This window comes from Prescottella sp. GW823-FHT02E09 (assembly GCF_058797375.1).
Window position 1 is genome coordinate 226,688 of the sequence record NZ_JBXAJP010000005.1, and the last position, 51,047, is coordinate 277,734.

Here is a 51,047-nt window from a genome sequence, read left to right on the forward strand (position 1 = left end):
GTCCGGTGCGTTGGCCGGGAAGAAGCCCACGGACTCGGCACCGGCCCTGCTCCCCGGCCGGCCGGTTTCCGCGGTCACGGCGCCGACTGCGCAGCGGGCACGGCGGGTCGAGTACTCGCCGGATCTCGACGGCCGGGCCGACCCCGGTGAGATCGTGTGGACGTGGGTGGCCTACGAGGACGACCCCAGTCGCGGCAAGGATCGCCCCGTCCTCGTCGTCGGGCGCGACGGTCACACGCTGTTGGGGCTGATGCTGTCGTCGAACAGCGAGCGGGACGACGATCGCAACTGGTCGGCCCTGGGCGCCGGCACGTGGGATTCGGAGCACCGCCCCAGCTGGGTCCGCCTCGATCGCGTCCTCGACGTCCCGGAAGAGGGCATCCGGCGCGAGGGGGCCATCCTCGACCGGCCCCGCTTCGAGACCGTCGCCGCACGCCTGCGGTCGGAGTACAGCTGGAGCTGATCTCCCGAACAAACAAAAGGAAGGGTTCGCTGCACCGGGTGCGGCGAACCCTTCCTTCATGTGACCGAGGTCAGTCGTTGAGCCGGTCGTAGCGCCCGAACAGGGCGCGGTAGATCACCGCACCGAGCGCGCCACCGATCAGCGGGAAGACGATGAACAACCACACCTGGCCCATCGCGCCGTCCTGGAACGGAGCGACCGCGAGGCTGCGGGCCGGGTTGACGGACGTGTTGTCGATCGGGATCGAGATGAGGTGGATCACCGCGAGGGTGAAGCCGATGGACACGCCGGCGAGCGGCAGATCCGAGAGCTGGTCGGTCGAGGCCAGGACCACGAACACGAGCAGCGCGGTGAGAAGGATCTCCACCGTCATCGCGGCGCCGATGCCGTACCCGGATTCGACGAGCCGACCCAGCGGCCCGCTCTCGGCGGACGGGCTGTGCGCACCCCAGCCGTTCGCCGCGAGGCCGTTCACACTCCGGTCGTAGCTGGGAAGGCTCTGCGCGATCGCGAAGACCGCCAGACCCGCGACCAGGCCACCGATCACCTGCGAGAGGACGTACAGACCGGCCTTCACCGCGGACAGCCGCCCGAGGATGAAGTGACCCAGCGTCACCGCGGGGTTGACGTGGCAGCCCGAGATCGGGCCGATCGAGTAGACCAGGAACATCAATGTCAGACCGAACGCGAGCGCGATTCCGAGCTGACCGACCGAGCTACCCGAGAAAACTGCAGTGCCGATCGCGGCGAAGACCAGGACGAACGTGCCGATACCTTCGGCGAGATACTTCTTCAGGTCCGAAATCGGTTCCTTTTCCGCAATTTCCTGTGCTGTTGACATACACCCACCTCTCGAACCCGCTGATTACCAGTGCGAACGGGACTTTACGTACAAGAAGGTCTGTTTCCGGTGATTGAAGGGCGTCGAGTCCGAATCGGTATGCGGGACCGGCGGTTCCGTCGATCACCACGGCCGCTGCCGGCGCCATCGAGCGCGCGGAAACCGCGAGCCGGACGACCGCCGGTTTGAGATCGCCCGACCGGTGCTGGTAATGTCGTCGGTCGGCGCATCCATGCGCCCAGAGCTTTTCGACAGTAACCAGCAAAGACGACAGGATTTTACGCGTGGCCAACATCAAGTCCCAGGTGAAGCGGATCCGTACCAACGAGCGCAACCGACTCCGCAACCAGTCGGTCAAGTCCTCGCTGCGCACGGCGATCCGTTCCTTCCGCGAGGCCGCGGCAGCCGGTGACAAGGACAAGGCCAACGAGCTCCTCGTCGCCACCAGCCGCAAGCTCGACAAGGCAGCCAGCAAGGGCGTCATCCACGCCAACCAGGCAGCCAACAAGAAGTCGGCGCTTGCGCAGGTCGCCAACTCTCTCTGACAAGTTTCTGACGGTTCCGCCGTCGCAAGCTCTGTAGAGAAGAGCCCCCGATCATCGATCGGGGGCTCTTTTCCGTGCGCGGACGAGGCAGAACATGACGCGGACCCGACTGGGTGTGACGCCGGTCCCGCCCAGTGACTGTCGGTCAGCGGCCGCCGTGGAGTGCGACGACCCGCTGCACCGCCCACTCGACCGCGTAGTCGGCGTCGGCGGCCTGACCTTTCACGTCGGCATTGAGCTTGGCGACCACCTGTAGCGCCTCGCCGATCGATGCCGGGTCCCATCCCCGCGCCTGGCCCTGCGCCTTCTTGATCTTCCACGGCGGCATTCCCAGCTCCGACGCCATCCGGAACGGATCGCCCCGCCCGGCGGAGCCGACCCGCGCGATGGTGTGCACGGCGTCGGCGAGGGCGTCGGCGAGCAGAACGTGCGGGACACCGCGATGCATCGCCCACCGCAGGGCCTCCATCGCGCCACCCCGATCACCGGCCACCGCTTTGTCGGCGACATCGAACCCGGACACCTCGGCCTTGCCGGAGTAGTACCGCTGGACCGCGACGGCGTCGATCTTGCCGCCGGTATCGGCCACCAGCTGCGAACACGCGGCGGCCAGCTCACGCAGGTCCGATCCCACGGACTCGACGACCACCTCGAGCACCTCGGGCGACACGCGGACACCCGCGGCGCGGAACTCGCCGCGCACGAAGTCCACCCGTTCCCCGGGCTTGAGCTTGGCGCACTGGTGCACGGTGGCACCCGACTTCTGGAGCACACCGGCCATGGCCTTCGCCCGGCCGGCGCCGGAGTGGAGCACGATCAGCACCACGCCTTCGGGGAGGTCCGCAGCGGCGTCCTGGACGAGAGCCACCGCGTCCTTGCCGGCCTCGGCCGCCGCCTCGAGCACGATCACCCGATCCTCCGCGAACAGGGAGGGGCTGAGCAGTTCCGCCAACTCGGGCGCACTGGCGTCCCCGGCGCGCAGCCGCGACACCGGGACGTCCCCCGCGGCCGACCCGGCCGCCGTACGGACGGCGGCGACGACGGAGGCGACCGCCCGCTCGACCAACAGCTCCTCGTCGCCGAGAACGAGGTGGAGCGATTCGGGCCGCATAGAGGTGCTCACCGGACGATGGTGCCATGAGAGCGCCCCACCACCGCAAGTGCCCCGGACCCGGACCGGACCACCGCGACGTCGCCGTCACGGTCGGTCCGCATCGTCACCGCGCCGAGCGCTGCGACCTTCGCGACGATCCCAGGATTCGGATGGCCGAACGGGTTGTCCGCGCCCACACTGACGACCACCACCCGAGGCCGGACCGCGGCAAGGAATTCCGGTGCGGTGGTGCGGGATCCGTGGTGCGGCAGCTTCAGGACGTCCGCTTGCAATGGCACCCCCGATCGCAGCAGGGCCTGCTGACCGGACTCCTCCACGTCACCGGTCAGCAGGATGCTCCCGACGGGGGTCCGGGCCCTGATCACCAGCGAGCCGTCGTTCGCGGCGTCGTCGGCGGCCGCGGGGTCCCGGGGCGTCGGAACCAGCGGCCCCACCACCGTCAGACGCAGATCCCCCACCGCCAGTTCGCGCCCCGGCTCGAGTCGCACCAGTTCGACGCCCGACCGTGAGGCGGCGGCGGAGACGAAGCGGAATCCCCCGCCGGGCACGTCTGCCGGACCGATCGCGACCGCGCCCACCGCCCGGTCGCCGAGGACACCGTCGAGTCCGCCGTAGTGGTCGGCGTGCAGATGGGTGATGATCACGAGCGCGATCTCGTCGACACCGAGCCTGCGCAGACACTGGTCCATCGCGCGCGGATCCGGTCCAGCATCGACGACGACGGCCCGACCGTCACCCGCCGCCAACACCAGTCCGTCTCCCTGACCGACATCGCACGCGACGAACTGCCACCGGGCCGCCGGCCATCCCGGCGAGTGCAGCCGCGTCGGCACCCAAACCGCGGCGACACCGACGCACAGTGCCAGCAGTATGCGGCGCGAGCCCCGGTACCGCAGCGCCAGCCCCACCAGCACCACACCGGCCGAGACGATCACCGCACCGGTGGTCCCGCCGGCCACGACCACAGTCCCGCCCGGAACCGCGGCTGCCCGGTCCGCGACCTCGAGTAGCCACCACAGCGGCGGGCCCGCGATCCGGACGACGAGGGTGGCCGCCGGCATCCACACGGACGCCAGGATCGCCGTCACCGCCCCGACGATCGTGATCGGTGCGACCACCGGCGCGACGAGGACGTTCGCGACGATCGACACCACACTCACCGTGCCCGACATAGCGGCCACGAGCGGCGCGGTCACGACGAACGCCGCCACCGCGACCGAGAACGTCTCGGCGAGCCAGCGCGGCCATTCCCGCGCCCGGAGTCGGTCCACAAGCACCGGGGAGACCAGCACCAGTCCGGCGGTCGCGGCCACCGACAGCGCGAACCCGAAGTCGACGGCGAGCGCCGGGAACACCGCGAGCAGCACGATGACCGAGCCCGCGAGGGCGGGGATCGCCTGCTTCCGCCGTCCGGTCGTCAACGCCAACAGCGCGATACAGCCCATCGCCGCGGCGCGCAGCACACTCGGTGAGGGCCGGGCGACCACGACGAACGCGGCCAACGCCACACCGGCCAGCAGCGCCCCGGTGCGAGGGCCGACTCCGATCCCCCGCACCACCAACAGGACGGCACCGAGCACGATCGAGATGTTCGCGCCGGACACGGCCGTGAGGTGCGAGAGGCCGGCCGCGGTGAACTCGTCCTTCACCTCCTGCGGCAGCGCGGAGACGTCGCCGACGACGAGTCCGGGCAGCAGCCCGGCCTGATCGGCCGGGAGCGCGGCGGTGGTCGCCGACGCCAGCCGATCCCGGATCGCCCCCGCCCAGCGTTGGATCGCGGGCGGCGGGTCGACACTCGAGGGCAGTCCGGTGGCCCGCACCACGGCGACGGTGAGGTCGCTGCGCTGCGGCGTGTCGAGACGGCCCCGCAGCGTGATCCGCTGTCCGGGAAGCAGAGTCGCCCATTCGGCTCCCTCCGCGAACACCAGAACCGCGCCGCCCGCGCGTACCTCCGTTCTCCCGTCGGTGACCGCACGCAGCGACGCCCGGATCATCAGCTGGCGCCCGCCCCCGAATCCTGCGCTCCGCAGTGGCTTCGGGTCGTCGTCGACGACCACGGACAGCGTGGCGGAACCACCGGCCTCGGCGCGGGCCACGAGGGGATGGACGTCCACGGCATGGGCGCGTACCGCGATCGCCGCCGCGAACCCGGAACCGATCAGTGCGGCCGCCACCAGACCGGCGCCGACCGTCGTCCAGCGCGATCCGCCGTCGTCGGCACCGGTCGGACGGCGCACGAGAAGCGGAACGGTCAGCACGGCCCCCACGAATGTGAGGACCACCGCCGCGACCGCCGCGCCGCGCCACCCGGCGTGCAGGCCGAGGAGCGTGACACCCCAACTCACGAACGCGGCCGGAACCAGCCTGAGATCGAGCAGAGGCTCCGGATCGGTCACAGCACAACCAGATCGCGCAGCTTCGCCAGCCGCGCCGGGCCGATGCCGTCCACCTCCCCCAGTTGCGCGACGTCGGTGAACTTGCCGTTGGTTCGCCGCCACGCCACGATCGCGGCGGCAGTCACCGGGCCCACCCCCGGCAACGCATCCAACTCCGCCTCCCCGGCGGTGTTCAGGTCGACCTTGCCGACGGCCTTCGCGGTCGCGCCTGGTGCGGACGCCGATGCGGTCGTCCCCGAACTCACGCGGGCGCTGCCGACCGTGACCGGCTCGCCCTCGGCCGGGGCCACCCCGACGAGGATCTGGTCACCGTCGTCGACCCGCTCGGCCATGTTGAGCCCCAGCACATCCGCGCCCGGCCGTGGGCCGCCGGCCGCCGCGAGCGCGTCGGCGATCCTCGACCCCGGTGGCAGCAGCACCAGGCCCGCCTGGTTGACGAGGCCGACGACACTCACCACCACCTGCGCCGCCGGTTCCGGTGGTGCGGGCGAGGCCGAGTCCGGGGCGACACTCCCGGGGACTCCGGTCTCTGCCTCCCGGACCTCCACCGCCGGGAGCGGCGGAACCGCCTGCGCGGTGGGCTTGTCCCGCCACACCGTCACCGCGGCGATCCCAGCTGCCACGAGCGCCACCACGACGAGCGCCGCGGCACCACGACGACCCGGGTTCAGCCGCGCGCCGGGCCGCCGGGCGGACGGGCGTTCCGGGTCCGGGGCGGAGAACCCGTCCGACTCGGCGGCCTCGGCCAGCCACTCCGGCGCCCAGGCACGCGGGTGGTCTTCGCCCACAGCGTCATCGGAGTCGTCGTCGTGGTCGGCGTCGGTCGACCCGGCACGAGCCGACGGCGGCAACACGGAAGCCGAGGCGAGCCGTCGCCGCACCCGCGCACGATCCTGATCGGTACCCATGACGCCGACCGTAGGGCCGCGCCGCGGCGGCGGAACCCCGGAGCAGCCGCCGGAAAGAAAATCTGTGGATCAGTGATCGGCTGTGGATGACGAGCCGGAATCGGGTTCCGGCAACGCCGCGCCCGCACCCCCGGGACACACGACGACCCCGATCGCGCCCGGTCCGACATGCGCGCCGAGCACGGCCCCGATCTCCGTGACGATCACCTCGCTGACGTCCGGGATCCGCTCCCTCAGCTGCGCGGCGATCTCCTCGGCGCGCTCGGGCGCCTGAGAGTGATGCACCGCGATCGCCGAACGCTCCGCGCCCGCCTGCTCCACGGCCGCATCGACCAGTTTCGCGAGCGCTTTCGTCGAGGTCCGGGTCTTCTCGCGCAGTACCAGCTTGCCGTCCACCAGGTGCAGGACCGGCTTCATCGCCAACGCGGTGCCGAGCAGTGCCGCGGCGGTTCCGATCCGGCCACCGCGCCGCAGGTGGTCCAGGCGGTCGACGACGATCGATGTCCGTCCGCGCGCCGCGACCTCGACGGCCTTCTGATACACCGCCTTGAGGTTGCCGCCGGCGCGCGCGACGCGGGCCGCGGCCAGGGCCGGGTAGCCCAGGCCCATCCCCGTCGACTCCGAGTCGACGATGCGGACCATCTCCCCCAGCCGGTGTGCGGCCTGTCGGCCCGCCTCCCACGTGCCCGACAGCTGCCGCGAGATGTGGACGGCGACCACCCCGTCACCGCCGCTGTCGGCCAACGCCGCCGCATACGCATCGCCGAGTTCTCCCGGCGAGGCACCGGAGGTGGTGACGCCCGACAGGTCGTCCGGGACGTCGTCGATGCCGTCACGCAGATCCTTGCCACCGCTGAGCAGGTGCAGGGGCACGACCCGAATGCCGTACCGGTCCACCAGTTCGGGCGACAGGCAGGCGGAGGAGTCGGTGACTACGACGACAGGCACGCCACTACCCTATTTCGATCTCGGCGGACGTGGTCGAGCGACGGACGTTCTTGATCGCGTCGATCATCGCCGCCGCCACCTCCTCGTGCGCGTCCCAGCCCCAGTGGATTCCGTCGGGATTCGCACGATCCGAGAAGACGTTCTCCCGTACCGCGGCCGCGAGGTCGACCATCGGCACACCCTTGTCCGACGACCACGCCTCGAGGGCACGGACCGCAGGCGCACGTCCGGTGTGCACCCGGCCGTATGCGTCGCAGCGGTGCACGGACGGGTAGGTGCCGATGACCGGCAGGTCCGGGCGGATCGCCGCCAGCGCATCGCGGCAACTCTCGAGGTACTCGACCGACAGCTTGGGCGGCAACGCCACCGGACGGCCCAGCTTCGACAGCCGCGGCTGTAACCACTGGTAGCCCGAGCGGACCACCCGTCGCAGCGCCGGCGGCCGGATGTAGCGCAACTGTTCGCGCAGCGCGGTCGGCAGCGGCGACGGCAGCGAATCCATACCGCCGACCGCGAAGACGACGGCACCTGCCTGCGGCACCGCGGCCCACACCCGCGGGTCCTGGGTGATCGCCCACCACGCGTCGCGGCTGGTCCAGCCGATGCGCGCGACGAGTTCCACCCGCCAGCCCAGTTCCTTCGCGACCAGACTCGGCCAGATCCGCGGATGGTCGGCCGGCAGCCCGCCCTTGGGGCCGTAGTAGGCCAACGAGTCCGCTACGACCAGCAGCACCGGCTGCCCGGACGTGTCGGCGGCGGGGCCGTCAGAGGACGTCGCGGCGGCGGGGCCGTCAGAGGACGTCACTGGCCACGCTCGCCGACGCGTTCCACACATCCAATCGCCATACCGGATCTGTCCCCTCCCCGTGTCCGCTGAGCTGCACCCAGCTGGTGTTTCCGAGTCCTCCGAGCACCGGCCACCGATCCACCGGCAGGTCGAGCAGTCGCGCCGTCAGCGCGGCGATGAGGCCGCCGTGCGCGACCAGCACCAAGGGGTCCGAACCCCAGGATTCGTATCGTTCGAGCTGTTCGAGCACGACGGGCAGACTGCGGGCGGCAACGTCGATCCGGCTCTCACCGGCGGGCGGTGCCCATTCGGCGTCGGTGCGCCACCGGGCGCGCGCCCCGGGCGAGATGACATCGACGTCGGTGTGCGTCAGCCCCTGCCAGTCCCCGAGATGGGTCTCCCGGAGCCGGGCATCGGTCTCCACCGGCAACCCGATGTGGTCACCGAGCGCGAGCGCGGTGTCGTGCGCACGACGCAGATCCGACGACACGATCGCGAACGGACGTTTGTCGGCGAGCGCCTGCGCCGCCGTCTTCGCCTGCGCGCGGCCCAGATCGGACAGGTCGGTGTCGAGCTGTCCCTGCATCCGGTCCGACGCGTTGTATTCCGTCTGCCCGTGCCGCAGCAGGATCAGACGTCTGACCGCGGGCCCGGCCGCGGCCGAGGTCACTGCTCCGGCTCCCCGGCGTCGTCCGCCGGGTCGGCCTCGATCGACAGCTGCCGGGGCTCGACGCCATCGACCGGGATCTCCGGGCAGTCCTTCCACAGCCGGTCCAGCGCGTAGAAGTTGCGCTCGTCGGTGTGCTGGACGTGGATGACGATGTCGACGTAGTCGAGCAGCGCCCAGCGACCCTCACGGGTGCCCTCGCGGCGCACGGGCTTGTGCCCGGCCTCGCGCAGCTTGTCCTCGACGTTCTCGACGATCGCGTTGACCTGACGCTCGTTGGGGGCAGAGGCGATGACGAAACAGTCCGTGATCACCAACTGCTCCGAGACGTCGAGCACCACCACGTCCGAGGCCAACTTCTCGTCGGCCGCCAGTGCCGCGATGCGTGCCATTTCGATGGCGTCGTTCGATGCGCTCACTCAGTGTTCTCCCGGTTCTGCTTGTACTGAAGATTGTGAAGGGTCTACGGGTGCCTCGCCGGACAACTGTCGCGCCGGCACCGGCTCGGACATCGTGACCGCGCCGTCCAGGCGTACCGCACCGCTCGGCTGGTACAGGTTGCGCTTGCTGATGTACTGGACCACGCCGTCCGGCACGAGGTACCAGACGGGACGGTGTTCGCTGGCCCGCAGTCGGCACTCCGTCGACGAGATCGCCAGGGCCGGGATCTCGATCAGGGTCACCGCGTCGCGCGGCAACCGCTCGAGGTGCGACGAGAGGTGCTCGGTGTGCAGCTCGTAGCCGGGCCGCGACACGCCGACGAACTTGGCGAGCGCGAACAGTTCCTCCCAGTCCTGCCACGACAGGATGCTCTCGAGCGCGTCGGCGCCCGTGATGAAGAACAGTTCGGCGTCGGGGTGCTGCGTCCGCAGGTCCCGCAGCGTGTCCACCGTGTAGGTGACCTTGGCCCGGTCCACGTCGACGCGGCTGACCGAGAACTGCGGATTCGACGCCGTGGCGATCACCGTCATCAGGTAGCGGTCCTCGGCGGGGCTGACCTCGCGATCGTCCTTCTGCCACGGCTGACCGGTCGGGACGAAGATCACCTCGTCGAGCGCGAATCGATCCGCGACCTCACTGGCCGCCACGAGGTGCCCGTGGTGGATCGGATCGAAGGTGCCACCCATCACGCCCAGGCGGCGCCGTCGGGTGATCGCTGTCGGCTGCTGCACGATGATCCAGCTTACGGGTTGACGCAGCTCACGAATTCACACAGGCAGCAATCCCGCGACCACCGCGGCCAGTTGCTGCGCGGATCGGCACTCGTGCATGTCGATCACCTCGTTGTAGACCAGCGCCGCCGAGTCGCCCGTACCCCACTGACCACGCGGTTCCGGGTTGAGCCAGTGCGCGTGCTTGGCAACCGAGACGAGGTGTTCGAGCGCGGGGAGACCTGCATCTCGGTAGTTGTTGCGCCCGTCACCCAGGACCAGCAGCGAGCTGCGACCGGTGATGGAGTGCGCGTACCGCTCCGCGAACACCCCGAGCGCGTGCCCGTAGTCGGAGTGGCCGTCGTACGTGATGAGGTCGGCCTCCCGGACCATCCTCGACATCGCGACACCCAGGTCGGAGCCGGTGTCGAAGAACCGGGTGACCTCGTCGGTGGTGTCGATGAACGCGAACACCCGCACCCGCGAGAACTGCTCGCGCAGCGCGTGGACCAACAGCAACGTGAAGTGGGAGAACCCGGCCACCGAGCCCGAGACGTCGCACAGCAGTACCAGTTCGGGCCGGGCCGGGCGCGGCTTGCGCTGCACCAGGTCGATCGGGACGCCGCCGGTCGACATCGACTTGCGCAGTGTGCGGCGCAGGTCGATCGCACCCGCGCGGGCCCGGCTGCGGCGTACCGCCAGCCGGCTCGCCAGCAGCCGTGCCAGTGGAGTGACACTGCGTCGCAGCGCCGTCAGCTCCGAGTCCGATGCGCGCAGGAAGTCGACCTCCTCGGCGAGCTTGGGCACGCCGTAGCTCGCGACCCGCTCCTTGCCTATCTGTTCCGCGGACCGTCGTCGGGTCTCCGCCTCGACCATCTTGCGGAAGTCCACGATTCGCTGCACCGCGGCGCGCTTGGCCACTTCCGACGCGTAGTCCCCGCCGGGACGTTCACCGTTCTGCTGATTGCCCAGCAGCCCGGAGAGGATCTTCTCGATCAGCCTGTCGGGGGCGACGTTGCGCAGCGCCTGGTACGCCGAGAACGACGGCCCGTTCGACGATTCGTACCGGCCGAGTTCGTCGACCATCTGCGCGACCAGCACCTCGAGCTGTTCGAGGGCCTCGGGTGAGTCGTCGGACAGGAGTTCGGCCAGCAGTTCCCGCAGCGCGTCGAGGTCGATCTCACCGTCGGGAGACCGCGGCAGCGACCGGTCGAGGCCGCTGTCGTCGCGCATCCCCACGCCGACCGGGAACCACAGGTCGAACAGCGCGTCGAACGTGGCCCTGTGCGTGGGCCGGCGCAACAGCGAGCAGGCGAGCCCCTCGCGCAGCGCCTCGCGGTCGAGCAGATCGAGAACCGACATCACCTGGCCGGCGTCGACGGTCTCGGACGGACCGACGGCGATGCCGCGCCGGCGCAGTGCCTCGACGAAGTCGACGAGATGACCCGGGATGCCGTGCGGCGCCGGCGGACCTGTGGGTCGGCGTGCTGGCGAGGCGACCATCTGCTCGATCCCCTCAGTTGAGGCGCAGCTCGGCGGCGGCGCGCTGTTGATCGGCCCGATGTTTGAGCACGACCCCCATCGTGGCGCGGACCGCGTCGTCGTCGAGGGTGTCCAGGCCGAGCGCGAGCAGCGTGCGACCCCAGTCGATGGTCTCGGACACCGACGGCACCTTCTTGAGCTGCATGCCGCGCAGCACGTTCACGGTGCGCACGAGCTGCTCGGCGATCGCCTCCGGCAGCTCCGGGACGCGGCTCGCGAGGATGCGGCGCTCGAGCTCGGCGTCGGGGAACTCCAGGTGAAGGAACAGGCAACGCCGCTTGAGCGCCTCCGACAGCTCCCGCGTCGCGTTGGAGGTGAGCACCGCGAACGGCTTGCGTGTCGCGGTGATCGTCCCGAGTTCGGGAATGGTGACCGCGAAGTCGCTGAGTACCTCGAGCAGCAGGCCCTCGATCTCGACGTCGGCCTTGTCCACCTCGTCGATCAGCAGCACCGTGGGATCCTCGCGGCGGATCGCAGTCAGCAGCGGACGCGACAGCAGGAACTCCTCCGAGAACACGTCCTGCTTCGTCGCGTCCCAGCTGTGATCGCTACCGCGCCCATCCCCCGTCGCTCCGCTCGCCCCGGTCTGGATGCGCAGGATCTGCTTGGCGTGGTTCCACTCGTACAGCGCGCGGGACTCGTCGACGCCCTCGTAGCACTGCAGGCGCACCAGCTCCGCGGCGGTCGTCTGAGCCACGGCACGCGCCAGCTCGGTCTTGCCGACACCGGCCGGACCCTCGATCAGGAGCGGCTTGCCCAGCCGGTCGGCGAGGAACACCGCGGTGGCGGTGGCCTTGTCGGACAGGTAGCCGGTCTCGGCGAGCCGCGCGACGACGTCGTCGACACTCGCGAACAGCGGCGGTGCGGTCGGCAGGGCGCGGTCCACACTCGCTCCTTTCGGGCCGTCAGGCCGGTCGGGTATGACCGTCTCCCCAGACAGTCCACTTGGTCGAGGTGAGCTCGCCCAGCCCCATCGGGCCGCGGGCGTGCAGTTTCTGCGTGGAGATCCCGATCTCCGCACCGAACCCGAACTGTTCACCGTCGGTGAACGCGGTCGAGGCGTTGACCATAACCGCGGCGGCGTCGACACGGGCGGTGAACTCGCGCGCCGCGGACAAATCAGACGTCACGATGGCCTCGGTGTGGCCGGTGCCGTACCGGTCGATGTGCTCGACGGCGGCGTCGAGCCCGTCGACGACCTTGAGCGCGATGTCGAGCGTCAGGTACTCCTCGGACCAGTCGTCCTCGGTGGCCGGGACCAGTCCCGGCAGATCGCCGTGCACGGTGACGCTCTGCATCTGCAGGGCCTGCAGGAGCTGCGGCACCGCGGTGTCGGCGATCGCGGCATCGATCAGCAGCGTCTCGGCGGTGTTGCACACGCTGGGGCGTCGGGTCTTCGCATTGACGACGATCCTCTCGGCCATCTCCAGGTCGGCCGCGGAATGCACGTAGACGTGGCAGTTGCCGACACCGGTCTCGATGGTGGGCACGGTCGCGTCGCGCACCACCGCGTTGATCAGCCCCGCACCACCGCGCGGGATGACGACGTCGACGAGCCCGCGCGCCTGGATCAGGTGGGTGACGCTCGAACGGTCCGCGCTCGGCAGCAACTGGACCGCGTCCTCGGGCAGTCCCTGTGCGGCGAGCGACGCGCGCAGCACCTTCACGAGTGCGGCGTTGGAGTTGGCGGCCGACGACGACCCGCGCAGCAGTGCCGCGTTGCCGGACTTGAGCGCGAGCCCGAACGCGTCGACCGTGACGTTGGGGCGGGCCTCGTAGACCATGCCGACGACGCCGAGCGGGACGCGGACCTGACGGATCTCGAGCCCGTTGGGAAGCGTCGAACCGCGGACGATCTCGCCCACCGGATCCTGCAGGCCCGCGACCTGACGCAGCCCCGACGCGATGCCCGCGACCCGATCGGCGGTGAGCCGCAGCCGGTCGAGGAGCGACTCCTCGGTGCCGGCCGCGCGGGCCGACTCGATGTCCTCGGCGTTCGCGGCCAGGACGGCGTCGGTGGCGGCCAGGACGGCATCCGCGGCCGCATGCAGCGCAGCGTCCTTCTGCGCGGTGGTCAGCAGCGCCAGGACACGGGACGCGACACGCGCGCGGCGGGCGGCGCCGTGCACCGCCTCCCGAATGTCCCCGGCCTCGCCGGCTGCGGGTGAAGTATGCGTCGCGGCAGTCATCTCTACAGATTAGCGACCGCGCCAGGCGCATAATCTATCTGCCCACGCGCCGTCTGCGTAAGGAAAGTCAGTGTCACGACACGGGACGATCGACGAAGCACCCTCGGAGGGATACAGCCGCGGACTGAACTCGCGCACCATCCAGATGATCGCGCTCGGTGGCGCGATCGGCACCGGGTTGTTCTACGGCGCAGGCGGCGCCATCGAGGAGGCCGGGCCATCCCTGATCCTGGCCTATCTCGCGGCCGGTCTCGCGATCTTCGTCATCATGCGGGCGCTCGGCGAACTACTCACCTACCGACCGGTCTCGGGCAGCTTCGCCGAGTACGCGGAGGAGTTCCTGGGCCGGTTCTTCGGGTTCGCGACCGGCTGGGCGTACTGGGCGGTGTGGGCCGCGACCTGCATGGCCGAGATCACCGTCGCCGGCAAGTACGTCGAGTACTGGTGGCCGAGCGTGCCCACGTGGCTGACCGCCCTGGTGGTGTTGCTCGTGCTGTTCGGCGCCAATCTCATCTCGGTGAAACTCTTCGGCGAGGCCGAGTTCTGGTTCTCCGCCATCAAGATCACCGCAATCCTGGGCATGATCCTCATCGGCATCGGGGTCCTCACAATCGGCTTCGGCCACGCGACCAACCCGACGGTGACGAACCTGTGGGCCGATGGCGGGGTGTTCCCGAACGGATTCGGCAGCGCGCTGATGAGCCTGCAGGTGGTGATGTTCGCGTACGTCGGTGTGGAACTGGTCGGCGTCACGGCGGGCGAGGCCGAGAATCCCAAGCAGACGTTACGCAAGGCGATCAACACGCTGCCCTTCCGCATCGGGCTGTTCTATGTCGGCTCCCTCATCGTCATCCTCTCCGTTGCGAGCTGGCGGGACTTCGAGGCCGGCAAGAGCCCGTTCGTCGAGGTGCTCGAACAGATCGGCATCCCGGCCGCAGCGGGCCTCATGAACTTCGTGTTGCTCACCGCCGCACTGTCGTCGTGCAACTCCGGCATCTATTCCACCGGCCGGATGCTCCGCAGCCTGTCGCTGCGCCGCGAGGCGCCCGCGGTACTCGGCAACCTCAGCAGCCGACAGGTTCCGTACGCGGGAATCACCATGTCCGCCGGCGCGATGATCATCGGCGTCATCGTCAACGTGCTGTCCCCCGATCGCGCCTTCGTCTACATCACGTCGGTGTCGACCATCGGGATCATCTTCGTGTGGGGCGTGATCCTCGTGTGCCACCTGCGGTACCGCCGATTCGTCACGCGCGGCGCATTGCCCGCGTCCGACTACCGACTGCCCGGCGCGCCGTACACGAACTGGATCGCGCTGACGTTCCTGTCGTTCGTCGTCGTGCTGCTCTTCTTCACCGAGGCCGGCCGGATCGCGCTCGCGGTCGGTGTGGTGTTCGGGGTGATGGTGGGCGGCGGCTACTACGCCCTCCTCGGCCGCGCCTCCTCGCGGTACTGAGTGCGCAACGACCGGCGGCGGAGCTGTTGCCCGGCAACACCGTGGCGGCTTTGTTAGGTTGACGAAGTTATCGCTGGTTGCCCGGAGTGGTCCCGATGAGGCGCTCCGGGCGAGCCACGCGCCAGAGCCGTTCGGCGGGGGCCGGATCGAGCCACAGGGCCGTGTGCGGATTCCCGACCAGCACGCCTGACGAGCGGGCGACGAGAAGATGCGTGCATCCGGTACGCGCCCCGCCCGGACGGCACCGCGCTGGGGAGCGCACGACATGAGTTCAACGGATCCCACGTCGACCACCGTCACCGACCCGGTACTGCAGTCCACGGAGGTCACGGTCACCGACGACGCCGCGGTCAAGCGGGCTGTCAAGGCCACGATGCTCGGAAATGCCATGGAGTGGTTCGACTTCGGCGTCTACGCCTACCTCGCGACCACGATCGGTAAGGTCTTCTTCCCGGACGCCAGCGGCACCGCACAACTGCTCTCGACGTTCGCGATCTTCGCGGCCGCGTTCATCGTCCGACCCCTCGGCGGCCTGTACTTCGGCCCGCTGGGAGATCGGATCGGCCGGAAGAAGGTGCTGGCCACCACGATGATCATGATGGCGGGCAGCACCTTTGCCATCGGACTGATCCCGAGCTACGGCTCGATCGGCATCGTCGCACCCGTCCTGCTCGTCGTGTTCCGACTGCTGCAGGGCTTCTCGACCGGCGGCGAGTACGGCGGCGCAAGCACATTCGTCGCCGAGTACGCACCCGACAAGCGTCGCGGGTTCCTGTCCAGCTTCCTCGAGTTCGGCACGTTGGCGGGGTATGTCGCGGCCGCCGGGCTGGTCACGATCATCTCGGCAGTCGTGACGCCCGAGGCCCTCGTCGACTGGGCGTGGCGTATCCCGTTCCTCATCGCCGGGCCGCTCGGACTGATCGGCCTCTATCTGCGCGTCCGCCTCGAGGAGACGCCCGCCTTCCAGCAGCACGAGGCCTCCGAGCGCCTCGTCGAGTCGTCCGAGTCCGTGCCGGGCAAGCTACGCGAGACGCTCGTCACCAACTGGCGACCACTGGTGCTGTGCATCGTGCTCGTCGCGACGTACAACATCGCGCATTACGGGCTGCTCAGCTACATGCCCACGTACCTGTCGACCACCCTCGGCTACGACGAGACCCACGGGCTCGTCCTCATGATCGTCGTGATGCTTCTGATGATGGTGGGCATCACGTTCGTCGGCCGCCTGTCCGACCGAGTGGGGCGGAAGCCGTTGCTGCTCAGCGGATTCATCGGGTTCCTCGCACTGTCACTGCCCGCGTACCTGCTGATCGGGCTGGGCGCGTACGTGACGATCTTCCTCGGCCTCGCGATCCTGGGCAGCCTGCTGCTGCTGTTCGTCGGCGTGTTCCCGTCGGTGCTGCCGGCGCTGTTCCCCACCGGGGTCCGCTACGGCGGGCTCGCGATCGGGTACAACATCGCAGTGTCGGTGTTCGGCGGCACCACTCCACTGGTGCTGACCGCGCTGCAGGACTCCACCGGCAGCAATCTCGTCGCGCCGATGTACATGATGGTCGCCGCCGCGATCGGCGGCGTCGCCGTCCTGTACATCCCCGAGACCGCCCGCCGCCCGCTCGAGGGCTGCCCACCGGCCGTCTCCACGCGCGAGGAGGCCGTCGCCGTCCTGCGACGGGTGCGCCGCAACACGCCACCGACCGACCGAATGTCACACACGTTCAGTCGGATTGACCCGATGTGACATTCGGTCACGGCGACTACCCTCGACCCATGACGGAGAACAAGGTGGTCGTCGTCGGCAGCATCAACATGGATCTCGTGACGAGGACGCCGCGGATGCCCGCGGCCGGCGAAACCATCCTCGGTACGTCGTTCACGACGACACCGGGCGGCAAGGGGTCCAATCAGGCCGTCGCGGCCGCCAAGGCGGGGGCGGACGCCTCCTTCGCCGGTGCGGTGGGCGACGACACCTTCGCCCTGGACCTACGCCAGGCTCTCGTGGACGCCGAGGTCGACGCCGAACGCCTGCGCGAGGTGGCGGGACCCAGCGGCGTCGCCGTGATCACGGTCGACGATGACGGACAGAACTCGATCGTCGTGATTCCGGGTGCCAACTCGCACATCGTCGACCTGACCGACGACGAACTGCGGGCGGTCGCGGACGCCGACGTCCTGTTGTGTCAGTTGGAGATTCCGGTCGAGACGGTGACCGCGGCGGCCCGGCACGCCAAGGGGCACGACACCGTCGTCATGCTCAATCCCTCTCCGGCACTTCCCCTTCCGGACGACCTGATCGAGTCGGTCGATGTCCTGGTCGTCAACGAGACCGAGGAGCGGCAACTCGGCGAGGACACCCTCGCGCGGGTGGCGCACGTCGTGACGACGCTCGGCGCCGACGGCGCTCGCTACCGCGGGCCGCAGGGCGAGCGGGTGCAGGTCGGCTCCCCCGACGTCGATGCCGTCGACACCACGGGTGCCGGAGACGCCTTCACCGGCGCACTCGCGTGCGTGTGGGACCGCAGCCCGCGCGACGCCCTGACGTTCGCCTGCGCGGCGGGCGCGCTGGCCACGACCCGTCCGGGCGCGAGCGCCGCGTCGCCGACGCGCGCGGAGATCGACGCGCTGCTCACCGCCGACACCTGACACCGAATTCGCTTGGCACGCTCGACGCCCGTCCGTACGGTCCACTCCGTGAACACACCGATCACTCCCGCGCTGCGCCCCTGCCTCGGACCCGAGGAGTGGCCCACGCTCGTGCGCATCTGGCGCAGCGCGGTGGAGGCGACCCACGTCTTCCTCGCCCCCGAGGACATCACCTTCTACGAATCACGGATGGCGAGCGACTACCTGCCCGCGGTCGATCTCACGGTGGCCGAGGTCGGTGGCAGTCCGGTCGGATTCTCCGGGATCGCCGGCAACTCCCTCGAAATGCTGTTCATCGACGACGCGTTCGGCGGTCGCGGCGTCGGCTCCCGCCTTCTCGACCGCGCGCTCGCCCACCACCCCGATCTGATCCTCGACGTCAACGAACAGAATCCGCAGGCTGTCGGGTTCTACCAGCACCACGGTTTCGTCACGACCGGCCGTTCGGAGACCGACAGCGATGGTCGGCCGTTCCCGATCCTCCACATGGCACGGTCGGCCGACTGAGCGGATCCACCTCACCACCGGTCCTGTCGGCCCCCTCGGGCACGATGGACCCATGACGACCTCGACCACCACCGAGTCCGCAGCCGATCTCCGCGACGAGGCCGAACGGTTGCTCCGCGAACTGGCCGGCCCGCAGGCCAGCCTGCGTGAGGACCAGTGGACGGCGATCGAGGCGCTGGTCGTCGGACGACGGCGTGCACTGGTGGTGCAGCGCACCGGCTGGGGCAAGTCCGCGGTGTACTTCATCGCCGCGAAGCTGCTGCGGGCGCACGGCCACGGGCCGACCGTGATCGTCTCGCCGCTGCTGGCCCTGATGCGCAACCAGGTCGCCTCCGCCGAACGCGCCGGCGTGCGCGCGGCCACGATCAACTCCGGCAACATGACGGAGTGGGACGAGATCCACCAGCGCGTCGCGGCCCGGGAACTGGACGTGCTGCTGGTCAGCCCCGAGCGTCTCAACAATCCCGACTTCCGCGACCAAGTCCTGCCGTCGCTCGCAGCCGACGCGGGCCTCGTCGTGGTCGACGAGGCGCACTGCGTCTCGGACTGGGGGCACGACTTCCGGCCCGACTACCGACGGATCCGCACCCTCGTCGAGGAGCTGGGCGAGGGCATCCCGGTGCTCGCCACCACCGCGACCGCGAACGACCGCGTCGTCGCGGACGTCTCGGCGCAACTGGGCGTCGGCGGCGCCGAGACGCTCGTGCTGCGCGGCGGCCTCGAGCGCGAGTCACTGCACATGTCCGTGGTCCGGATCGAGAACACCACCCAACGCGCCGCGTGGCTGGCCGAACACCTCGACGAACTGCCGGGGTCCGGCATCGTCTACACCCTCACCGTGTCCGCGGCGCGGGACCTGGCGAGCCTGTTGGCGGACCGCGGCCACCGCGTCGCCGCGTACACCGGGCAGACCGACGCCGCCGAACGCGAGGCGCTCGAGACCGACCTCCTGAACAACGAGGTCAAGGCGCTGGTCGCGACGTCGGCACTGGGGATGGGCTTCGACAAGCCGGATCTGGGATTCGTGGTGCACCTCGGCGCACCCTCGTCGCCGATCTCGTACTACCAGCAGGTGGGCCGCGCCGGCCGATCCACCGACAGCGCCGAGGTGGTTCTGCTGCCCGGTAGCGAGGACCAGCAGATCTGGAGCTACTTCGCGTCGGTGTCGTTCCCGCGCGAACACATCGTGCGCAAGGTCATCGACGTCCTCGACACCGAACGTCCGCAGTCCACGCAGGCGCTCGAACCGCTCGTCGAACTCAACCGGACCCGGCTCGAACTGGTCCTCAAGGTCCTCGACGTCGACGGAGCCGTCCGACGGGTCCGCGGCGGCTGGGTCGCTACCGGTCAGCCCTGGACGTACGACGCGGAACGCTACGGCCGCCTCGAGATCGCACGGCAGGCCGAGCAGGACGCGATGCTCGAATACGAGCGCACCGACGAGTGCCGTATGACCTTTCTGCGCCGCCAGCTCGACGACCCCGGGCTGGGCGACGGGGACGGCCGCTGCGGCCGCTGCGACAACTGCGCGGGCCCCAAGTACAGCGCCACTGTCAGCGAGGCGGCGGTCGCCGACACCAGGCAGCGGCTCGAACGTCCCGGTATCGATCTGCTCCCCCGCAAGCAGTGGCCCACCGGTATGGCGAAGCTGGGAATCAGCCTGTCCGGCAAGATCACCGACGGACCCGACACTGGACGCGTCCTGGGCCGGCTGTCCGACCTCGGCTGGGGACAGCGCCTGCGCACGCTGCTCGACGGACCCGACGCGCCCGTCCCCGACGCCGTCGTCGACGCGTGCATCGAGGTCCTCGCGGCCTGGGACTGGGCGGAGCGACCCGCCTCCGTCATGTGCCTCGAGTCCCCCACCCACCCGGTGCTCATGCGCTCCCTGACCGCCCGGCTCGCCGAGGTGGGTCGGCTCACCGACCTGGGAGTGCTGCACGAGAGACCGGATCATCCCCCCGTCTCGGCGGCCAACTCGGCCTATCGTGTCGCCGGCCTCGACGGCGCGTGGGAGGTACCCGATCTCACCGGAATCGACCGCCCGGTGCTGCTGCTCGACGCCGTCACCGACACGGGCTGGACGCTGACGATGGCGGCGCGGATCCTCCGCAGGGCAGGAGCTCCCTCCGTCCTTCCTTTCGCGCTCGCCACCCCCAAGTGATACCGAACGTGACCAGGCTCACATTGAGTGCCCCACCTGCACGACTACGGGGTCTCTTCTGCCCGATTTCCGGGGATCCGTGAAATCGGGGCGCGGGGTTGTTACGTTCGATTCATCAATGACGCCAATACAAACGCGAGTTACCCCGACCACCGTGCCGGACGCGGTGGAGTTCCGTAAGCCACAGATCTCAGACGGAGTCCGGCTCTGGGAGATCGCAAAAGATTCACAGACGCTCGACGTCAACTCGAGCTACTCATACCTGTTGTGGTGTAGAGACTTTCACGACACTTCGATCGTCTCCACCGTCGACGGCCGGGTGACCGGATTCGTCACCGGATACATTCGCCCCGAGGCCCCGGACACCCTGTTCGTGTGGCAGGTGGCCGTCGACGCCGCCCAGCGAGGCCGGGGACTGGCCGGACGCATGCTGAACGATCTCTTGGACCGCGTTGCACTGCAAGGCGTCTGGAACCTGGAGACCACGATCAGCCCGGGCAATGTCGCGTCCATCGCGCTGTTCACATCCGTGGCCCATCGCAGGGGGTGGACGATCACCAATCGGAAGCTGTTTTCCCCGAACGACTTTCCCGACGTGCATGCAGCTGAGGATCTCTACACGATCTCGCCGCAGCACGCTTCCTGAGGAAGGAACATTCACTCATGACCACTGTCGAGACCAGCATCTTCGAATCCCTCGAATCCGAGGTGCGGAGCTACAGCCGGAACTGGCCGACCGTCTTCGAGTCGGCGTCCGGAGCCTGGATCCGTGACGAGTCGGGCCGTGACTACCTGGACTTCTTCGCCGGGGCGGGCGCCCTCAACTACGGGCACAACAACCCCGTCATGAAACAGGCCCTGATCGACTACATCGCGGGCGACGGCATCACTCACGGCCTGGACATGTCGACCGTCGCCAAACGCGACTTCCTGAAGAGCTTCCAGCGCAACATCCTCGAGCCCCGCGGGCTCGACTACAAGGTCCAGTTCCCCGGGCCCACCGGAACCAACTCGGTGGAGGCCGCACTGAAACTGGCCCGCAAGGCCACCGGTCGCGAGTCGATCATCAACTTCACCAATGCTTTTCACGGCATGACGTTGGGTGCACTGTCGGTCACCGGCAACTCCATGAAACGCGCCGGCGCAGGTGTGCCGTTGGTGCACGCGACGCCGATGCCGTTCGACAACTACCTCGGTGGCGTCACCGACGACTTCCAGTGGTTCGAGCGGGTCCTGGACGACTCGGGCAGCGGACTCAACCGCCCGGCCGCGGTGATCGTCGAGACCGTGCAGGGTGAGGGTGGCGTCAACGTCGCCCGGCCGGAATGGCTGCGCGCCCTGTCCGACCTGTGCACCCGCCGCGACATCCTGCTGATCGTCGACGACGTCCAGATGGGCTGCGGACGCACCGGCCCGTTCTTCTCGTTCGAGGTCGCGGGCATCACCCCGGACATCGTCACGCTGTCGAAGTCGATCGGCGGCTACGGCCTGCCGATGGCCTTGACGCTGTTCAAGCCGGAACTGGACCTGTGGGCGCCGGGCGAGCACAACGGCACGTTCCGCGGCAACAACCCGGCGTTCGTGACCGCGACGGCCGCCCTCGACCACTACTGGTCGGACGACGCGCTGCATCGGTCCACGCTCGCCAAGGGGGCGCGGATCAATCAGATCTTCTCGAACCTGGCAGTGACCTTCGACGGCGTGAGCACGCGCGGCCGCGGCATGGTGCAGGGTCTCGTGTTCGACGATCCCGGGATGGCCGTGAAGGTGTGCGGCCTCGCGTTCGACGAGGGACTGCTCGCCGAGACGTCCGGCCCGTCGGACGAGGTGGTCAAGCTGCTGCCCCCGCTCACCATCACCGACGCCGAGCTCGATCATGGCCTGAGCATCCTGGCGGAGGCCACCGCCAAGGTCTTCGCCTGATCGCCCCCACGCGCACATTTCAGCGACGAGAGGAACTTTCATGATCGTTCGCACCACCGACGACATCACCGACACCGACCGCGACATCACGAGCGAGGACGGCAACTGGCGCAGCAAGCGCATCGTCCTCGCGGGCGACGGCGTGGGATTCTCGTTCCACGAGACCACGATTCGCGCGGGATCGGTCAACGAATTCCACTACGCGAACCACATCGAGGCGGTGTGGCTGGTCGAGGGCGACGGCATCCTCACCGACCTGGACAGCGGCGAGGTGTACCAGTTGCGGCCCGGGTCGATGTACCTGCTGGACGGCCACGAACGGCACCGCGTGGAGCCCGTCACCCAGATGCGCATGCTGTGCGTGTTCAATCCCCCGGTGACCGGCCGCGAGGTGCACGACGAGAACGGGGTATACCCCCTGATCACGGCCGACGACGCCGAGCGCGCCGCCTCGTAGGTCCGAACGAGCAGGCAGGTCCCGGTCGATTCGTCGACCGGGACCTGCCTGCTCGCGTGATCAGCCGATCCGCTCCATCACGATGGTCGGATCGTCCATCGGAGGAACGTCCTCCACCGCCGGTTCCTGGCGGCGCCGCCACCAGATGGTGAAGGCCACCGCGGCGACGACGAGCGCGGCGAGCGCCGCAACCGCGATCCAGAAGCGCGGTCCGTAGTACCCGACGAGCACCATGCGCATCGCGTTGCGGGCCCACGTCAACGGCATCAGCGCGTGCAGCCACTGCACCGGCGCCGGCATCTGCTCGATCGGATAGACCGCGCCGAACGCGAAGATCTGGATCATCAACGCGCCCAGGGCGATGAAGGTGCCGTTGACCGCACCGAAGACGACGGTGAACAGTCGGCCCGACGCGACCGCCGCCGCACCGACGAGGATCATCACCGCGATCATCGCGAGCACGCTGGGCGGGTCCACGTCGGCCACCACGAGCGCCACCACCGACAGCGTCAGGGCCGCGACGAGGGTCACCAGCGCCGGGATCCGGTAGCGGCGCAGACCCTCCCGCACGACGCCCGCGTGGACGCGCTGCGGACGGCCCGGGCGAGGTCGCACCACGAACCAGGTCAGGATGCCGCACAGGAACAGCATCACCGACATCACGGCGGGCACCGCGCCCGGACCGAACCCGGCGGCCGGGTTGGGGTTGCGGGCGTCCACCTCGACCGGCGAGGAGAGCAGGTTCGCGGTGGTGGCGCGCTCCGCCTCGGTGAACTGCGGGACCTGCTTGGCACCGTCGGACAGTCCGGTCGCGAGCTGCGCGCTGCCTTCGTCGAGCTGGCCGACGCCCTTCGAGAGCTCGCCGAGGCCGTCGCGCAGCTGGACACTGCCGGGGGCGAGCTGTCCGAGTCCGGTCGACAGTTCGTTCGCCCCGGTCGCGAGCTGGTGCGCGCCCTGCGAGAGCTCGCCGAGTCCCGAGTTCAGCTCGCCCGCGCCCGCCGTGGCCGCCATCAGTCCGCCGCGGTAGTCGGCGGTGGGGTCGGTGAGCTGACGCGCGAGTTCGCGCGCCCCGTCCCGCAGTTCCGCGAGTTGTCCACCGATCTCGCCGGACTCGCCGACGATGGCCAGCACGGGACCGGTCACCATGTCGACGATCTCGCTGATCTGCTTGGCGCCGGCGCCGAGCTCGTCGGTGCCACCGACGAGCTGGCTGAGCCCGGCGCTCAGTTCGCCCGAACCGGCAGCCGCCTCGTCGGCTCCCGCCGCGAGCTGGCCCGCGCCGGTGGCGAGTTCCTTACCACCCGCGTTGGCCTGGCCGAGCCCGGTCGCGAGTTCCTGGCTGCCCGCGTACAGCTGGTTCGTGCCGGCGAGGGCTTCTCCGGTGCCGTCGGAGAGTTGCTGTGCGCCCGCTGCCGCCTCGCCCATCCCCTTGCCCACGTCACCGAGGCCGACGAGGACCTGGTCGACGGACTGTTCCCCGATCGACTCGGAGACCGCCGACCGCACCTGCGCCATCACGCTCTCGCCGACGGGGGTCGCGACGAGGCTGTTGTAGTCGTTGTAGACGACGTCGAGTTGCGCCTTGCGTCCGGAGCCGCTCGCCGCACTCGCGACGTCGGCACTGAACGTCTCCGGGATGACCACCGAGAAGTAGTAGGTGCCGTCGTCGACGCCGGTCTGCGCGTCCTGCGGCGAGACGACCTTCCACGAGACGTCGCCGCTCTCGACGAGGGCGGCCACCACCTCGTCACCGGCGACGATGCGGGTGCCGTCGACGTCGGCGCCCGCGTCGGAATTCACGATCGCGACGGGCATCCGGTTCACGGTGTCACCCGGGTCCCACAGGGCCCACATGTAGAACGCCGCGAGGGACAGCGGCGCGATCACGACGATCGCCAGGATCGTGCGGATCACGTGAGCGCGGCGAGCCGACGGGCCTGCGGCACTGCTCTGGGTTGGCACCATGAAGGGCTCTCTCTCGTGGACCGAGACGCGCCGGACGAACGAGTGGCCGCCGACTGCGCTGGACATACGTCCAAATCGGACACGATAGAGAGTGCCGGACCTCGGAGTGGGCGCTTTCACGAAATTGCCCACCCCGATCGGCGGATCAGCTCACGGGGTCGGGGAAGAACAACTCCCGCGCCCGGCGAGCCACCTCGTCCGACGGGACGTCCTCGATCCGGGTACAGACGGCCCAGCGGTGCCCGAACGGGTCGAGGAACACCCCGTGCCGGTCGCCGGAGAACGTGTCCGCCACCGGCGTGACGAGGATCGCGCCCGCTCGCACCGCGGCGGCGACGAACGCGTCGGTGTCCTCGACGTACACCACCAGCGAGGAGTGTACCCAGCCCGGCTCGGGCGCCTTCAACCCGAAGTCGGGCATCTCCTGAGACAGCTGGAGCATCGAGTCGCCGATCCGGATCTCGGCGTGCATCACGGTGCCGTCCGGCGCGTCCATCCGGTCGACGATCACCGCGCCGAGACCACGGACGTAGAAGTCCAGGGCCGCGTCGCCGTCGGGGACCGCCAGGTAGGGGGTGAGGGTTCGGTATCCGTCCGGAACAGGGTTCACATCAGTCATGCCGACCAGTGTCGGCCGCCGGCACCCGTATGGATTGAACGGATCGGACACGCGCCTACCCTGGATCGGGTGATCGACCGAATGCTCGACCTGCTCCGGGGTCGCCGCGTGTGTGTACTGACCGGCGCGGGCATCTCCACCGATTCCGGGATACCCGACTACCGGGGGCCGGACTCCCCGCCGCGGAACCCGATGACCTACCAGCAGTTCGTCGGCGACCCGTCGTTCCGGCGGCACTATTGGGCCCGCAATCACCTCGGCTGGCGGCACATGGATGCCGCCCGGCCCAACGCCGGCCACCGTGCGCTCGCCGCGCTCGAGGGCGCCGGTGTCGTGCACGGCGTGATCACCCAGAACGTCGACCTGCTGCACACCAAGGCCGGCAGCCGGCACGTCATCGACCTCCACGGCAGCTACGCGCAGGTCCGCTGTCTCGACTGCGGACACCGGATGTCGCGGATGACGCTCGCCGAGCGCCTCGACGCTGCGAACCCCGGTTTCGCCGAGACCGTCGCCGCCGCAAGCGGTGTGGAGATCGCACCAGACGCCGACGCCGTCGTGGAGAGCACCGAGCACTTCCGGATGGTGGACTGCGCCGCGTGCGGCGGCATGCTCAAGCCTGACATCGTGTACTTCGGCGAGAGCGTCCCCAAGCCACGTGTCGCGGCGGCCTTCGAGATGGTCACCGGCGCCGACGCGCTGCTGGTCGTCGGCTCGTCGCTCACGGTGATGTCCGGACTCCGGTTCGTGCGCCGCGCCGCCCGCGACGGAACACCGGTCGTCATCGTCAACCGCGGCACCACCCGCGGCGACGAGTTCGCCGCCCTCAAGCTCGAGCAGGGCAGCTCCGAGGTCCTGCAGTCGCTCGCCGCCGCCCTGCCCCGCTGAGCGAACTCCCTACAGCGGCACCAGATCGTCGGCGTGAACCACCGGCCGGTGCATGTCCGCCGGCAGATCCGTCGTCGAGCGACCCAGCATCTCCTCGATCTCGGACGAGTCGTACGCCACGACGCCACGCGCCACGGGACGCTCCTCCGGACCGATGAGCGAGACGACGTCGCCGCCGTAGAAGCGGCCGCCGACCGCGGTGATACCGGCCGGCAGCAGCGAGCGCCGACGCTCGACGACGGCGCGCACCGCGCCTGCGTCCAGGTGCAGAGCGCCCTGGGTGTCGGCCGCGTGCCGCACCCAGAACTTGCGCGCCGACATCCGGTGCGGCCGCGCCGCGAACACCGTGCCGACGTCCGCCGATGTGAGGGCCGTGGCCGCGTCGGACGCCGCCGTCAGCAGTACCGGCACGCCCGAGTCGGCGGCCAGACGCGCGGCGGACAGCTTGGACGCCATCCCGCCGGTGCCGAGTGCGCCCCCGGAGCCGGCCACCACACCGTCGAGATCCTCGGGGCTGTTGACCTCGGGAATCAGTGTGGCCCCACCCTTTCGGGGATCACCGTCGTACAGCCCGTCGACATCCGACAGCAGCACCAGCGCGTCCGCGCCCACCAGGTGCGCGACGAGCGCGGCGAGCCGGTCGTTGTCACCGAACCGCAGTTCGGTGGTCGCGACGGTGTCGTTCTCGTTGACGATCGCGACCGCATGCAGCGCCCGCAAGCGGTCGAGGGTGCGCTGCGCGTTGCGATGCTGCGTGCGGCGGGCGATGTCGTCGGCGGTGAGCAGCACCTGACCGACGGTGCGGCCGTAGCGCGCGAACGACGTACCCCACGCGTGGGCCAGCGCCAGCTGACCCACGCTCGCCGCGGCCTGCTTGGTCGCGAGATCCCTGGGGCGGTGCGTCAATCCGAGCGGTGCCAGGCCGGCGCCGACCGCGCCGGACGAGACGACGACCACGTCGGAACCTGCCCGCATCCGCGCCTCGAGCGCGTCCGCGAGCAGGTTGAGCCGTCCCACGTCCAGCCCGCCGATCAGACTGGTGAGTGCCGACGACCCGATCTTGACGACGATGCTGCGCGCCGACGCGATGGCGGCCCTGGTCTCACTCACTTGTCTTTGGGATCCTCACTCGGCAGTCCGCGCCGCGCCCGCTGCGCATGCTTACGTTCGGCGGCCCCGATGCGGTCGACCTGGTCCAGTCGCGCGTCGGTGCCGCGGCCGGTCCGCACGACGTCGACACCCGCCGCGGTCTGCGGCTCCCACTCGAAACCGACGTCGCCGATCGTGACGAACGCGCCCGGCTCGGCGCCCTGCTTGACCAGTTCGTCCTCGACGCCGAGACGGGCCAGGCGGTCCGCCAGGTAGCCGACAGCCTCGTCGTTGTCGAACGCCGTCTGCCGCACCCACCGCTCGGGCTGGGTACCGCGGACGATGAATCCGCCGGGGTTCTCCGGGTCGGCGATGACGCTGAAGCCGGTCTCCTTGGCGGCGATCGGGCGGATCACCTGACGCTTGGGCTCCGCCGGCGGATGCGCCTCACGGTAGTCGGCCACCATCTTTGCGAGCGCGAAGGTCAAGGGCCGCAGGCCGTCCCGGCTGACGGCCGAGATCGTGAACACCGGCCAGCCGCGGGCCTCGAAGTCCGGAGTCACCATCTCGGCGAGCTCGGCGGCCTCGGGGACGTCGGCCTTGTTGAGGATCACGATGCGTGGACGGTCCGCGAGATCACCGAGGCTCGCGTCACCCTTCAGCGCCGGCTGGTACGCCGACAGCTCCGCCTCGAGGGCGTCGACGTCGGAAATCGGATCGCGTCCCGGCTCGAGCGTCGCGCAGTCCACGACGTGCGCGAGGACCGCGCAGCGCTCGAGGTGCCGCAGGAAGTCCAGGCCGAGGCCACGCCCCTCGCTCGCGCCCGGGATCAGCCCCGGCACGTCGGCCACGGTGAACGTGGTGTCGCCACTCGAGACGACACCCAGGTTCGGCTGCAGCGTGGTGAACGGGTAGTCGCCGATCTTCGGCTTCGCGGCCGACAGGACGGACACCAGCGACGACTTGCCGGCGGAGGGGAACCCGACGAGACCCACGTCGGCAACCGACTTGAGTTCGAGGATCAGGTCACCGGCCTCGCCTTCCTCACCGAGCAGCGCGAAGCCAGGAGCCTTACGCGCCTTCGAGGCCAGCGAAGCGTTGCCGAGGCCGCCTCTGCCGCCTCGGGCCGCGACGAACCGGCTTCCGATTCCGATGAGATCGGCGAGGACCTCACCGCCCTTGTCGACGACGACGGTACCGTCGGGCACCTTGAGGATCAGGTCCGAACCGTTGGCACCCTCACGGTTGCCGCCCATTCCCTGAGTACCGCTGGTCGCCTTCGCGCGGGGATGGAAGTGGAAGTCGAGGAGGGTGTGGACGTTGCCGTCCACCTCGAGCACGACATCTCCGCCGCGACCACCGTTTCCACCATCGGGGCCGCCGAGCGGCTTGAACTTCTCGCGGTGGACGGAGGCGCAACCATTGCCGCCTTTTCCGGCGCTGACGTGCAGCACCACGCGGTCAATGAATCGGGACATGACTGCCGGATCCTTCCTCAGTCAAAGATCTTGCGGTTGATGCAGTGTGACGGAGACGACTCACTGCGGTGAAAACGACAGTAGGGGCGGGCAGGGTTTGAGACCCTGGCCCGCCCCTACTGGGAGATCGGAACGGAATCGAAACTCGTCAGCGTATCGATACGATGAGAGCCCGAACCGTAAGTGGCAGCAGACCTAGGCCTCTGCCGCGACCGGAACGATGTTCACGGTCTTGCGTCCACGCTTGGTGCCGAACTCGACGGCGCCCGCAGCGAGAGCGAACAGGGTGTCGTCACCGCCACGACCGACGTTGACGCCGGGGTGGAAGTGGGTGCCACGCTGGCGCACGAGGATCTCACCGGCGCTGACGGACTGGCCGCCGAAGCGCTTGACGCCGAGTCGCTGTGCGTTTGAATCGCGACCGTTACGGGAGCTGGATGCACCCTTCTTATGTGCCATGTCGAATCCCTCCAGGAATCGGTGAAAGCTCGAGCTACTTGATGCCGGTGACCTTGAGGACCGTCAGCTTCTGACGGTGACCCTGGCGCTTGTGGTAGCCGGTCTTGTTCTTGAACTTGTGGATCCGGATCTTCGGGCCCTTGGTGTGCTCGACGACCTCACCGGTCACGGAGATCTTCGCCAGCTTGTCGGCGTCGGTGGTCAGCTCGGACCCATCGACCACGAGGACCGGGGCAAGCGAGACAGCGGTGCCGGGCTCACCCTCGATCTTCTCGACCTTGACGAGGTCACCAACAGCGACCTTGTACTGCTTTCCGCCGGTCTTGACGATCGCGTACGTTGCCATCGGACGGCTACCCCTTGCTACTTCGAACGTGCTCGCGCCGCTGCCGTGAAGGCTTTTCAGTGCTGCGCGACTGGTCTGGTGTGGCGGCTACCCCTTGCGCGCCCGTGGTATGCCCAAATCGGGCGCAGCAGAGCGGTATCGCCGGGTAGCGACCGGTCAAGATTACGGGACGGCGGCCGTCAGGGTCAAACTGGCGGGTCGACCTGTCCCGTTGCGGCAGTCCGCCGCCCCGTGTCACGCACGGAGCGGCGCACTGCCACGGCATTCGTCAGGCCTCGGCATCCACCGGCGGGCCTGCAGGACGTGCAGCGGCGCGGCGGCGGCGCGGACGACGTGCCGCCGCGGGCGCCTCACCGTCCACCGGCGCTGACGCTTCCACGGGTGCGGGAGCGGCCTCCGAGACACCGGACGGCGCCGATTCGGGCTCCGGCACGGTCTCGGCCTCGGCCTCGGCCTCGGCCTCCGTGACCGGTATCACGAACACCGTTCCCGTATCGGGGGTCTCACCGGCCGGGGCGGCTGCCGCGCGGGAAACCCGCCGGCTCCGTCGGCGGCCCCGAGGGGCCGCCTCCTTCTCCGCCTCGGTGTCGGAAGCCTCGGGCTCGGGCGTCGGCTCCGGTTCCGGCGTCGACTCGGGCTTCGTCTGGGGCTGGGACTCGAGATCGGCCCGCGCCTCGCGCGGCGCGTCCTCGTCCGGATGTGCCTCGTGCTCACCGTGATGCGAGGCCATCGCGAGTGCCACGGGATGCGCCCGCTTGACGGTCGCGTCCGCAGCCAACTCTTCGGGGCTCGGGTGCAGTTGCGCCTGCTGCCCGTCGGCCGCGGGTTCCGGAGCAGCCGCGGCGGCGCGGTCGCGCCCACGCTTCTTGCGGCCGCCCGACTCCTTGGCCTGGCCGCGGCCACCGTCGTCGGTCGACTTCACCTCGACGGGCTCGGTGTGCACGATGATCCCGCGACCGTGGCAGTGCTCACACGTCGTGGAGAATGCCTCGACCAGGCCGGTACCCAGCTTCTTGCGGGTCATCTGGACCAGGCCGAGCGAGGTGACCTCGGAGACCTGGTGGCGGGTGCGGTCCCGGCCCAGCGCCTCCGTGAGGCGGCGCAGGACCAGGTCGCGGTTGGACTCGAGCACCATGTCGATGAAGTCGACGACGATCATCCCGCCGATGTCGCGCAGCCGCATCTGCCGCACGATCTCCTCGGCCGCCTCGAGGTTGTTCCGCGTCACGGTCTCCTCGAGGTTGCCGCCCGCACCGGTGAACTTTCCGGTGTTGACGTCGACCACGGTCATCGCCTCGGTGCGATCGATCACCAGCGTGCCACCCGAGGGCAGCCAGACCTTCCGGTCCAGCGCCTTGGCGAGCTGCTCGTCGATCCGATGCGTCTCGAAGACATCCGGGGCACCGGACTCCACGACGTGCCGCTCCACTCGCGGCAGCAGGTCCGGCGCCACGGTCTTGATGTACGTCTCGACCGTGCTCCAGGCCTTCTCACCCTCGATCACGAGCTTCGAGAAGTCCTCGTTGAAAAGATCCCGGACGACCTTCACCAGCAGATCGGGCTCCTCGTACAGCGCATGAGGCGTGCCCGACTTGCCCTCCTTCGCCTTCGCGGCCTGCTCCTCGATGGTCGCCCACTGCGTCTGCAGTCGGGTGACGTCGCGCGACAGCTCTTCCTCGCTGACACCCTCGGACGCCGTCCGGATGATCACACCGGCGTCGGCCGGCACGATCTCGCGGAGAATCTCCTTGAGGCGCTTGCGCTCGGTGTCGGGCAGCTTGCGGCTGATACCGGTCGACGTGCCGCCCGGCACGTAGACCAGGAATCGTCCGGCCAAACTGATCTGCGTCGTCAGACGGGCACCCTTGTGTCCGACCGGGTCCTTGCTGACCTGGACCAGCACCTGGTCGCCGGGCCGCAGGGCCTGCTCGATCTTGCGCGAATTGCCGCCGAGACCGGCCGCCTCCCAGTTGACCTCACCGGCGTAGAGAACGCCGTTGCGGCCACGCCCGATGTCGATGAACGCGGCCTCCATGCTGGGCAGCACGTTCTGGACGCGACCGAGGTAGACGTTGCCGACCATCGACGACGAGGACGACCCCGTGACGAAGTGCTCCACCAGTACGCCGTCCTCGAGGACCGCGACCTGCGTGGACGCCGCCGGGTTGGTGCCGCCGACCTTCTCGCGGACGACCATGACCCGGTCGACCGCCTCGCGGCGTGCCAGGAACTCGGACTCGCTGAGGATCGGAGGACGGCGACGGCCGGCGTCGCGACCGTCACGACGGCGCTGACGCTTGGCCTCCAGCCGCGTCGATCCGCTGATGCCCTGGACCTCGTCCTTGGGGGCGCGAGCCTTGTTGCGCGGTTCACGCTCGTGAACGACGGTGTTCGGCGGATCGTCCTCGGACGAGACGTCCCCGTCGCTGCCGCCCTTGCGACGACGACGGCGGCGACGACGACGGCTGCTGCCGTCGCCGGACTCGTCGGACTCGGACTGCTCGTCCTCGGCAGACTCACCGGATTCGGGCGCCTCGGCAGCTTCCGCGGCGTCGCCCTCGGCTACCGGCGCCGTGTCGGCCTTCTCGGCCTTGTCGGTCTCTTCGGGCTCGTCCGACTCGGTGCCGTCCGCCTGCTGCTCGCCACGACCGCGGCCACGGCCACGGCGTCCACGACGACGGCGCCGCTGCTGCTCGCCGCCCTCGCCCTCGCTCTCGCCGCCGTCGCCGCCATCGGCGCCGGTGGTGCCCTCGGGGGCTTCGGTGGTTTCGGTACCCTCGGCGCCCTCGCGGGTGCCGGAGGCATCGGACGGGGCCACGACCTCGTCGGCCACGGCAGCCGGTGCGGCTTCGTCGGCCTGGGTCTGCGACTCGTCGGTCACCTCGGGGGCGGCAGCAGCACGACGGCTGCGACGACGACGCGGAGCGGGCTCGGCGGCGGCCGCTTCGGGCTGGAGGAACAGCGGAGCCTGCACCACTGCGGGGGCGGTGGTCGGCTCGTGCCCTGCGGCGAGTTCCACGTTGGTGAAGAGCCCGGTGAAGTCGTCGCCGGGGCCGGCCGACTCGACCGGGGCGGCCTCGGTCTCGGGGGCCTCGGTCTCGGGAGCCTCGGTCTCGGGGGCCTCGGTGATCGGTTCGGCGGCGACCGCAGCCTTCGGGGCGGCCTTCTTACGTGCCCTCTTGCGGGGCGCGGGCTTCTCGGTCGGCGCAGCCTCCGCCGGCCCGGCTTCGGTGGCGACTGCCTCCGGGGCGGACTCCACGGTCGGCTCCGGAGCAGCGGTCTCCGTCGCACCGGACACCGTGGCGTGGATGCGCTCGGCGATATCGCGCTGCAGGCTGGACTGCGCGCTGCGCAACTCGGTGCCCAGCGCTGCCGCCTCCGCGAGGACCTGCTTGCTCGTGACACCGAGCAGCTTGGCGAGCGCGTGGACACGGATCTTCTCGGGGAGTACCGGGGTGGTACTCGGGTCGACCGACGCTTCCGCGATCGGTTCCTGAACACTTTCGGGCGGCGCTTGATCGGCCACGTATTCTCCTCGAGCCCCCGGGCGCGTCCATCCGTCTGTCGATCGAATGTGACGCGGCCGCGCGGGGGCGATGGTTGTGTACTCGCACCCCGGGGGCACGAGATTGTATGGTCTCGCTCCACGTGGTTCGCAGTGTCCGTTGATCACTGCGGAATCGCGCGGTGCCTGGCTGGATGGCGGCGATCCACGGCGCGGGCGCCTGACCGTTCACGACGTGAGCGCCTGATCATCCAGCGTGCCGGACGGAACAGGGATTACCTGCGCCGGTAGGGCAGCGATGACGGGCTTCGCACCGTGATGTCATCCGATCGGATCCGCGTGGAGCCAAATTGCGGTCCGACCGATTTCAGTATCCCACACCTGGGCCGGGTGTCCTCTCATCGGCGCACCGATAGGTGACAAAACAAAAGGACGCTCCGCGGGCACGACGGCCCGGGAGCGTCCCGAGTTGTGGGCCTCAGGCCCGAGCGAGCTGGGGAAACCAGAGAGCGATCTCACGCTCGGCCGACTCGACGGAGTCCGATCCGTGGACCAGATTCTGTCCGCCGTCGAGGGCGAGGTCGGCGCGGATGGTGCCGGGGACTGCCTTCTCCACCGGGTCGGTGCCGCCGGCGATCTGACGGAACGCGGCGATCGCACGCGGGCCTTCGAGGACGGCGGCCACGAGCGGGCCGGAGGTGATGAAGTCGAGCAGCCCCGGGTAGAACGGCTTGCCTTCGTGTTCGGCGTAGTGCGTCGCGGCGACGTCGCCGGATGCGGTCCGCAGCTCCATCGCCGCAATGGTCAGACCCTTGCGTTCGATGCGGGAGAGGATCTCGCCGACGTAGCCACGGGCCACGCCGTCGGGCTTGATCAGTACCAGGGTGCGCTCAGTCACGGCGAACAGCCTAGACGGTCAGTCTCGTTGCCCCGGCAGCAGACCCCGCTCGATCCGGCGCGTGATGTCCTTGCGCAGGTACACGATGTACAACCACACCGCACCGAACAGAAGCCCGATCACGCCGAGTGCCGTGTCGATGAAGAAGCCGAGAACGGTGAGGACCTGCAGCGTCAGGTTGAACTTCATCGCCCACGGCCGTCCCTGCACTCCGGCACCCAGGATCATCAGCAGCGCCAGCACGCAGATGTACAGACCCGACGCCCACGTCAGGCCCTTCGCGTTGACGACGGCGACGACGGGCAACGCCAGCAGCACCACGATCGCCTCGAGGATGAGGGTTCCCGCCATCACGCCGCGGAAGCCCTTCCACGGATCCTTCGCCGGCGGGCGGAACCCGGACTGGGAGTTCTCTGGGGTCTCCGGGGTCTCGCTCACGCGGGGTCCTTTCCGAACAGGGAGCGGGCAACGCCCGCGGTGACAACCGAACCTGTGACGACTACGCCTGCCCCCGAGACTGCCTCACCGGGTTCGGCGACCTCCTCCGCCAGCCCGATCGCGGTCTCGAGTGCATCGGCCAGCGTGGGCGCGAGGACGACTCGTTCGTCACCGAACCGCGCCACGGCACGGTTCGCGAGGTCCTCGACGTCCATCGCGCGCGGGGACCCGTTGTGGGTCACGACGATCTCGTCGAAGACCGGCTCGAGCGCGGCCAGGATGCCGTCGACGTCCTTGTCTCCCATGACACTGACGACGCCGACGAGCTTACGGAAGTCGAATTCCGCGGCCAGTGCGGCCGCGAGGGCCTGCGCCCCGTGCGGATTGTGCGCGGCGTCGAGGAACACCGTCGGCGCGTTGCGGACCCGCTCGAGCCGTCCGGGGTTGACGACGGACGCGAAGCCGGCACGGATCGCATCCGCGTCGAGCTGACGGTCGGGTCCGGCACCGAAGAACGCCTCGACCGCCGCGAGCGCGAGCGACGCGTTGCGCGCCTGGTGCTCGCCGTGCAGCGGCAGGAAGATGTCCTCGTACACGCCGCCGAGGCCCTGTAGTTCCAGCTGCTGACCACCGATCGCGATCTGCCGGCGCAGCACCCGGAACTCCGAGCCCTCACGGGCGACCGCGGCATCCGCCTCGACGGCGCGGCGCAGCAGCACGTCCATCACCTCGGGGCTCTGCTCTGCGATGATCGCGACAGTGTCGATCGGGGCGACCCCCTCGATACCGCTGTCACGGCCCTTCTTGATGATCCCGGCCTTCTCCCCCGCGATCGATTCGAGGTCGGGACCGAGGTAGTCGACGTGGTCGAGGCCGATCGGGGTGATGACCGCGACCTGGGCGTCGATGACGTTGGTGGCGTCCCACTTGCCGCCCAGCCCGGTCTCGACGACCGCGATGTCCACGGGCGCCTCCGCGAAGGCGGCGTACGCCATCGCGGTGGTGACCTCGAACTTGCTCATCGCGGGGCCGCCGGCAGCCTCGGACTGCTGGTCGATCATCCGGATGTACGGCTCGAGCTCACGGTAGGTGTCGACGTAGGTGCGCACCGAGATCGGGGATCCGTCGATGCTGATCCGCTCGGTCGCCAACTGGAGGTGCGGACTCGTGGTCCGGCCCGTCCGTCGGTGCAGCTGGGTCATCAGCGCATCGATCATCCGCGTCACCGACGTCTTGCCGTTGGTGCCGGCGACGTGGATGGCCGGATAGTTCTGCTGCGGTGATCCGAGCAGATCCATCAGCGCGGAGATCCGGGTCAGCGACGGCTCGATCTTGGTCTCGGGCCACCGCTGGTCCAGCTCCGCCTCGACGAGCGCGAGTTCGGCGAGATCGACCGGGTCGGGTGCGCCCGGACGTTCGGTACTCACGCTCCGCCCAGCTCCTTCAGACGTGCCGACATGCGAGCGATCTCCTCCTGCGCCACCTGCTGGCGCGCACGGATCTTGTCGACGACCGCGTCGGGGGCCTTCGCCAGGAAGGCCTCGTTCGACAGCTTCGCCGCGGTACCGGCAAGCTCCTTCTCGGCGACCGCGAGGTCCTTCTCGAGGCGCTTCTTCTCGGCACCGAGGTCGACGGTGCCCGACGTATCGAGCTCGACGGTGACGGTGGCCTTGCTCAGGCGCACCTCGACCGATGCGGTCGCCGCGAACGTCTCGGACGGTTCCGTGAGCTTCGCGAGGGACGCCACCGACGCCAGCTGGCTCTCGATGTCCGCCTCGGGGGCACCGGTCAGGCGTGCCGCCACCTTCTGAGACGGCTTGAGCCCCTGGTCGCTGCGGAAGCGGCGGACCTCGGTCACCAGACGCTGCATGTCCTCGACACGCTGGGCCGCAACGGGATCCGTCGCGACACCGGTCGCGGCCGGCCAGTCGGCGATCACGACGGACTCGCCGCCGGTGAGGACCTTCCACAGCGTCTCGGTGACGAACGGGATCACCGGGTGCAGCATGCGCAGCAGCGTGTCGAGCACGTTGCCGAGGACGGCTCGGGTGGACGCCGCTGCCGTCTCGTCCGCGGCCAGCTGCACCTTGGCGAGCTCGAGGTACCAGTCACAGACCTCGTCCCACGCGAAGTGGTACAGCGCCTCGCAGGCCTTGGAGAACTCGAACTTCTCGAACGCCTCGTCGACCTCGCCGCGGACGTGCTCGAGCCGGTCGAGGATCCAGCGGTCGGTGTCGGTGAGCTGATCGCGGGGCGGCAGATCCGCCACGACCGCGCCGTTCATCAACGCGAACTTGGTGGCGTTGAACAGCTTGTTCGCGAAATTGCGGGACGACTGCGCGTGGTCCTCGCCGACCGCGAGGTCGCTGCCCGGGTTGGCGCCGCGGGCGAGCGTGAAGCGCAGCGCGTCCGCGCCGAAACGGTCGACCCAGTCGAGCGGGTCGATGCCGTTGCCGCGGGACTTCGACATCTTCTTGCCGAACTGGTCGCGGACCAGGCCGTGCAGGAACAGGTCCTGGAAGGGCACCTTGCCGCCACCGGCAGCGTCGTCGCCGGCGACGTACGTGCCGAACATCATCATCCGCGCGACCCAGAAGAACAGGATGTCGTAGCCGGTGACGAGAACGCTTGTGGGATAGAACTTCTCGATCTCAGGGGTCTTGTCGGGCCAGCCCATCGTGGAGAACGGCCACAGGCCCGAGGAGAACCACGTGTCGAGAACGTCGGGGTCCTGCTCCCAGCCCTCGGGTGCGGTCTCGTCCGGACCGAAGCACTGCACCTCGCCGTTCGGGCCGTACCAGATCGGGATGCGGTGGCCCCACCACAGCTGACGCGAGATGCACCAGTCGTGCATGTTGTCGACCCACGCGAACCAGCGCGGCTCCTGGCTGGCGGGATGAATGACGGTGTCGCCATTGCGGACCGCGTCACCGGCGGCCTTCGCGAGCGCGTCGACCTTGACCCACCACTGCATCGACAGCCGCGGCTCGATGGTCTCGCCGGAGCGCTCCGAGTGGCCGACGCTGTGCACGTACGGACGCTTCTCGGCGACGACGCGCCCCTGCTCGGCGAGCGCCTCGCGAACCTTGACGCGGGCCTCGAAGCGGTCCATGCCGTCGAACTGCGTTCCGGTGTCGGCGATCTTGCCGGTCTTGTCCATGATGGTGGGCATCGGCAGGTTGTGCCGAACACCCATCTCGAAGTCGTTGGGGTCGTGCGCGGGCGTGATCTTCACGGCGCCGGTGCCGAACGCGGGGTCGACGTAGTCGTCGGCGATGATCGGGATCTGCCGGCCCGTGAACGGATGCTCGAGGGTGGTGCCGACGAGGTGCTTGTACCGCTGGTCCTCGGGGTGGACCGCGACCGCGGTGTCACCGAGCATCGTCTCGACACGCGTGGTGGCGACGATGACGTGCGGCTGGTCGTCCTCGAGGGAGCCGTAGCGCAGCGAGACGAGCTCGCCCTCGACCTCCTCGAACTTCACCTCGATGTCGGAGATCGCGGTCTGCAGCACCGGCGACCAGTTGACGAGGCGCTCGGCTCGGTAGATGAGGCCGTCGTCGTACAGGCGCTTGAAGATGGTCTGGACGGCACGCGAGAGGCCCTCGTCCATCGTGAAGCGGTCGCGGGACCAGTCGACACCGTCGCCGATGCGGCGCATTTGGCCCTGGATGGTGCCGCCGGACTCGCGCTTCCAGTCCCAGACCTTCTCGATGAACTGCTCGCGGCCGAAGTCTTCCTTCTTCTTGCCGTCCGCGGCCAGCTGCTTCTCGACGATCGTCTGCGTCGCGATACCGGCGTGGTCCATTCCGGGCAGCCACAGCACCTCGAAGCCCTGCATCCGCTTGCGGCGGCACAGCGCGTCCATCAGGGTGTGGTCGAGCGCGTGGCCCATGTGCAGGCTGCCGGTGACGTTCGGCGGCGGCAGCACAATCGAGTAGCCGGGCTTGTCGCTCGACGGGTCGGCCGTGAAGTAACCGGCGTCTACCCAGCCCTGATACAAGTCGGCCTCTACCGCGCTGGGATCCCAGCTCTTGGGGAGGGCGTCTGCGGGGGTCTGGGGAGTCTCTGGCGCACGGGTCACCCCCCAATCGTAATCAGTGGTGCCGAATCGCCCGGACCCGGCTCGGGGTCCTCGCCCGTCCCCGCGATTTGCGCACTTGTCGGTCCCAGCTCGGCACGTCCAGGAACGACAAGTGCGCAAATCGGCGTATCAGAATCCCAGGACGTCGGGCAGCGGCACGTTCTCCTCGAGCACGTGCTCGGCGAGGAACGAGTCCACCACCTGGTACCAGATCTTGGCGTGCTGGGGGCTGAGCACCCAGTGGTTCTCGTCCGGGAAGTAGAGGAACCGATGGTCGGTCTCCCCCTGGTCGTCGGCCGGCAGGCCCGACTCGGACAGCAGCTCGTACCAGAGCCGCAGCCCCTCCCCGATCGGCACGCGGTAGTCCTTGTCTCCGTGGATCACCAGCATCGGGGTGACGATGTCGGCGACGTAGAGGTGCGGGGAGTTCTCGAACGCCATCTCGGGCGTCATCTCGCGCTGCCAGTACCAGGCGGCGTCGGTGGTGGGCCCGAACTGGTCCAGCGCCCACAGGCTCGCGTGCGTGACAATCGCCTTGAAGCGGTCGGTGTGGCCGGCAATCCAGTTGGCCATGTAGCCGCCGAACGAGCCGCCCATCGCGGCCGTCCGCTTCGCATCGATCTCCGGCAGCGCCTCCGCGGCGTCGGTGATCGCCATCAGATCGGTGTAGGGCGCCTTGCCCCATTGACCCCAGCCGCGCTGGACGAAGTCCTGCCCGTAGCCGGTGGACAGTGCGGGGTCCGGCAGCAGCACCGCGTACCCCTTGGCGGCCAGCAGCCAGGGATTCCAGCGCCACGACCAGGTGTTCCACGAGTTCAGGGGGCCACCGTGCACCCACAGCAGCAGCGGCGCGGGGTGCTCCGCCGACGCCGACTCGGGCAGCGCCAGCCACGAGCGCAGTGGGGTGCCGTCGGCGGCCTGCCCCACCACCTCGGTGAGACGGCCGGGGAGCCGGGGAGCCTCCGACGGGGCACGCAGTTCGGTGACGTCGCCGACGTCGCCGACAAGGGCGATCCGCACCGGGTGCGGCGGCCGCGCGTACGAGGCACGCATCGCGTACACCGCGGAACCGTCAGGGGCGGGCCGCAGATCGGTGTAGGCGGCGTCGTCGGCCGTCAGTGCCACCGGCGCATCGCCGCGGACCAGGAAGATCGGGCCGCGGCCGCGGTCGTCGGCGGTGACGAGCAGGCCGTCGCCGTCCGGCAGCCACGCGACGGCCGTCGGCCAACGATCCCAGCCCGGCGCGAGGTCCTCGACGACCCCGCCCGCAAAGGCTATGCGGTGCAGCGTGATTCGCGGCGCACGTTCCGGATCCCCGTGTGATTCACGCAGGTACACCAACTGCGTGCCGTCGGGAGAGATCGCTGGACGCGACAGGTCCGCCTCGTCGTCGTCGACGAGCGTGGCGCGCTCGCCCGTCGCCACGTCGATGCGCACCAGGATCGTGCGCATCGTGCCGAGCACACCTGGGACCGACCAGGTGCTGACGACGAACGAGCCGTCGTCGGCGAGCGCGTAGTCGGCGTCGCGCAGTGCGATGCCCGGCGTCGGCGTCAGGTCGTCGAGCACGATCTCGTCGGCGCCGGTCGCAGCGGCCAGCAGGTGCGGGACGTCGGGACCGAGGTCGTGGTCCCAGTGCCGCACCGGGTAACCGGTGTGCAGGACGGCCGAGATCTTCTTGTCCTTGCGCTCGCCGCGGATCCGCTCGTCGTCCTCGGCCGCCCCGGACGACCCGAGGACACCGGTGTTCACCACGACCCGCGCCGCGGCACGCGCGGCACGCACGCCCGCGATCCCACCGCCGCGGCCGGCCACCCGGTGCGCCTCGCCGCCGGCTGCGGGCAACCGCCACAGTGACGCCGCCGTGTCGTCGGAGTCGTCGGGCGAGGGCCGCGTCGACGTGAACAGCAGATCGCCGTCGTAGGTGAATGCGGCGCCGGATTCGCCCTTCGATCCCCACGTCAGTCGCCGCGCGGGGCCCGCACCCGCCGGATCGATCTCCCACAGCGCGGACACGTACTTGGTGGCCGTGTCGTCGAGGACCGCCTGCGCAACGACCAGTCGGGTGCCGTCCGGAGACAGCTCGAGGCCCGACATGCGGGGCAGGGCCAGATAGTCGTCGAGGTCCTGGAACGGGGTGCCGAGGGGGTGCTGCGGGGTCGAGGTCACCCCAGATTGGTACCACGCGGTGACCGCCGGTGACGGCCGTCACGGTGCACATTCACGATTCGATCACCGCGGATTTCGCCACATCTTCCACAACGTCGGGCCACCGTTCGGGATCACGATCTCTCCGGTGACCTCGAACCCGAACCGTTCGTAGTAGGGAATGTTCGCGTGCTTGCTGGATTCCAGGTAGGCCGGCGCCGCCTCGGCGTCGCAGCGGGACAGGCGCGAGTTCAGCAGGGCCTTGCCGAAGCCGCCACCGCGGCCCGCCGTCGAGGTGCCGATGGTCGCCAGATACCAGTGCGGTTCGGTGGGATGCGCGGCCTCGAGGACGTGCGAGACCTCGGCACCGACGCGCAGGTACCGCCCCAGTGCCAGCGCGACGGTCGGCAGGCTCAGCAAGGACCCGAACGCCGACTGCTTCCAGCGGCCCGGCGGATCCCACAGCGCGCCACCGACTATGGTCCCGTCGGCCGACTCGGCAAGCTCCGCACCCCCACCGGCGAGATGGTGGTACCTGATCTCGGCGGCGAACAACCGCGCCAGGCCGGCCGGCCGTTTCGCGGCGTCGGGCAACATCCAGCTCATCACCGGGTCGTCGTCGAACGCCTCGGCCAGCGCGCGCGACAGCGCGGGAATGTCCGGTCGGGTCACAGGTCGCACGACGACTGCCATGATCGCGAGGGTACCGGCCGGATCAGCCCAGCAGTGGTGCGATTCGGGGCGGGATCTGCTGCAGCGCGTACGGCAGGCTCAGCACGGTGCTCCACGTCATGGCCTCCGCCGCCTCGTCGTCGAGGATGATCGTGCGCCCCGCCTGGACGACGTCGAGGGTCTGATAGATCGGCGTCCTGGCGAGCTCGGCGCGCAGGTCGTCGCCGAACCCGCCGCCCGCGTACCAGACGAGGAGATCGACATCGGCGAGCGAGAGTTGCTCGGTACTGATCTCGGCAAAGTTCGTCTTCCGGATCTGCTCGGTGACCGGCGGATTGACGAACCCGAGTTCGGTGAAGAACCGAACCTTGGGGTCGTCCGGTCCGTACACCCCGAACTGGCCCGGGCCCTTCAGCGCCCCGACGAGCACCGTCTTTCCGGCGAACACCGGGTTGGCGGCCGCGACGTCGGTGAACTGCTGCTGGACACCGGCCACCAGTTCTGCGGCTCGGTCCTGCCGCCCGAGTGCCTGCCCGAGAATCGTGGTCTGGTCCTGCCAGCGCACGCCGTAGTCCGCGACCCCGGCCGGCTGCGCCACCGTCGGGGCGATATCGGACAGCTTGTCGTACTGGCCCTGGGTGAGGCCCGAGTACGTGCCCACGACGAGGTCGGGTGCGACGCCGGCGACCTTCTCGATGTCGATGCCGCTGCTCGCGCTGCCGATGATCGGCAGTTCCGCGTCACCCAGATCGTCCTGCGCCCACGGCCACACCGCACTCGGGTAGTCGCCGTACCAGTCGAACACCCCGACCGGCACGGTCCCGAGGGCAAGCAGCGTGTCCTGGTCGTTGTAGCCGACGCTCACCACCCGCTGGGGCCGGTCGGGCACGGTGGTCTGCCCGTACTTGTGGGCCACGGTCGCGCCGGGCGCGCCGTCGGAGCCATCGCCGCCGGATTCGGCGCTGGTGCAGGCCGCCGCGAACGTCAGCAGGGCGCCCGTGCCGCCGATCAGGAACCCCCTCCGCGAGAGCGCACCCACACCCGTCCCGAAGCCGCCACCCGCTCGGCTATCCCCCATCGACAGACCCTCCGTTCACGCACACCAGCACAAAGTAGGTAAGGCTCGCCGACCTTACCCCGCGGTTCGGTGCGTCGGACCGTGCATCGCGGGATTTCCCGGGCCAGTATGGGATGCATGACGCGCAAGGGTCCCCGGGAAGACATCGACGAGAACGATCTCGTCGTCGGCCACACCAAGGACTACGCGGCGGGCGTGCCCGCGGTGCTCGTCTCGTTGGAGCGCGCGGTCGAACAGATGGGCATCGCCCGCACCGCTCGCACCCTGACCCGACTAAACCAGCGCCACGGCTTCGACTGCCCCGGTTGTGCCTGGCCCGAGACACCCGGCCACCGCAAGCCGGCCGAGTTCTGCGAGAACGGCGCCAAGGCCGTCGCCGAGGAGGCGACGCTCCGGACGGTCACACCCGCCTTCTTCGCCGCGCACTCGATCGCCGATCTGGCCGGGCACACCGCCTACTGGCTCGGACAGCAGGGCCGGCTCACGCACCCGATGGTGCTGCGGCCCGGCAGCGAGCACTACGAACCGATCGACTGGGCCGACGCCTACCGACTGATCGCCGGCCACCTGCGTGGGCTCGGCAGCCCCGACGAGGCCGTCTTCTACACGTCCGGCCGCACCAGCAACGAGGCGGCGTTCCTCTACCAGTTGATGATCCGCAGCTTCGGCACCAACAACATGCCCGACTGCTCCAACATGTGCCACGAGTCGTCCGGCAGTGCGCTCACCGAGGCCATCGGCATCGGCAAGGGCTCGGTCTCGGTGCCGGACATCGAGCAGGCCGACCTCATCCTCATCGCCGGCCAGAACCCCGGCACCAACCACCCCCGGATGCTGTCCACCCTCGAGAAGGCGAAGGCCAACGGCGCCCGGATCATCGCGATCAACCCGCTGCCGGAGGCCGGCCTGCGCCGGTTCAAGGACCCGCAGAAGATCAACGGCGTCGTCGGTGACGGGGTCCAGATCGCCGACGAGTTCCTGCAGATCCGCCTCGGCGGCGACATGGCGCTCTTCCAGGGTCTGGGCCGGCTGCTGCTCGAGGCCGAGGACCGCGCGCCGGGCACCGTCGTCGACCGCGCGTTCGTCGACCGGCACAGCGCCGGGTTCGACGAGTACGCCGCGCACGTGCGCGCCGTCGACCTGGACACCGTCGTCGAGGCCACCGGGCTCACGATGCAGCAACTCGAGGACACCGCCCGTGCGCTGGCCCGGTCCGAGCGCACCGTCACGTGCTGGGCGATGGGACTCACACAGCAGGCCCACGCGGTGGCCACCATCCAGGAGGCCGTCAATCTGCTGCTCATGCGCGGCATGATCGGCAAACCGGGCGCCGGGGTGTGCCCGGTCCGCGGCCATTCCAACGTCCAGGGCGACCGCACCATGGGCATCTGGGAGAAGATGCCCGAGGAGTTCCTCGCCGCCCTGGACACCGAGTTCTCGATCGCGAGCCCGCGCCGCCACGGATGGGACACCGTCGACGCGATCCGGGCGATGCGCGACGGTCGCGGCCGGGTGTTCATGGCTATGGGCGGCAACTTCGTGTCGGCCACCCCGGACACCGCGGCCACCGAGGAGGCGCTGCGGAACTGCGAACTGACGGTGCAGGTCTCGACCAAGCTCAACCGCAGCCACGTCGTGCACGGGCGCACCGCGCTGATCCTGCCGACCCTCGGCCGCACCGACCTCGACGTCCAGGCGACCGGCAGGCAACTGGTGTCGGTGGAGGATTCGATGTCGATGGTGCATCTGTCCCGCGGGCGGTTGAAGCCGGTGAGCGAGCACCTACGCAGCGAGGTCGCGATCGTCTGCCAGCTCGCTCGCGAACTGCTCGGCTCCGGACATCCGGTGCCGTGGGCCGAGTTCGAGGCCGACTACGACCTGATCCGGGATTCGATCTCGCGCGTCGTGCCGGGCTGCGCGGACTACAACACCCGGGTGCGTCGACCCGACGGCTTCCAGCTGCCGCATCCTCCGCGCGATGCCCGGGAGTTCCGGACCCACACCGGCCGAGCCACTTTCGCGGTCAACCCGCTCGAGTGGGTTCCCACCCCGCCGGGACGCCTGATCCTGCAGACGATGCGCAGCCACGACCAGTACAACACGACGATCTACGGCCTCGACGACCGTTACCGCGGCGTCAAGGGCGGGCGGAGGGTCGTCTTCGTCAGCGCCGCCGACATCGCCGAGATGGGACTGTCCGACGGGCAGATGGTGAATCTGGTGTCCGAGTGGACCACCGCCGACGGCACGATCGAGGAACGTCGCGTCCCCGACTTCCGAATCGTCGAGTACAGCACCCCGCGCGGCAACGCGGCCGCCTACTACCCCGAGACCAACCCACTGGTCCCGCTGGATCATGTTGCCGCCAAGTCGAACACGCCGGTGTCGAAGGCGATCGTCGTGCGACTCGAACCCACCCGGGCCGGCTGATGGGACGAGTCACCGCCCGGCGGCCCGTCCTGCGCATCACCCCGGACGGGACCCGGCGCCGCCCGGACGCGCTGGCCGTCGAGGAGCCCCTCGAGATCCGGCTCGGCGGGCGGCCCCTCACCGTCACGATGCGCACCCCCGGCAACGACATCGACCTGGTCCACGGATTCCTGCTGGCCGAGGGCATCGTCGGCAGCGCCGAGGATGTCTCGGTGATCCGGTACTGCGACGGCGTCGACGACGACGGCACCAACACGTACAACGTCCTCGACGTCGAACTGGCCGCAGACGTCCCGGACCCGGGGACGAAGGGCCGACGCGAGTTCCTCACCACGTCGGCGTGCGGGGTGTGCGGCAAGGCGTCGCTCGACGACGTCGCGACCCGCAGTCGCTTCACGCCGTCCGACAGCACCGTCGACGTCACTGCCGCCGCACTGTTCTCGATGCCGCCGACCCTGCGGCGCGGCCAACGGGTGTTCGAGGCCACCGGCGGACTGCACGCGGCCGGGGTGTTCACCCCCGACGGGGCCCTCCTCGCGCTGCGCGAGGACGTCGGTCGCCACAACGCTGTCGACAAGGTCGTCGGCTGGGCGCTCACCGAGCGGCGAATCCCCCTGTCCGACGCCGTCCTGATCGTCAGTGGCCGGGCCTCGTTCGAACTCGTGCAGAAAGCCGCGATGGCCGGCATCCCTGTGCTCGGCGCCGTGTCGGCGCCGTCGTCGCTGGCGGTCGACCTGGCCCGCGACCAGGGGATGACCCTCGTCGGGTTCCTCCGCGACGAGAGCATGAACGTCTACACCGGCGAGCACCGCATCAAGCGGTAGAACCCCACAGCCCACCCGGAATCGGGTGATCGCCGGCCTCGTCGACATCTGACGTGCGAGAGTGGATGTCGCTCGAGCCGGGACGAACGGGAGAGCGTCACACATGGGTGCTGCGAGGTCGTCACGGCGCAGGCCGACGCCCGCACGTTCGGCAACTCGATCGTGGTGACGCTGCTGGACGTGCAGTCCACCACCGATGCGCCCGCCAAGTGCGCCATCCTCGTCCATGACGAGGATGACCAGTCCGTCATGGGCCAACTGATGGAGATCTACGACGGTGGCGTGGGCGTCTACTGGGCGACCACACCCCACGAGACCTTGCACCTCGCCGGCCAGTACACCGACAGCGCCGACTACGCCGTGACCGCGCAGTGCGCGGACGACGACGGTGCCGTCGAGCTCGTCGACACCGTCGTCACCCTCCCGACCGGCGACCTGGTGGGGAATCCCCCGCGCTACTCGGAGCTGTTCGGACCTTTCTAACAGGTGCCCGTGGGTGTCTCGCCGTTGTGCAGCTGCTGGAAGAACTGCTCGGCGTCACCGAAGGAGTCCGCGACGGCGGCGCGGTGGTCGACCCCCTCGTACGTCTTGTATCCGACCGACGAACCGTTGTCGCACAACGTCTTCGCCAGTGCCCGCGATCCCGGCTCGGCGACCAGCGTGTCGGCGGTGCCCTGCAGGATCAGCGTGGGGACCGACAGCGTCAGCTGCGACGGCTCCTGCTTCTTCAGGTAGCCGATCAGCTTGTCCATGTCCGCGCCGGGCGCGAACGCCTGGTCGACGGGAACCGTCGGGATCACGTCGCGGATCTGCGCGACGCAGCCGTTGCGGGCGGCGGTCAGCAGCGCCTTCGAGGCGGGCGTGACGTACGAATCGGCGTCGATCGCCGGGTCGGCGGCCTCTGCGCCGAGCAGGATCAGCGGCAGGAATGCGAGCGCCGGTGCCACGGCGGGGTTTCCGGAGGCCAGGTAGGCGGGCGTCTGACTGGTGCCGTTGCCTGGTGCGATCGCGACCGCGCCCCGCAGGTCCAGCTCCGGCGCCCGGTCCGCCCCCTGCGCAGCGGTGAACAGCGCGGCGTGCCCGCCCTGGCTGTGGCCCATCGCGTACCACTGGCTGCTGATCGAATCGTCGAGGTCGCGGCTCGCGCGCACGATGTCGACGACGGCGTTGGCCTCCGTCCCGCCGTCCATGTACGGATGCCCGCCGGGTGTCCCCATCCCGACGTAGTCGGTCTGCAGGACCACGTACCCGTCGGCGACGTAGCGATCGAGCGTGCCGTCGACCACGCCGAGGTAGTCGTGCGCGAGGCCGTCCTCCGAGTCGGCCGACGGTGCACAGAGGTCGGACACGCCCGTGGTGCCGTGCGCCCAACTGATCACCGGCCACCCGCCCTCCGGCGCGGATGTCCTCGGAATGGACACCGTGCCCGACACGACCACCGCGTCACCCTGCGCATTCTGCGACACGTAGGTGATCAGTTCGCTGCGGGCGGCGCTGGGCAGCACCGGGGCGCCCGTGAGCGGCTGACTCGACAGCAACCGGCCGGGTTCGAGTGCCGTGGACTTCCCACCGTCGTCGCCGCTACAGCCGGCCGCGACCAGCGCGACCGACGTTGCCGCGACAACGGCGAATACGCGTCCGCGCCCGCCACCGCTGGTCTTCATCACCGAGTACACAAAGCACCTCCGAGTTAAGAAACATGTCTCAGGCGGATGAACATAGCCCATTCAGTACGCTGACCGCTATGACAACCCCGAACGGTCGCGACACGATCCTCCAGGTTGCCGAGCGCCTCATCGCCGAACGCGGCATGCACGGGGTCTCCGCTCGGGAGATCGTGAGAACTGCCGGGCAGCGGAACAACTCGGCGATCGCCTACCATTTCGGCAGCTGGGACGGCCTGCTCGAATCGGTGTGGTTGCAGCACCTCGGCAGCGTCAACGAGCGGCGCCGCGAGATGCTCGACAACCTCGACGACGACCCCGACCGGCTGACCGGTCTCGTCGCCGCCTACGTGCACCCGTTCGTCGCCGAGGTCGCCGCGCACACGCCGTCGTACTGGGCGCGCTTCAACGAACAGTGGCTGACCGGCGTACACATGGACTTCGTCAGCCGGCCGACATCGCTCGTGCCGGACGATCCGCGGTTCCCCCGCATACGCGACACCACATTGCTGCAGGAGCTCTTCGCGGGCATCCGCGCCGAGCTCACCCACCTCGACCCCGCCAGCCGCGCCCGACGCGTCGCCATGGCGGCGCGATTCGTGGTGTCCGGTCTGGCCACGTGGGAGCGCGAGCGTGAGGCCGGTTCGGCGCCCGATCTCGCCGACTTCGAGAAAGAACTCAACTCCCTCGCGCTGGCCCTTCTCCGCGCGCCCTGAAACGAGGGAAGCCCGGGCGCACTGTCGGCACCCGGGCTTCGCTCGAATCGTTCGGAGCAGGACTACGCGCTCTTGTCGCGGCGCTCGTTGCGGTCCGGCTTGCGCGGCACGATCGTCGGTAGGACGTTGTCGTTGACGGTCTCCGCAGTGACGACCACCTTCGCGACATCGTCACGGCTGGGGATGTCGTACATCACCGGCAGCAGGACTTCCTCCATGATCGCGCGCAGACCACGTGCGCCCGTGCCACGGTGAATCGCCTGGTCAGCGATCGCCTCCAGAGCGTCCACCGAGAACTCCAGTTCGACACCATCCATGTCGAACAGTCGGGTGTACTGCTTGACGAGCGCATTCTTCGGCTCTGAGAGGATCTTGACGAGAGAATCCTTGTCGAGGTTCGTCACCGACGCCACGATCGGAAGACGGCCGATGAACTCGGGAATCAGACCGAACTTGATCAGATCCTCGGGCATGACCTCCGAGAAGTGATCCTGCGTGTCGATCTCCGCCTTCGAACGCACCTCGGCACCGAACCCGATGCCGCGCTTGCCGACTCGATCGGAGACGATCTTCTCGAGCCCGGCGAACGCGCCCGCCACGATGAACAGCACGTTGGTGGTGTCGATCTGGATGAACTCCTGGTGCGGATGCTTGCGCCCACCCTGCGGCGGCACGCTCGCCTGCGTGCCCTCGAGGATCTTCAGCAGCGCCTGCTGCACGCCCTCACCGGACACGTCCCGCGTGATCGACGGGTTCTCGCTCTTGCGGGCGATCTTGTCGACCTCGTCGATGTAGATGATGCCGGTCTCGGCGCGCTTGACGTCGTAGTCGGCGGCCTGGATCAGCTTCAGCAGAATGTTCTCGACATCCTCGCCGACGTATCCGGCCTCGGTCAGCGCCGTCGCGTCCGCGATCGCGAAGGGCACGTTGAGCATCTTCGCCAACGTCTGCGCGAGGTACGTCTTGCCACAGCCGGTGGGGCCGAGCATCAGGATGTTCGACTTGGCCAACTCGACGGTCTCACCGCGCGCGTCCCGACTGCGGTCGCCCGCCTGGATGCGCTTGTAGTGGTTGTAGACCGCCACCGCCAACGTCCGCTTCGCAGCGTCCTGGCCGATCACGTAGTTCTCGAGGAAGTCGCGGATCTCCGCGGGCTTGGGCAGCTCGTCGAGCTTGACCTCACTGGATTCCGCCAGCTCTTCCTCGATGATCTCGTTGCACAGATCGATGCATTCGTCGCAGATGTAGACCCCGGGTCCCGCAATGAGCTTCTTGACCTGCTTCTGGCTCTTACCGCAGAAAGAGCACTTGAGCAGATCGCCGCCGTCACCGATGCGTGCCATCTCGTAAGGTCCCTACTTCCTTGTCTACGTGCGAGCACCCTCACCCGAATCCCCGCGGATCACTCTTCGGTGATCGCGTGCCCTCGGCTCAGGATCGAAGGCCCATGGTGTGACCGTACCCGCAGATCGGGAACGAGGTCGACCAAAAGCCGGTGATTCCCACACGGCGAACACGAATCCGACACATGAATCACATCCGCGTGCAGCACGCGGAATGTCCCAGCTCGACGGGTGCGCACCCCGGTCCACCGCAATCCGATCGCTCGGCGTGTCGGCGAACCGGGATGCCCCACATCACTTCTGGGCGGACAGCTTCCGGTACTGGAGCACGTCGTCGATGATGCCGTACTCCTTCGCCTCCTCCGCCGTCAGAATCTTGTCGCGATCGGTGTCCTTGCGGATGACGTCCGGATCCTTGCCGGTGTGCTTCGAGAGCGTGGTCTCCATCAGTCGACGCATGCGCTCGATCTCGGCCGCCTGGATCTCCAGATCGGAGACCTGACCCTGGATGCCACCGGTCGCGGGCTGATGGATCAGCACGCGCGCGTTCGGCAGCGCCAGACGCTTGCCGGGGGTGCCGGCCGCGAGCAGAACGGCCGCCGCCGACGCGGCCTGGCCGAGGCAGACCGTCGTGATGTCGGCCCGCACGTACTGCATCGTGTCGTAGATCGCCATCAGCGATGTGAACGAGCCGCCGGGCGAGTTGATGTACATGGTGATGTCGCGGTCCGGGTCGAGCGACTCGAGCACCAGCAGCTGCGCCATGACATCGTTCGCCGAGGCGTCGTCCACCTGCACGCCGAGGAAGATGATGCGCTCCTCGAAGAGCTTGTTGTAGGGGTTGGACTCCTTGACTCCGTAGCTGGAGTGCTCGATGAAGGAGGGCAGGATGTAGCGCGACTGAGCGCCGGCCGGAGCCTGGCCGCCGAGTGCGTGAGCGGCACGGGGATCGAAGAGGTTGGTCATCAGTTCTCCAGGATGGTGTGAGCGGAAGGTCGGGTGCGTTGCGGCTAGTTGCCTGCGCCGCCGGCCTGCCGCGCGCGGGTGATGACGTGGTCGACGAAGCCGTACTCGAGCGCTTCCTTCGCGGTGAACCAGCGGTCACGATCCGAGTCCGCGGTGATCTGCTCGACGGTCTGACCGGTGTGCTCCGCGATGAGCTCGGCCATCTCGCGCTTGGTGTGCGCGAACTGCTCCGCCATGATCGCGATGTCGGATGCGGTGCCGCCGATACCGGCCGACGGCTGGTGCATCATGATCCGCGCGTGCGGCAGGGCGTACCGCTTGCCCTTGGTGCCCGCCGACAGGAGGAACTGCCCCATCGAGGCGGCCAGGCCCATGCCGAAGGTCGCAACGTCGCACTCGGCGAACTGCATCGTGTCGAAGATCGCCATGCCGGCCGTGACCGAGCCGCCGGGCGAGTTGATGTACAGGGAGATGTCCCGGGTGGGGTCCTCTGCCGACAGCAGCAGGATCTGGGCGCACAGCTTGTTCGCGATATCGTCGTCCACCTGCGTGCCGAGGAAGATGATGCGCTCGCGAAGCAGGCGTTCGTACACCGAGTCGCTGAGATTCAGACCGGAGGTGGCTGAAGTCATGGCGGGATTCTGGTAAGTCACGGTACCTGCCTTCTCGATAAGTCGTTGGTTCCTGACACTGACACTAACCAAGTAGGGGGGGGGGGGGGGGGGGAGTTTTACCCCCC

45 protein-coding genes (1 of these 45 cut by a window edge) are annotated in these 51,047 nt (G+C 69.2%); 15 read left to right on the top strand and 30 right to left on the bottom strand.

The window, feature by feature from the left end; all coding sequences use genetic code 11:
- Positions 1-463: the 3' portion of a type II toxin-antitoxin system PemK/MazF family toxin gene (locus AC1RIF_RS14635; RefSeq protein WP_492602091.1), read on the top strand. It extends 86 nt beyond the left edge of the window; the window shows 463 of its 549 coding nt (coding positions 87-549); its start codon lies off the left edge, out of view; it ends in the stop codon at positions 461-463.
- A 70-nt stretch (positions 464-533) separates the two neighbouring features.
- Here the strand turns inward: AC1RIF_RS14635 and AC1RIF_RS14640 are convergent, their stop codons facing one another.
- Entirely contained in the window at positions 534-1,304 is a 771-nt protein-coding gene (locus AC1RIF_RS14640) for an aquaporin (RefSeq protein ID WP_492602092.1), read from the bottom strand.
- Between the two features lie 284 nt (positions 1,305-1,588).
- On the opposite strand from AC1RIF_RS14640, the gene rpsT reads away from it, so the two are divergent.
- The gene (rpsT, locus tag AC1RIF_RS14645) at positions 1,589-1,849 is read left to right on the top strand and encodes a 30S ribosomal protein S20 (protein WP_114719065.1); all 261 of its coding nucleotides are present in this window, start codon (positions 1,589-1,591) and stop codon (positions 1,847-1,849) included.
- 145 nt (positions 1,850-1,994) lie between these two features.
- Here rpsT and holA read toward each other — a convergent pair whose 3' ends face one another.
- The 11 genes from holA to AC1RIF_RS14700 form a co-directional block, all read right to left on the bottom strand.
- On the bottom strand, positions 1,995-2,960 hold the full coding sequence (gene holA, locus AC1RIF_RS14650; protein ID WP_492602362.1) for a DNA polymerase III subunit delta: 966 nt from the start codon (positions 2,958-2,960) through the stop codon (positions 1,995-1,997).
- A gap of 8 nt (positions 2,961-2,968) precedes the next feature.
- On the bottom strand, positions 2,969-5,359 hold the full coding sequence (locus AC1RIF_RS14655; protein ID WP_492602093.1) for a DNA internalization-related competence protein ComEC/Rec2: 2,391 nt from the start codon (positions 5,357-5,359) through the stop codon (positions 2,969-2,971).
- The gene (locus tag AC1RIF_RS14660) at positions 5,356-6,267 is read right to left on the bottom strand and encodes a ComEA family DNA-binding protein (RefSeq protein ID WP_492602094.1); all 912 of its coding nucleotides are present in this window, start codon (positions 6,265-6,267) and stop codon (positions 5,356-5,358) included. The genes AC1RIF_RS14655 and AC1RIF_RS14660 overlap by 4 nt, the downstream gene beginning before the upstream one ends.
- Positions 6,268-6,336: 69 nt before the next feature.
- Complete coding sequence (locus AC1RIF_RS14665; protein ID WP_492602095.1) at positions 6,337-7,215, bottom strand: DegV family protein; 879 nt, start codon at positions 7,213-7,215, stop codon at positions 6,337-6,339.
- A 4-nt stretch (positions 7,216-7,219) separates the two neighbouring features.
- Positions 7,220-7,948: a diglucosylglycerate octanoyltransferase gene (gene octT / locus AC1RIF_RS14670; protein ID WP_492602363.1), complete on the bottom strand. Its 729-nt coding sequence runs from the start codon at positions 7,946-7,948 to the stop codon at positions 7,220-7,222.
- A gap of 58 nt (positions 7,949-8,006) precedes the next feature.
- Complete coding sequence (locus AC1RIF_RS14675; RefSeq protein WP_492602096.1) at positions 8,007-8,672, bottom strand: histidine phosphatase family protein; 666 nt, start codon at positions 8,670-8,672, stop codon at positions 8,007-8,009.
- Positions 8,669-9,088 (bottom strand): ribosome silencing factor, encoded by a 420-nt coding sequence (rsfS, locus tag AC1RIF_RS14680; RefSeq protein WP_492602097.1) that lies wholly within the window; start codon positions 9,086-9,088, stop codon positions 8,669-8,671. Before rsfS ends, AC1RIF_RS14675 begins: the two co-directional genes overlap by 4 nt.
- Positions 9,089-9,796 (bottom strand): nicotinate-nucleotide adenylyltransferase, encoded by a 708-nt coding sequence (gene nadD, locus AC1RIF_RS14685; protein ID WP_492602364.1) that lies wholly within the window; start codon positions 9,794-9,796, stop codon positions 9,089-9,091. It lies immediately after the preceding gene.
- An 81-nt stretch (positions 9,797-9,877) separates the two neighbouring features.
- A complete protein-coding gene (locus tag AC1RIF_RS14690; protein WP_492602098.1) occupies positions 9,878-11,323 on the bottom strand; it encodes a vWA domain-containing protein in 1,446 nt (481 codons plus the stop codon).
- A gap of 13 nt (positions 11,324-11,336) precedes the next feature.
- Positions 11,337-12,248, bottom strand: coding sequence for an AAA family ATPase (locus AC1RIF_RS14695; protein ID WP_492602099.1), 912 nt, complete (start codon positions 12,246-12,248; stop codon positions 11,337-11,339).
- 19 nt (positions 12,249-12,267) lie between these two features.
- The gene (locus AC1RIF_RS14700) at positions 12,268-13,551 is read right to left on the bottom strand and encodes a glutamate-5-semialdehyde dehydrogenase (protein WP_492602100.1); all 1,284 of its coding nucleotides are present in this window, start codon (positions 13,549-13,551) and stop codon (positions 12,268-12,270) included.
- A 70-nt stretch (positions 13,552-13,621) separates the two neighbouring features.
- Here AC1RIF_RS14700 and AC1RIF_RS14705 point away from each other — a divergent pair, with 70 nt between their 5' ends.
- The 8 genes from AC1RIF_RS14705 (at position 13,622) to AC1RIF_RS14740 (ending at position 22,698) form a co-directional block, all read left to right on the top strand.
- Entirely contained in the window at positions 13,622-15,007 is a 1,386-nt protein-coding gene (locus AC1RIF_RS14705) for an amino acid permease (RefSeq protein ID WP_492602101.1), read from the top strand.
- A 265-nt stretch (positions 15,008-15,272) separates the two neighbouring features.
- Positions 15,273-16,745 carry an MFS transporter gene (locus tag AC1RIF_RS14710; RefSeq protein ID WP_492602102.1) on the top strand — a complete coding sequence of 491 codons (1,473 nt, stop codon included), beginning with the start codon at positions 15,273-15,275 and terminating at the stop codon, positions 16,743-16,745.
- Positions 16,746-16,774: 29 nt separating this feature from the next.
- On the top strand, positions 16,775-17,647 hold the full coding sequence (locus AC1RIF_RS14715; protein WP_492602103.1) for a ribokinase: 873 nt from the start codon (positions 16,775-16,777) through the stop codon (positions 17,645-17,647).
- 48 nt (positions 17,648-17,695) lie between these two features.
- Positions 17,696-18,154: an acetyltransferase gene (locus AC1RIF_RS14720; protein ID WP_492602104.1), complete on the top strand. Its 459-nt coding sequence runs from the start codon at positions 17,696-17,698 to the stop codon at positions 18,152-18,154.
- 52 nt (positions 18,155-18,206) lie between these two features.
- A complete protein-coding gene (locus AC1RIF_RS14725; protein WP_492602105.1) occupies positions 18,207-20,318 on the top strand; it encodes a RecQ family ATP-dependent DNA helicase in 2,112 nt (703 codons plus the stop codon).
- A gap of 118 nt (positions 20,319-20,436) precedes the next feature.
- Positions 20,437-20,964 (top strand): diaminobutyrate acetyltransferase, encoded by a 528-nt coding sequence (ectA, locus tag AC1RIF_RS14730; RefSeq protein ID WP_492602365.1) that lies wholly within the window; start codon positions 20,437-20,439, stop codon positions 20,962-20,964.
- A gap of 17 nt (positions 20,965-20,981) precedes the next feature.
- Positions 20,982-22,241, top strand: a complete 1,260-nt coding sequence (gene ectB / locus AC1RIF_RS14735; RefSeq protein WP_492602106.1) for a diaminobutyrate--2-oxoglutarate transaminase — start codon at positions 20,982-20,984, stop codon at positions 22,239-22,241.
- Between the two features lie 40 nt (positions 22,242-22,281).
- Positions 22,282-22,698 carry an ectoine synthase gene (locus AC1RIF_RS14740; RefSeq protein WP_492602107.1) on the top strand — a complete coding sequence of 139 codons (417 nt, stop codon included), beginning with the start codon at positions 22,282-22,284 and terminating at the stop codon, positions 22,696-22,698.
- Positions 22,699-22,758: 60 nt separating this feature from the next.
- Here AC1RIF_RS14740 and AC1RIF_RS14745 read toward each other — a convergent pair whose 3' ends face one another.
- Complete coding sequence (locus tag AC1RIF_RS14745) at positions 22,759-24,663, bottom strand: YhgE/Pip family protein (RefSeq protein ID WP_492602108.1); 1,905 nt, start codon at positions 24,661-24,663, stop codon at positions 22,759-22,761.
- A 145-nt stretch (positions 24,664-24,808) separates the two neighbouring features.
- Positions 24,809-25,282, bottom strand: coding sequence for a VOC family protein (locus AC1RIF_RS14750; RefSeq protein WP_492602109.1), 474 nt, complete (start codon positions 25,280-25,282; stop codon positions 24,809-24,811).
- 69 nt (positions 25,283-25,351) lie between these two features.
- Here AC1RIF_RS14750 and AC1RIF_RS14755 point away from each other — a divergent pair, with 69 nt between their 5' ends.
- The gene (locus AC1RIF_RS14755) at positions 25,352-26,170 is read left to right on the top strand and encodes an NAD-dependent protein deacetylase (RefSeq protein ID WP_492602110.1); all 819 of its coding nucleotides are present in this window, start codon (positions 25,352-25,354) and stop codon (positions 26,168-26,170) included.
- A 9-nt stretch (positions 26,171-26,179) separates the two neighbouring features.
- Here the strand turns inward: AC1RIF_RS14755 and proB are convergent, their stop codons facing one another.
- From proB to AC1RIF_RS14815, 12 genes are all read right to left on the bottom strand, one after another.
- On the bottom strand, positions 26,180-27,280 hold the full coding sequence (gene proB / locus AC1RIF_RS14760; protein ID WP_492602111.1) for a glutamate 5-kinase: 1,101 nt from the start codon (positions 27,278-27,280) through the stop codon (positions 26,180-26,182).
- Positions 27,277-28,737, bottom strand: a complete 1,461-nt coding sequence (gene obgE, locus AC1RIF_RS14765) for a GTPase ObgE (protein WP_492602112.1) — start codon at positions 28,735-28,737, stop codon at positions 27,277-27,279. The genes proB and obgE overlap by 4 nt, the downstream gene beginning before the upstream one ends.
- A gap of 195 nt (positions 28,738-28,932) precedes the next feature.
- Complete coding sequence (gene rpmA / locus AC1RIF_RS14770; protein WP_013416501.1) at positions 28,933-29,196, bottom strand: 50S ribosomal protein L27; 264 nt, start codon at positions 29,194-29,196, stop codon at positions 28,933-28,935.
- A 34-nt stretch (positions 29,197-29,230) separates the two neighbouring features.
- Positions 29,231-29,542 (bottom strand): 50S ribosomal protein L21, encoded by a 312-nt coding sequence (rplU, locus tag AC1RIF_RS14775; RefSeq protein ID WP_005512259.1) that lies wholly within the window; start codon positions 29,540-29,542, stop codon positions 29,231-29,233.
- A gap of 268 nt (positions 29,543-29,810) precedes the next feature.
- Complete coding sequence (locus AC1RIF_RS14780; protein WP_492602113.1) at positions 29,811-33,068, bottom strand: translation initiation factor IF-2 N-terminal domain-containing protein; 3,258 nt, start codon at positions 33,066-33,068, stop codon at positions 29,811-29,813.
- Between the two features lie 457 nt (positions 33,069-33,525).
- Positions 33,526-33,945: a nucleoside-diphosphate kinase gene (gene ndk, locus AC1RIF_RS14785; protein WP_492602114.1), complete on the bottom strand. Its 420-nt coding sequence runs from the start codon at positions 33,943-33,945 to the stop codon at positions 33,526-33,528.
- An 18-nt stretch (positions 33,946-33,963) separates the two neighbouring features.
- Positions 33,964-34,296: a DUF4233 domain-containing protein gene (locus AC1RIF_RS14790; RefSeq protein WP_492602366.1), complete on the bottom strand. Its 333-nt coding sequence runs from the start codon at positions 34,294-34,296 to the stop codon at positions 33,964-33,966.
- An 83-nt stretch (positions 34,297-34,379) separates the two neighbouring features.
- Positions 34,380-35,810 carry a bifunctional tetrahydrofolate synthase/dihydrofolate synthase gene (folC, locus tag AC1RIF_RS14795; RefSeq protein WP_492602115.1) on the bottom strand — a complete coding sequence of 477 codons (1,431 nt, stop codon included), beginning with the start codon at positions 35,808-35,810 and terminating at the stop codon, positions 34,380-34,382.
- Entirely contained in the window at positions 35,807-38,467 is a 2,661-nt protein-coding gene (locus tag AC1RIF_RS14800) for a valine--tRNA ligase (RefSeq protein ID WP_492602116.1), read from the bottom strand. Before AC1RIF_RS14800 ends, folC begins: the two co-directional genes overlap by 4 nt.
- 129 nt (positions 38,468-38,596) lie before the next feature.
- Positions 38,597-40,564, bottom strand: a complete 1,968-nt coding sequence (locus AC1RIF_RS14805) for a S9 family peptidase (protein ID WP_492602367.1) — start codon at positions 40,562-40,564, stop codon at positions 38,597-38,599.
- Between the two features lie 135 nt (positions 40,565-40,699).
- Entirely contained in the window at positions 40,700-41,308 is a 609-nt protein-coding gene (locus AC1RIF_RS14810) for a GNAT family N-acetyltransferase (protein ID WP_492602117.1), read from the bottom strand.
- Positions 41,309-41,330: 22 nt separating this feature from the next.
- The gene (locus tag AC1RIF_RS14815) at positions 41,331-42,365 is read right to left on the bottom strand and encodes an iron-siderophore ABC transporter substrate-binding protein (RefSeq protein WP_492602118.1); all 1,035 of its coding nucleotides are present in this window, start codon (positions 42,363-42,365) and stop codon (positions 41,331-41,333) included.
- A gap of 117 nt (positions 42,366-42,482) precedes the next feature.
- On the opposite strand from AC1RIF_RS14815, the gene AC1RIF_RS14820 reads away from it, so the two are divergent.
- The 3 genes from AC1RIF_RS14820 to AC1RIF_RS14830 all read left to right on the top strand — a co-directional run bounded on the left by AC1RIF_RS14820 (position 42,483) and on the right by AC1RIF_RS14830 (position 46,102).
- Positions 42,483-44,795 (top strand): FdhF/YdeP family oxidoreductase, encoded by a 2,313-nt coding sequence (locus AC1RIF_RS14820; RefSeq protein WP_492602119.1) that lies wholly within the window; start codon positions 42,483-42,485, stop codon positions 44,793-44,795.
- On the top strand, positions 44,795-45,619 hold the full coding sequence (gene fdhD / locus AC1RIF_RS14825) for a formate dehydrogenase accessory sulfurtransferase FdhD (RefSeq protein ID WP_492602120.1): 825 nt from the start codon (positions 44,795-44,797) through the stop codon (positions 45,617-45,619). Before AC1RIF_RS14820 ends, fdhD begins: the two co-directional genes overlap by 1 nt.
- 165 nt (positions 45,620-45,784) lie before the next feature.
- The gene (locus tag AC1RIF_RS14830; protein ID WP_492602121.1) at positions 45,785-46,102 is read left to right on the top strand and encodes a hypothetical protein; all 318 of its coding nucleotides are present in this window, start codon (positions 45,785-45,787) and stop codon (positions 46,100-46,102) included.
- Here AC1RIF_RS14830 and AC1RIF_RS14835 read toward each other — a convergent pair.
- Positions 46,099-47,283 (bottom strand): alpha/beta hydrolase family protein, encoded by a 1,185-nt coding sequence (locus AC1RIF_RS14835; RefSeq protein WP_492602368.1) that lies wholly within the window; start codon positions 47,281-47,283, stop codon positions 46,099-46,101. The genes AC1RIF_RS14830 and AC1RIF_RS14835 overlap by 4 nt on opposite strands.
- 80 nt (positions 47,284-47,363) lie before the next feature.
- Between AC1RIF_RS14835 and AC1RIF_RS14840 the strand changes: the two genes are divergently transcribed.
- Positions 47,364-47,999 carry a TetR/AcrR family transcriptional regulator gene (locus tag AC1RIF_RS14840; RefSeq protein WP_492602122.1) on the top strand — a complete coding sequence of 212 codons (636 nt, stop codon included), beginning with the start codon at positions 47,364-47,366 and terminating at the stop codon, positions 47,997-47,999.
- Between the two features lie 62 nt (positions 48,000-48,061).
- On the opposite strand, the gene clpX is transcribed toward AC1RIF_RS14840, so the two are convergent.
- The 3 genes from clpX to AC1RIF_RS14855 all read right to left on the bottom strand — a co-directional run bounded on the left by clpX (position 48,062) and on the right by AC1RIF_RS14855 (position 50,961).
- On the bottom strand, positions 48,062-49,342 hold the full coding sequence (gene clpX / locus AC1RIF_RS14845) for an ATP-dependent Clp protease ATP-binding subunit ClpX (protein WP_492602123.1): 1,281 nt from the start codon (positions 49,340-49,342) through the stop codon (positions 48,062-48,064).
- Between the two features lie 294 nt (positions 49,343-49,636).
- Positions 49,637-50,308: an ATP-dependent Clp protease proteolytic subunit gene (locus tag AC1RIF_RS14850; protein WP_492602124.1), complete on the bottom strand. Its 672-nt coding sequence runs from the start codon at positions 50,306-50,308 to the stop codon at positions 49,637-49,639.
- 44 nt (positions 50,309-50,352) lie between these two features.
- Positions 50,353-50,961, bottom strand: coding sequence for an ATP-dependent Clp protease proteolytic subunit (locus tag AC1RIF_RS14855; protein ID WP_407983947.1), 609 nt, complete (start codon positions 50,959-50,961; stop codon positions 50,353-50,355).
- Positions 50,962-51,047: the final 86 nt, after the last annotated feature.

Bases quoted from the DNA above. Each gene is read 5' to 3' on its own strand.
- AC1RIF_RS14820 (WP_492602119.1), top strand. From the start codon at position 42,483: ATGACGCGCAAGGGTCCCCGGGAAGACATCGACGAGAACGATCTCGTC.
- AC1RIF_RS14640 (WP_492602092.1), bottom strand. From the start codon at position 1,304: ATGTCAACAGCACAGGAAATTGCGGAAAAGGAACCGATTTCGGACCTG.
- AC1RIF_RS14805 (WP_492602367.1), bottom strand. From the start codon at position 40,564: ATGTCGGGCCTCGAGCTGTCTCCGGACGGCACCCGACTGGTCGTTGCG.
- holA (WP_492602362.1), bottom strand. From the start codon at position 2,960: ATGCGGCCCGAATCGCTCCACCTCGTTCTCGGCGACGAGGAGCTGTTG.
- rpmA (WP_013416501.1), bottom strand. From the start codon at position 29,196: ATGGCACATAAGAAGGGTGCATCCAGCTCCCGTAACGGTCGCGATTCA.
- AC1RIF_RS14745 (WP_492602108.1), bottom strand. From the start codon at position 24,663: ATGGTGCCAACCCAGAGCAGTGCCGCAGGCCCGTCGGCTCGCCGCGCT.
- ectB (WP_492602106.1), top strand. From the start codon at position 20,982: ATGACCACTGTCGAGACCAGCATCTTCGAATCCCTCGAATCCGAGGTG.
- AC1RIF_RS14815 (WP_492602118.1), bottom strand. From the start codon at position 42,365: ATGGGGGATAGCCGAGCGGGTGGCGGCTTCGGGACGGGTGTGGGTGCG.
- fdhD (WP_492602120.1), top strand. From the start codon at position 44,795: ATGGGACGAGTCACCGCCCGGCGGCCCGTCCTGCGCATCACCCCGGAC.
- AC1RIF_RS14740 (WP_492602107.1), top strand. From the start codon at position 22,282: ATGATCGTTCGCACCACCGACGACATCACCGACACCGACCGCGACATC.
- AC1RIF_RS14715 (WP_492602103.1), top strand. From the start codon at position 16,775: ATGACGGAGAACAAGGTGGTCGTCGTCGGCAGCATCAACATGGATCTC.
- AC1RIF_RS14840 (WP_492602122.1), top strand. From the start codon at position 47,364: ATGACAACCCCGAACGGTCGCGACACGATCCTCCAGGTTGCCGAGCGC.
- AC1RIF_RS14690 (WP_492602098.1), bottom strand. From the start codon at position 11,323: ATGGTCGCCTCGCCAGCACGCCGACCCACAGGTCCGCCGGCGCCGCAC.
- obgE (WP_492602112.1), bottom strand. From the start codon at position 28,737: ATGTCCCGATTCATTGACCGCGTGGTGCTGCACGTCAGCGCCGGAAAA.
- AC1RIF_RS14850 (WP_492602124.1), bottom strand. From the start codon at position 50,308: ATGACCAACCTCTTCGATCCCCGTGCCGCTCACGCACTCGGCGGCCAG.
- AC1RIF_RS14700 (WP_492602100.1), bottom strand. From the start codon at position 13,551: ATGACTGCCGCGACGCATACTTCACCCGCAGCCGGCGAGGCCGGGGAC.
- nadD (WP_492602364.1), bottom strand. From the start codon at position 9,796: ATGGGTGGCACCTTCGATCCGATCCACCACGGGCACCTCGTGGCGGCC.
- AC1RIF_RS14750 (WP_492602109.1), bottom strand. From the start codon at position 25,282: ATGACTGATGTGAACCCTGTTCCGGACGGATACCGAACCCTCACCCCC.
- clpX (WP_492602123.1), bottom strand. From the start codon at position 49,342: ATGGCACGCATCGGTGACGGCGGCGATCTGCTCAAGTGCTCTTTCTGC.
- AC1RIF_RS14660 (WP_492602094.1), bottom strand. From the start codon at position 6,267: ATGGGTACCGATCAGGATCGTGCGCGGGTGCGGCGACGGCTCGCCTCG.
- AC1RIF_RS14835 (WP_492602368.1), bottom strand. From the start codon at position 47,283: ATGAAGACCAGCGGTGGCGGGCGCGGACGCGTATTCGCCGTTGTCGCG.
- rplU (WP_005512259.1), bottom strand. From the start codon at position 29,542: ATGGCAACGTACGCGATCGTCAAGACCGGCGGAAAGCAGTACAAGGTC.
- AC1RIF_RS14810 (WP_492602117.1), bottom strand. From the start codon at position 41,308: ATGGCAGTCGTCGTGCGACCTGTGACCCGACCGGACATTCCCGCGCTG.
- AC1RIF_RS14725 (WP_492602105.1), top strand. From the start codon at position 18,207: ATGACGACCTCGACCACCACCGAGTCCGCAGCCGATCTCCGCGACGAG.
- ectA (WP_492602365.1), top strand. From the start codon at position 20,437: ATGACGCCAATACAAACGCGAGTTACCCCGACCACCGTGCCGGACGCG.
- AC1RIF_RS14790 (WP_492602366.1), bottom strand. From the start codon at position 34,296: ATGGCGGGAACCCTCATCCTCGAGGCGATCGTGGTGCTGCTGGCGTTG.
- AC1RIF_RS14710 (WP_492602102.1), top strand. From the start codon at position 15,273: ATGAGTTCAACGGATCCCACGTCGACCACCGTCACCGACCCGGTACTG.